54 protein-coding genes and 1 pseudogene (2 of these 55 cut by a window edge) are annotated in these 57671 nt (G+C 48.8%); 11 read left to right on the forward strand and 44 right to left on the reverse strand.

Annotation, left to right across the window (positions count from 1 at the left end):
• The 5 genes from J4G07_03340 to J4G07_03360 form a co-directional block, all read right to left on the reverse strand.
• A protein-coding gene (locus J4G07_03340) for a LamG domain-containing protein (GenBank protein MCE2413017.1) crosses the window boundary here: on the reverse strand, positions 1 to 134 show its 5' end (the start). 637 nt of this gene lie to the left of the window's left edge; 134 of the gene's 771 nt are visible here — the first part of the coding sequence; the start codon lies at positions 132 to 134; its stop codon lies off the left edge, out of view.
• Between the two features lie 776 nt (positions 135 to 910).
• A complete protein-coding gene (locus J4G07_03345; protein MCE2413018.1) occupies positions 911 to 1288 on the reverse strand; it encodes a Rieske (2Fe-2S) protein in 378 nt (125 codons plus the stop codon).
• 398 nt (positions 1289 to 1686) lie between these two features.
• Complete coding sequence (locus J4G07_03350; GenBank protein MCE2413019.1) at positions 1687 to 2928, reverse strand: amidohydrolase family protein; 1242 nt, start codon at positions 2926 to 2928, stop codon at positions 1687 to 1689.
• 125 nt (positions 2929 to 3053) lie between these two features.
• Positions 3054 to 3941, reverse strand: a complete 888-nt coding sequence (locus J4G07_03355) for a phytanoyl-CoA dioxygenase family protein (protein ID MCE2413020.1) — start codon at positions 3939 to 3941, stop codon at positions 3054 to 3056.
• A 149-nt stretch (positions 3942 to 4090) separates the two neighbouring features.
• Positions 4091 to 5296: an aminotransferase class III-fold pyridoxal phosphate-dependent enzyme gene (locus tag J4G07_03360; protein ID MCE2413021.1), complete on the reverse strand. Its 1206-nt coding sequence runs from the start codon at positions 5294 to 5296 to the stop codon at positions 4091 to 4093.
• Between the two features lie 189 nt (positions 5297 to 5485).
• Here J4G07_03360 and J4G07_03365 point away from each other — a divergent pair, with 189 nt between their 5' ends.
• Entirely contained in the window at positions 5486 to 6859 is a 1374-nt protein-coding gene (locus J4G07_03365) for a HEAT repeat domain-containing protein (GenBank protein MCE2413022.1), read from the forward strand.
• A gap of 89 nt (positions 6860 to 6948) precedes the next feature.
• On the opposite strand, the gene J4G07_03370 is transcribed toward J4G07_03365, so the two are convergent.
• From J4G07_03370 to J4G07_03400, 7 genes are all read right to left on the reverse strand, one after another.
• Complete coding sequence (locus J4G07_03370; GenBank protein MCE2413023.1) at positions 6949 to 7665, reverse strand: SDR family NAD(P)-dependent oxidoreductase; 717 nt, start codon at positions 7663 to 7665, stop codon at positions 6949 to 6951.
• Between the two features lie 254 nt (positions 7666 to 7919).
• On the reverse strand, positions 7920 to 9131 hold the full coding sequence (locus tag J4G07_03375; GenBank protein ID MCE2413024.1) for an ABC transporter permease: 1212 nt from the start codon (positions 9129 to 9131) through the stop codon (positions 7920 to 7922).
• A 19-nt stretch (positions 9132 to 9150) separates the two neighbouring features.
• The gene (locus J4G07_03380) at positions 9151 to 11217 is read right to left on the reverse strand and encodes an efflux RND transporter periplasmic adaptor subunit (GenBank protein ID MCE2413025.1); all 2067 of its coding nucleotides are present in this window, start codon (positions 11215 to 11217) and stop codon (positions 9151 to 9153) included.
• Between the two features lie 133 nt (positions 11218 to 11350).
• The gene (locus tag J4G07_03385; GenBank protein ID MCE2413026.1) at positions 11351 to 12364 is read right to left on the reverse strand and encodes an aldo/keto reductase; all 1014 of its coding nucleotides are present in this window, start codon (positions 12362 to 12364) and stop codon (positions 11351 to 11353) included.
• A gap of 17 nt (positions 12365 to 12381) precedes the next feature.
• Positions 12382 to 12858, reverse strand: coding sequence for a GNAT family N-acetyltransferase (locus tag J4G07_03390; GenBank protein ID MCE2413027.1), 477 nt, complete (start codon positions 12856 to 12858; stop codon positions 12382 to 12384).
• A 31-nt stretch (positions 12859 to 12889) separates the two neighbouring features.
• On the reverse strand, positions 12890 to 13933 hold the full coding sequence (locus J4G07_03395) for a Gfo/Idh/MocA family oxidoreductase (protein MCE2413028.1): 1044 nt from the start codon (positions 13931 to 13933) through the stop codon (positions 12890 to 12892).
• Positions 13934 to 14204: 271 nt separating this feature from the next.
• Positions 14205 to 15683 (reverse strand): peptidase S10, encoded by a 1479-nt coding sequence (locus J4G07_03400; GenBank protein MCE2413029.1) that lies wholly within the window; start codon positions 15681 to 15683, stop codon positions 14205 to 14207.
• Positions 15684 to 16030: 347 nt separating this feature from the next.
• Here J4G07_03400 and J4G07_03405 point away from each other — a divergent pair, with 347 nt between their 5' ends.
• Positions 16031 to 17086 (forward strand): Gfo/Idh/MocA family oxidoreductase, encoded by a 1056-nt coding sequence (locus tag J4G07_03405; protein ID MCE2413030.1) that lies wholly within the window; start codon positions 16031 to 16033, stop codon positions 17084 to 17086.
• Positions 17087 to 17117: 31 nt separating this feature from the next.
• Positions 17118 to 17552: a hypothetical protein gene (locus tag J4G07_03410; protein MCE2413031.1), complete on the forward strand. Its 435-nt coding sequence runs from the start codon at positions 17118 to 17120 to the stop codon at positions 17550 to 17552.
• 46 nt (positions 17553 to 17598) lie between these two features.
• Here the strand turns inward: J4G07_03410 and J4G07_03415 are convergent, their stop codons facing one another.
• Positions 17599 to 18720, reverse strand: coding sequence for an aminotransferase class V-fold PLP-dependent enzyme (locus J4G07_03415; GenBank protein MCE2413032.1), 1122 nt, complete (start codon positions 18718 to 18720; stop codon positions 17599 to 17601).
• Between the two features lie 127 nt (positions 18721 to 18847).
• Entirely contained in the window at positions 18848 to 19804 is a 957-nt protein-coding gene (locus J4G07_03420) for an Mrp/NBP35 family ATP-binding protein (protein MCE2413033.1), read from the reverse strand.
• A 334-nt stretch (positions 19805 to 20138) separates the two neighbouring features.
• On the opposite strand from J4G07_03420, the gene J4G07_03425 reads away from it, so the two are divergent.
• The gene (locus J4G07_03425) at positions 20139 to 20804 is read left to right on the forward strand and encodes a ThuA domain-containing protein (protein MCE2413034.1); all 666 of its coding nucleotides are present in this window, start codon (positions 20139 to 20141) and stop codon (positions 20802 to 20804) included.
• Positions 20805 to 21108: 304 nt separating this feature from the next.
• Here the strand turns inward: J4G07_03425 and J4G07_03430 are convergent, their stop codons facing one another.
• Positions 21109 to 22110: a Gfo/Idh/MocA family oxidoreductase gene (locus tag J4G07_03430; GenBank protein ID MCE2413035.1), complete on the reverse strand. Its 1002-nt coding sequence runs from the start codon at positions 22108 to 22110 to the stop codon at positions 21109 to 21111.
• A 553-nt stretch (positions 22111 to 22663) separates the two neighbouring features.
• On the opposite strand from J4G07_03430, the gene J4G07_03435 reads away from it, so the two are divergent.
• Positions 22664 to 23473, forward strand: a complete 810-nt coding sequence (locus J4G07_03435; GenBank protein MCE2413036.1) for a sugar phosphate isomerase/epimerase — start codon at positions 22664 to 22666, stop codon at positions 23471 to 23473.
• Positions 23474 to 23482: 9 nt separating this feature from the next.
• Positions 23483 to 25051 carry a hypothetical protein gene (locus J4G07_03440; GenBank protein ID MCE2413037.1) on the forward strand — a complete coding sequence of 523 codons (1569 nt, stop codon included), beginning with the start codon at positions 23483 to 23485 and terminating at the stop codon, positions 25049 to 25051.
• Between the two features lie 13 nt (positions 25052 to 25064).
• On the opposite strand, the gene J4G07_03445 is transcribed toward J4G07_03440, so the two are convergent.
• From J4G07_03445 to J4G07_03460, 4 genes are all read right to left on the reverse strand, one after another.
• Positions 25065 to 25871: a hypothetical protein gene (locus tag J4G07_03445; protein MCE2413038.1), complete on the reverse strand. Its 807-nt coding sequence runs from the start codon at positions 25869 to 25871 to the stop codon at positions 25065 to 25067.
• Positions 25872 to 25996: 125 nt separating this feature from the next.
• A complete protein-coding gene (locus J4G07_03450) occupies positions 25997 to 27988 on the reverse strand; it encodes a T9SS type A sorting domain-containing protein (GenBank protein ID MCE2413039.1) in 1992 nt (663 codons plus the stop codon).
• 60 nt (positions 27989 to 28048) lie between these two features.
• Complete coding sequence (locus tag J4G07_03455; GenBank protein MCE2413040.1) at positions 28049 to 28252, reverse strand: hypothetical protein; 204 nt, start codon at positions 28250 to 28252, stop codon at positions 28049 to 28051.
• Positions 28253 to 28362: 110 nt separating this feature from the next.
• Positions 28363 to 29316, reverse strand: coding sequence for a hypothetical protein (locus tag J4G07_03460; GenBank protein MCE2413041.1), 954 nt, complete (start codon positions 29314 to 29316; stop codon positions 28363 to 28365).
• A 214-nt stretch (positions 29317 to 29530) separates the two neighbouring features.
• Here J4G07_03460 and J4G07_03465 point away from each other — a divergent pair, with 214 nt between their 5' ends.
• Both J4G07_03465 and J4G07_03470 read left to right on the forward strand, forming a co-directional pair.
• Positions 29531 to 30262 (forward strand): 3-oxoacyl-ACP reductase FabG, encoded by a 732-nt coding sequence (locus tag J4G07_03465; GenBank protein MCE2413042.1) that lies wholly within the window; start codon positions 29531 to 29533, stop codon positions 30260 to 30262.
• A gap of 42 nt (positions 30263 to 30304) precedes the next feature.
• Positions 30305 to 31318 carry an aldo/keto reductase gene (locus J4G07_03470; GenBank protein ID MCE2413043.1) on the forward strand — a complete coding sequence of 338 codons (1014 nt, stop codon included), beginning with the start codon at positions 30305 to 30307 and terminating at the stop codon, positions 31316 to 31318.
• Here J4G07_03470 and J4G07_03475 read toward each other — a convergent pair.
• The 7 genes from J4G07_03475 to J4G07_03505 form a co-directional block, all read right to left on the reverse strand.
• A complete protein-coding gene (locus J4G07_03475) occupies positions 31298 to 32176 on the reverse strand; it encodes an FkbM family methyltransferase (GenBank protein ID MCE2413044.1) in 879 nt (292 codons plus the stop codon). The two genes, J4G07_03470 and J4G07_03475, sit on opposite strands and share 21 nt — an antisense overlap.
• Positions 32173 to 32991, reverse strand: coding sequence for a phytanoyl-CoA dioxygenase family protein (locus J4G07_03480; GenBank protein MCE2413045.1), 819 nt, complete (start codon positions 32989 to 32991; stop codon positions 32173 to 32175). Before J4G07_03480 ends, J4G07_03475 begins: the two co-directional genes overlap by 4 nt.
• A gap of 250 nt (positions 32992 to 33241) precedes the next feature.
• A complete protein-coding gene (locus tag J4G07_03485) occupies positions 33242 to 33682 on the reverse strand; it encodes a hypothetical protein (GenBank protein ID MCE2413046.1) in 441 nt (146 codons plus the stop codon).
• Positions 33683 to 34076: 394 nt separating this feature from the next.
• Entirely contained in the window at positions 34077 to 34316 is a 240-nt protein-coding gene (locus J4G07_03490; GenBank protein ID MCE2413047.1) for a hypothetical protein, read from the reverse strand.
• 12 nt (positions 34317 to 34328) lie between these two features.
• Positions 34329 to 35309 (reverse strand): xanthine dehydrogenase family protein subunit M, encoded by a 981-nt coding sequence (locus J4G07_03495; GenBank protein ID MCE2413048.1) that lies wholly within the window; start codon positions 35307 to 35309, stop codon positions 34329 to 34331.
• A gap of 123 nt (positions 35310 to 35432) precedes the next feature.
• Positions 35433 to 37550: a xanthine dehydrogenase family protein molybdopterin-binding subunit gene (locus J4G07_03500; GenBank protein ID MCE2413049.1), complete on the reverse strand. Its 2118-nt coding sequence runs from the start codon at positions 37548 to 37550 to the stop codon at positions 35433 to 35435.
• Between the two features lie 77 nt (positions 37551 to 37627).
• The gene (locus J4G07_03505; GenBank protein MCE2413050.1) at positions 37628 to 38263 is read right to left on the reverse strand and encodes a twin-arginine translocation signal domain-containing protein; all 636 of its coding nucleotides are present in this window, start codon (positions 38261 to 38263) and stop codon (positions 37628 to 37630) included.
• 538 nt (positions 38264 to 38801) lie between these two features.
• On the opposite strand from J4G07_03505, the gene trxA reads away from it, so the two are divergent.
• On the forward strand, positions 38802 to 39128 hold the full coding sequence (gene trxA, locus J4G07_03510; GenBank protein MCE2413051.1) for a thioredoxin: 327 nt from the start codon (positions 38802 to 38804) through the stop codon (positions 39126 to 39128).
• Between the two features lie 105 nt (positions 39129 to 39233).
• Positions 39234 to 40520 carry a hypothetical protein gene (locus tag J4G07_03515; GenBank protein MCE2413052.1) on the forward strand — a complete coding sequence of 429 codons (1287 nt, stop codon included), beginning with the start codon at positions 39234 to 39236 and terminating at the stop codon, positions 40518 to 40520.
• A gap of 22 nt (positions 40521 to 40542) precedes the next feature.
• Here the strand turns inward: J4G07_03515 and J4G07_03520 are convergent, their stop codons facing one another.
• The 4 genes from J4G07_03520 to J4G07_03535 all read right to left on the reverse strand — a co-directional run bounded on the left by J4G07_03520 (position 40543) and on the right by J4G07_03535 (position 43959).
• Entirely contained in the window at positions 40543 to 41592 is a 1050-nt protein-coding gene (locus J4G07_03520; protein MCE2413053.1) for a hypothetical protein, read from the reverse strand.
• 192 nt (positions 41593 to 41784) lie between these two features.
• Complete coding sequence (locus J4G07_03525; GenBank protein MCE2413054.1) at positions 41785 to 42987, reverse strand: phosphodiester glycosidase family protein; 1203 nt, start codon at positions 42985 to 42987, stop codon at positions 41785 to 41787.
• Positions 42980 to 43336: a dihydroneopterin aldolase gene (folB, locus tag J4G07_03530; protein MCE2413055.1), complete on the reverse strand. Its 357-nt coding sequence runs from the start codon at positions 43334 to 43336 to the stop codon at positions 42980 to 42982. Before folB ends, J4G07_03525 begins: the two co-directional genes overlap by 8 nt.
• A gap of 5 nt (positions 43337 to 43341) precedes the next feature.
• Positions 43342 to 43959, reverse strand: a complete 618-nt coding sequence (locus J4G07_03535) for a hypothetical protein (protein MCE2413056.1) — start codon at positions 43957 to 43959, stop codon at positions 43342 to 43344.
• A 232-nt stretch (positions 43960 to 44191) separates the two neighbouring features.
• On the opposite strand from J4G07_03535, the pseudogene J4G07_03540 reads away from it, so the two are divergent.
• Positions 44192 to 44900, forward strand: a pseudogene (locus J4G07_03540) (MoaD family protein).
• Here J4G07_03540 and J4G07_03545 read toward each other — a convergent pair.
• The 14 genes from J4G07_03545 to pgeF all read right to left on the reverse strand — a co-directional run.
• The gene (locus J4G07_03545; protein MCE2413057.1) at positions 44866 to 45204 is read right to left on the reverse strand and encodes a M20/M25/M40 family metallo-hydrolase; all 339 of its coding nucleotides are present in this window, start codon (positions 45202 to 45204) and stop codon (positions 44866 to 44868) included. The pseudogene J4G07_03540 and the gene J4G07_03545 sit on opposite strands and share 35 nt — an antisense overlap.
• A gap of 61 nt (positions 45205 to 45265) precedes the next feature.
• Positions 45266 to 45961, reverse strand: coding sequence for a M20/M25/M40 family metallo-hydrolase (locus tag J4G07_03550; protein ID MCE2413058.1), 696 nt, complete (start codon positions 45959 to 45961; stop codon positions 45266 to 45268).
• Between the two features lie 99 nt (positions 45962 to 46060).
• Positions 46061 to 46798 (reverse strand): 16S rRNA (uracil(1498)-N(3))-methyltransferase, encoded by a 738-nt coding sequence (locus tag J4G07_03555; GenBank protein MCE2413059.1) that lies wholly within the window; start codon positions 46796 to 46798, stop codon positions 46061 to 46063.
• 85 nt (positions 46799 to 46883) lie between these two features.
• Complete coding sequence (gene rpe, locus J4G07_03560; protein ID MCE2413060.1) at positions 46884 to 47558, reverse strand: ribulose-phosphate 3-epimerase; 675 nt, start codon at positions 47556 to 47558, stop codon at positions 46884 to 46886.
• Between the two features lie 23 nt (positions 47559 to 47581).
• Positions 47582 to 48559, reverse strand: a complete 978-nt coding sequence (locus J4G07_03565) for a PASTA domain-containing protein (GenBank protein MCE2413061.1) — start codon at positions 48557 to 48559, stop codon at positions 47582 to 47584.
• 218 nt (positions 48560 to 48777) lie between these two features.
• Positions 48778 to 49701, reverse strand: coding sequence for a methionyl-tRNA formyltransferase (gene fmt, locus J4G07_03570; GenBank protein MCE2413062.1), 924 nt, complete (start codon positions 49699 to 49701; stop codon positions 48778 to 48780).
• Between the two features lie 232 nt (positions 49702 to 49933).
• Positions 49934 to 50500 carry a hypothetical protein gene (locus J4G07_03575; GenBank protein ID MCE2413063.1) on the reverse strand — a complete coding sequence of 189 codons (567 nt, stop codon included), beginning with the start codon at positions 50498 to 50500 and terminating at the stop codon, positions 49934 to 49936.
• A 603-nt stretch (positions 50501 to 51103) separates the two neighbouring features.
• Positions 51104 to 51616 carry a signal peptidase II gene (gene lspA / locus J4G07_03580; GenBank protein MCE2413064.1) on the reverse strand — a complete coding sequence of 171 codons (513 nt, stop codon included), beginning with the start codon at positions 51614 to 51616 and terminating at the stop codon, positions 51104 to 51106.
• Complete coding sequence (locus J4G07_03585) at positions 51594 to 54248, reverse strand: class I tRNA ligase family protein (protein ID MCE2413065.1); 2655 nt, start codon at positions 54246 to 54248, stop codon at positions 51594 to 51596. The genes lspA and J4G07_03585 overlap by 23 nt, the downstream gene beginning before the upstream one ends.
• Positions 54249 to 54414: 166 nt before the next feature.
• The gene (locus tag J4G07_03590) at positions 54415 to 54678 is read right to left on the reverse strand and encodes a YggT family protein (GenBank protein MCE2413066.1); all 264 of its coding nucleotides are present in this window, start codon (positions 54676 to 54678) and stop codon (positions 54415 to 54417) included.
• A gap of 28 nt (positions 54679 to 54706) precedes the next feature.
• Positions 54707 to 55546: a pyrroline-5-carboxylate reductase gene (proC, locus tag J4G07_03595; protein MCE2413067.1), complete on the reverse strand. Its 840-nt coding sequence runs from the start codon at positions 55544 to 55546 to the stop codon at positions 54707 to 54709.
• 90 nt (positions 55547 to 55636) lie between these two features.
• Positions 55637 to 56365 (reverse strand): YggS family pyridoxal phosphate-dependent enzyme, encoded by a 729-nt coding sequence (locus tag J4G07_03600; protein MCE2413068.1) that lies wholly within the window; start codon positions 56363 to 56365, stop codon positions 55637 to 55639.
• A gap of 52 nt (positions 56366 to 56417) precedes the next feature.
• Positions 56418 to 56696: a hypothetical protein gene (locus J4G07_03605; protein ID MCE2413069.1), complete on the reverse strand. Its 279-nt coding sequence runs from the start codon at positions 56694 to 56696 to the stop codon at positions 56418 to 56420.
• A 226-nt stretch (positions 56697 to 56922) separates the two neighbouring features.
• Positions 56923 to 57671: the 3' portion of a peptidoglycan editing factor PgeF gene (gene pgeF, locus J4G07_03610; GenBank protein ID MCE2413070.1), read on the reverse strand. It continues 4 nt past the right edge of the window; only the last 749 of its 753 coding nucleotides appear in the window; its start codon lies off the right edge, out of view; the stop codon is at positions 56923 to 56925.

Below are 57671 nucleotides of genomic sequence, written 5' to 3' on the forward strand. Positions count from 1 at the left end.
ACCGAATCCTTATTGAACGACCAGTAACTTACCAACCCATCGGTAATCGCTTGACGCGCGTGTGTTATGCTTGCAGCCATTAAAACAGTCGCTGTAATGGCTATAACTAATATTTGTCTCAGAGTCCTGTTCATGATTTGATCCTCCTATTTCGGCATATTGCGTGCATTTCGGCAAGATTAAGTCACCTTTTTATAGACATAGCACTCCGCTGGAGCGCGTGCATTTCAACACTTGGAACTCTATAGATATACTACTCCACTGGAGTAGGAAAATCGACTGACACCTCCCCTTGAACATAGAATACTCGTTAGGTAGCAACTTAGGTTAGGTACTAATGAAGATTAAGAATTTAATTGAGTAATGGGCGGTGTTAATTGTCTGAATCAGGATTTACAGGATTCAAGGATTTGCAGGATTATAGACCTTTCTCGATTAACAACTGTTTCTTATAGCATTACCGAAATATTTTAATGCAAGTAGACATAGCACCCCTACGGGGTGTGTTCGCTTGAATACGCCGTTTTCTATTCTCACTGCGAAGCAATATCACCCGTACCGGGTGGGAGAGGTTTCTATAGACATACCCGCCTGTTCCCCTCTCAGTAAGGGGTGGGACCCCGAGTGAAGAAAGAGACTGAAATACCTCGTTGAACATCCAAAATTTGTTAGTAGCAATTTAGGTAAATCAAGTAATTTCATAGAGGTAACAGGTGCGGTTACATGAAGATTAATAAAATATTTCGGTAATTCCATAACCATATCCGGCGTCCCTTCCCAGTAACGGGTGGGAACCCTGGTTAGGAAACCGCACCTACCAGTCTAGGGAAAATAAATATTACCGAATTAAATTCTGATACCTCATCAAACCGCGCCTACCAGTGAAATGCGTAAGTCTGATTCAATTGACTTAACCATCGTATTCGACGACGACATCATCACCGTCAATCTTGACGGGATATGTCGCTACCCGCAAGGTTTCATCAACGAGGCATTGTCCGGTGGCAATGTCAAACGTCCACTGATGCCACGGACAGCGCAGGACCTCGCCTAAACCATCAACAGAGAGTGTCGCGCCTTCAATTGAAGGTGGTGCATCGGCGGCGAATCTACCGCTGAGTTCGCCTGTGCAGAGCGGTCCTCGCCGGTGCGGACAGATGTTACGAATGGCGTAAAATTTGCCATCAACATTAAAGACCCCAATGCCCGCCTTCCCGCGGAACGGGACGATGATTTTGCGGTTCCCGGGTGGAATCTCTGATACTTTTCCAACAACAACACGTGCCATATTTTAATCTTACCTTGCGGAGAAACAACTGATATTCTGTCTCAGGCGTGCTTTTCTTATCTCTGAAGAAATACTCAAGCAAAAACCCCTCCATTTCATTACGGGCTATCCGTTTTGAGGGTATGCTAAGAGAACACCTGCTTAAACGAAAACCTATCTATCGAATGCCGGCTGTCAATCATCATATTTCTAACTTACCTTGTGGAGAAATGACAGCAACTTGAAACTTCAACTGCTTTCCTCATGAGTCGCCTGCGCCGTTGTTGCAGGTCTTCTAACTTACCTTGCGGAGAAATAACACGCAACTAAACTATCAACTGTTTTTCTCATGAGTCGCCTGCGCCGTTGTTGCAGGTCTTCTAACTTACCTTGCGGAGAAATAACAGGAGTTTGAAACTTCAACTGTTTTCCTCATGAGTCGCCTGCGCCGTTGTTGCAGGCTGCGAGTTCGGGATTGGACTCTGGGATCCATTGGTTTCTTCGACATCCAATCGAAGCATATCAAGGGCGTTTTGGGCGAAGATCCGACGGTGTAAGTCTTCTGAGAGTTTGGGGAAAACCGTTACTGGATCGTTCCAGTCGAAATGCGGGAAGTCTGAGCAGAATATTAGGGTTTCATCTGCGTGGAGCATTTCCAACATCTGGTACATCTGTTCCGGTTTCTCAGGTTCGTGCATCGGCTGTGACCCGACTCGGATGTGTTCGCGGAAATACTCACTCGGTAGCCGCTTCAGCCATGGTGTCTGGTCGCGCAGTGCTTTCCAGTCGGTATCCAAATGCCACATTACCGGCACCGCCCACATCTGTTGTGCTTCAATGAGTGCGAACTTGAGGTTGGGAAACTTCTCAAAGACACCTTCACAGATGAGAGATGTTGCGTGTGAACTGGCGACATAAGGTCTGCTCATCCGGGATTCCATGTAGTAGGTGGGATGCCCGACCGGGGTTGGCGTGTTTCGGGTTGCCCCGCCGCCACCGCCGATATGTGACACAACTGGGAGTCCATGTTCTTCACACGCCTCCCATATAGGATGATAGAAGCGGTTGCCAAAGGGACGACTCGTTCCCATCGGCACCATAACAGCAGCAGTGTCCTTCCGGTCTGCGAGCCTGTTAATTTCTTCCACAGCTTGGGGTGGATCGGAGGGTGAAACGAGGATAGCGTTGACAACGCGTTCGTCGCGATCAAGCCAATGCTCGATTGTCCAATCGTTAAAGGCGCGGCATAGCGCAGCTGCCCAGTCCGGGTCAGGTAGCCCAGAATACCCGTAGAATGGCGGCGGTCCAGTAAGCAGACCGACATCAATATTCCAGACATCGAGATGCTCATCTTGGAGGAATTCCAATGTGAAGTTAAAATCTCTGGGGTCACCGCCGGAATTTTTCGGTGTCGATTCGATGGCTTCTTCGACTCTGCCTTTGAGGTCAACACGGTTGCTCCGAATCGGGATGTTCGGATACCCACCGAGATGTAGCCCTTGGTCGAGGAGATGCTCCTGATAGAATTTTGACAGATAAGGCAGCAGTTGCGTAGGGTGGCGAAAGTTGTGGTGAACATCACAATCGACGATAGCGATCCCGTCTTTGGGTTTCGCAGTCCAACCGGGTGCGGTAACAGGGGTTGATCCAATCTGACGCATGCAAACGCCTCCTCTATTAGCCGTCAGCAATCAGCCGTCGGCGATCAGTAAGAATAGTTGTCGATTATCAGTGAGAGGGATATGATAAGCCTAACATCTCAGGACAGTCACAAGAACTGCCTCTACTAATGACGGTAGGTTTCACCGATTAAGTTATTGGCAGCGCGGACGGGACGGAAAAGAGTTTGCCGTTTGGCAGGCATTCCGGCTAACAATTTCGGGTGCGGATCCCAATCGTGCCATTTGCTATTGACGGTATTGTAACAACTGAAAATAGCGAGTCGGTCATTTTCTTCGTTCGTCCACGTGTGGGTGCTATGGGTCAATGCCTCCGTGAAAAAGAGGAGGGACCCAGCAGGACACTCATACGTATCCCAAATTAGAGAATCCTGGCTTCGGATTGTGTCGGGTGCTGTGTAGACGGCTTTATGGCTCGCAGTAATAAACAGGGTGCCTCCCTGCCGATATTTGACAGGATTCAGTTCCCAGACGATGCGAGTTAACCCGCTATAGCCTCTGCCGGGGATACACCGATAGAGGTGCGAGTCGCCGGGGAAACGGAGCATCCCGTTTCCGTTGTGGGGTCCAAAGTTTCCATCGCCCACTGTCCGATAGAACAAACTACAGGATTCCATACGGAAGCCGTAGCATTCTTGGCTTGACAACGCTGGATGTGCGAGAAACTCGTTGAGAAAACCGACGACATTCGGATGGTCAGCAAGGCGTTGCATGGGACCACCGAGCGGAGAGCGTTCATGCTCTGGAATCGACTCCGGTTCGTGGCGAAGTTTATATCCGAACTCTTGCATCTCCGCGAGTTCATCACCTGACAGCACCCCCGGAACCAAAAGCCATCCGCGCATGTCAAAGAGGTATTTCTGTTCTTGTGTCGGTGCGACAACAGGTGTGCCATCGGAGGTTGTTTCCGTGAGTTGTGCGTTATCAATGTCGAGTGCCGTTCCGAGGTTTTTATCAACAATAAACGGTTTGGTGTGATCCGTAACTTGTGCCATTTTTTAAACTATTGCTCCTGGGCTGCCCTCCACTTCGTTTCGGGCAGGTTTTCGATGAAGTTGCGGTGTTTCCGAGGAATTGCAAGCGGCTTAAAGAAAGCGTAATTTACATCTCTGATCTCTACGATTATTCAGTAATCTTGTACTTCCTATGCGGCTTTGGCGCGTTTGAGAGCATCCTCAGAGACGTTAAGTGTCTTCGCGACATCTTCATCGGTGTGCGACATGGACATGAACCAGATATGTCCTTCGGGCAGATATAAACCACCATCCAAAGTCGCCTCGTAGAAGGTTTCCTTAAACCGTTGTTGGCTTTCGTCATCACTGTCGGTACTCAAGCCGAAGTAGGGCATGGGTCCGATGCCACCGATGCGGGCGTTCTCAATACCGAGACGTGCCGTCATCTCTCTGTAGCCATCCAGCAACTTCTGTCCTTGTTTCCACATAAAGGCGACACCGTCCTTCGCCTCGAGTTCCTCGATTGTGGCGATTGCGGCGGCGACGAGCGATACCTCGCCGTGGAAGGTTGCGGCTACCCAGACATCGCCAACTTCATTCATAATATCTTCTCTCCCGACGACGACAGCCGTGGCGAACCCATTCGCGAGTGCTTTTCCGAAAACGGACATATCGGGGGTGACCCCGAAGTACTCCTGAGCACCGCCCAAAGAATAGCGGAACCCAGTTTTGACCTCGTCAAAAATCATCAAAGCACCGTTTGCATTGACGAGTGCCTTTGCCTCTTCGAGATAACCGTCTTTCGGAAGGTCCTGTCCAGAAGGTTCCATAATCAGACACGCGATCTCGTCAGGGTGTGCTTTAAAGAGGTCAGCAAGACCTTCGAGATCGTTGAAATCGACGCTGAGTGTAGCGGCAGCAGCACTTGATAGATGTCCGCGGGCGTGGCTACACCAATCGTGCCAGCCGTGATAACCGGATCGAATGACCTTTTCTCTGCCGGTATATGCGCGAGCGAACTTAATCGCGCCGGTTGTTGCGTCCGATCCGCCAACAAAGTAAGCAACCCTATCCGCCGAAGGGATAATCTGAACCAACTTTTCAGCGAGTTCTACTTCAAGGGTATGTCCGAAATTATAAACATTCCCTCTTTCAACGAGATACTTTGTGACCGTATCAATCACAGTCGGATAGGCGTGCCCAAGGATCATAGGTCCAAATCCCATGAGGTAATCGATATAGTCGTTGCCATCGGCATCCCAGAAATGCGCGCCTTTCGCGCCTGCAATCATAACAGGGCTCGGTGGCTGGCTCTGTTTATGGGGTTGTCCACCGCCGACCAGCGCGGCTTTCGCTCGCTTTTGCCACGCGAGTGATTTTTCAAAACTTCGTCCCATCCTGAAACCTCCAACGTTGGTATATTGTGCGTTAAAATCCGCTCTAATATAATGTATTTTAACATAAAAATGAATTTTGAGAGGAGAATTTCTTGAAAATTGTGAAAATCTATGGAATAATAGTGCTCAACTTACAATTCTTGTAGATAGGGTCTCCACGGAGTCTCATAATAGAAAAAGGGGCGAAAAATGGCAGCACACCTCTTGACAGACGCGCAGATGCGACATTTCATCGTGAACGGTTATGTGACCGTCACCACCACATTATCTGCGCAATTCCACGATGCAATCTATGAAAAGACGGTAACGGTTTTTGACAAGGAAGGCAATCCGGGTAATAATATGATACCGCGGATACCAGAGATCCAGCAAATCCTTGACGATCCGAACGTGAGTGGTGCTCTGACAAGCCTACTTGGCGCTGACTACTACAAGCAGCCACACCGCCATCCGCACTACAATCCGCCGGGTAGCAGTGGGCAGGGGATGCACCAAGATGGCGGGAAACGCTGGTCTCACCATACCCGCAGGCTGTTGGTTTTCTATTACCCACAAGATACACCTATCGAACTCGGTCCAACGGGTGTGGTCCCGACGAGCCACTATTATAGCACACGTGAAGGCGCGGAAATCTCGCCGGAACAACCGATCGTTGGGAAAGCGGGAACGGTTGCTTTCGCAAACTACGACCTGTGGCACCGTGCCATGCCTAACAGCAGCGAGAAGAAACGTTATATGATGAAGTTCCTCTATGCCCGGATGTCAGAACCACAGGAACCGACTTGGGCAAACAAGGAAACAGAGTGGGCAAACGGCATACCTATGGGACGTGCCGAACATCAGGAGATGTTCCGACACCTTTGGGACTGGCATCGAGGAATAGAAGATAGCGACCTGCGCGGGACATCAAACGGTGAATCACTGTCGGGTTTAATCAGTTCTCTCAACAGCACATCGGAATCGACAGGATTGCAGGCGGCTTATGAAATGCCCCGATTCGGCGAGAAGGCAGTGCCTGCATTGGTTCGGTGCTTGCAAGATGAATCGGAGATGACGCGCCGAAATGCTTGTTATTCGCTCAATGCGGTCGGAACCCTTGCCGTTGATGCCTTGCAGGAGGCGTTGAAAGATTCTCGTGAACACGTGCGGGATAAAGCGGCGGAAGCACTCGGTGACTTGGGAAATAAGGCTAAATCCGCGGTGCCTGCGTTGGTGGAAACGTTAGCAGATGCTTCAGGTTCTGTGCGGTCGCATACGATAGAGGCGTTAGGAACAACGGGTCAATCGAGTTCACTTGCTGTTCCCAGTCTTGTGAAAGCGTTAGAGGATTCGCACGAAGGTGCCCGGCGAAACGCGGTATTTTCTTTGGCGAGGATTGGTCAGAACGCGACTGAGGCAGTTGAAGGCTTACAAAATATGCTGTTCGATGAAAACCGTTATGTCCGCGGTGATGCGGTCCACGCGCTGCATCGCATCGGCACACCAGAGGCGAAGGCAGTGCTCCTTCGTTACCTTGAGACGACCCGCTGGTGTCCGCTGACCTCAAAAGAGAGCACGTTTTAGGTGAAGAAGGTTGCTACATAGAACAGGCGAGGTTGGGAAACCTCGCCAGCGATAGGTGTAACATGGGATTCGAGAACGCGAGGCAACGCCTACGTAAAGAATTCCTCGTTATGCGGGCGGACATCGACTTCAAACGTCCACGCACTCCGCTCCTGCTGGACTAAAGCCCAATAGGTATCGGCAATGGCATCGGGTTCAAGGAGCGGTTCATTCTCTGATAGTTTATAGCGTTGTCGCACGCCGGGTGTATCAATAACACCGTCAACGATAACATGGGCGACATGGATGCCGTGAGGACCGACTTCGCGAGCGAGGGCAGATGCTAATCCTCGCGTGGCATACTTCGCACTGCTAAACGCCAACGCACCTGCCCTACCACGGATAGCAGAAGTCGCCCCTGTAAACAGAATGCTCCCGCCCCCCTTCTGAAGCATCCCCGGAACGACCTGTTTTGAACAGAGGAACCCACCGAGCGTGCAGACGCGCCACGCCCCTTCAAACGCTTCGGGTGTGAGGTCTGCGAAACTTCCCCACGCTGCGCTTGCGGCATGGTTCACTAAGATATCGGGATCACCGAGTTCCTCTCGAATGCGAGCGAAACTCTCTGATACCTGCTCAGCGTCAGCAATATCCGTGGGGATAGGAATGGCTGTGCGTCCGGATTTTCCCAATCTCGTGGATAGATTTTTAATGTAGGCGGATGAGCGAGAAAGGAGTGCTACATTACATCCTTCGTTTACAAATTTACGGGCGAGTGCAGCCCCTAAACCGGGCCCCACACCTGCGATGACTGCTATTTTTTCCATATTTTAATTTTTCCTTGCGGTTCGGTCAAGTGGATTCGTGCGTTAGGTGTTTCTTTGCGTATATCCGCCTGCGCCGATGTTGCAGGCTATCGGCTTGGATATAACGAAAACCTTACTTCAATTTTTCCTTGCGGTTCGGTCAAGTGGATTCGTGCGTTAGGTATTTCTTTGCGTATATCCGCCTGCGCCGATGTTGCAGGCTATGGACTTGGATATAACGAAGACCTTTTATCCAAGTTTCCTCCTACAGAAGATTATTCGTGTCTGAGAGCATCAATTGGATGAAGTTTCGCGGCTTTCCATGCGGGATAGGCACCAAAAAAGATCCCTACCAACGCGCTGACAACAAAAGACAATATTCCGTACACCGGCGAGACAACGGTCCGCCATCCCCAAAGCGAAGGCACTATTTCCGCACCGGCTATGCCGACCCCAATCCCAATAATCCCGCCAACGAGTGCCAACGACGTGGATTCAACAAGGAACTGAGCGAGGATATCAGAACGCTGTGCACCAACGGCTTTACGAAGCCCAATCTCTTTCGTCCGCTCGGTCACAGAGACGAGCATAATGTTCATAATACCGATGCCACCAACAAGCAATGATACCACGGCAATCCCTAAAATCATATTAGTGAAGGTTTGGCTCGACTCTTCCAAGGTCTCCATGAATTCTGCTTGGTTCCGAACGTGAAAGTCAAGTTCCTTATTTGGTGCGATTTTGTGTTGCCTCCGAAGCAGTTCCGTCACCTCAGTTTCTGCGGACTCAAGGAGTTTGTCATCATTCGCCTGTATACTGATGCTCGAGAGATAATCCTCCCCGAAAACGCGTTTCATAGCGGTCGAATATGGGATGAAAACTTGATCGTCCGGGTTTCGCCAACCACTCGCGCCCTTCTCCTTCATAACACCTAAGACGCGAAAACCCACATTCTTAATCTTAACGGTTTCGCCGACCGCTTCTGCCGTCTCAAAAAGATTGTCAACAACGGTTTTGCCGAGGACACATACACGTTCGCGGTATCGGATTTCACTGTCTGTAAAAAAGCGCCCCTTTTCAACGGTAAAATTCGCGGTAACAAGGTACTCCGGAGATGTCCCGACGATGGTTGTGTTTACATTTTTATTTCGATATTTCACCTGTGCGCGGCTGCTCACCTCAGGAGTGACATAGCCAAAATTCTGTCCGCGCTCTTGTAACGCCTCCATGTCTGCAACCGTGAGGCTTTTCCGGGCATCGGCAGAGCCGCGCCCTCGAGATCTACTTTGCCCTGGACGAACGGCGAGAATGTTCGCACCGAGTGTCTGAATTCGTTCGGTGATGTCGGCTTTTGCACCTTCTCCAATTGAGGTCGTGGTTATAATCGCGCCGACGCCGATGATAACTCCCAACATCGTCAACATAGATCGGAGTTTATTTGCCATTAGGGCACTTAATGCGTTTGTAAGACTTTCCAAGATACTCATAGCATTTCCTCCTTCGTACCTAACGTCCTCTACCGCCACCGCCAGTCATTCGGCGCATCGTTGAAGCGGGGTTCTGCATCATACGTCGCCGCCAATCTTCACCGCCGCCACCGCGCTCAAAGCCTCCGATTGCGACGACATCACCTTCAGCAAGCCCCGAGACGATTTCGATCTTGTCAAAACTGCTAACCCCTGCTACAATCGGCTGAGGACGACCGGGTTGACCGTCTTCCCCGACCATCCTGACCATTTTCCTGCCGCGCATATCAAGGACGGCTTCGGCTGGTAGGGTGAGAATATCAATTTTATTGACAGCTGAGATTTGGACGCTGGCGTTCATGCCGGGTTTGAGGAACGGTATTTTTGCATCTTCAGTCTCCACTGATTCGGGTTGCGTGGGTGCCTCTTCAGCAGGTGCTTCCGCAAAAAATCCGCCAAAAAGTCCGCCCCAATCGTCATCGCCAGCCTCTTCCGCGCTTGCAACAGGCTGCTCCTGTGTGGGCTGCGTGGGGGCTTCTGTTTCTTGGGAGGTTGGTCTTGACGTTCCACCGTCACCCCCACCTTCTGCCTGACGCTGTTGACGCATAGCCTGGAAACGTTCGCGCTGCTCTTGAGTCATATTCGCCATATCAGGACGTGCCCCACCACCCCATCTTCCGGCACCAGCCCTCATCCCTTGCCGTGTTGCTGAAGCTTCCACATTTTTCAATTCAGAGGTTACCTCAAAGGTTGTCACGTTCTGAATGGACACTCCTTGCGGCGCGATTTTCAAAACTTCCCCCTGGAACGGCGTATCGGGATAGGCTTCGACTGTGATGGTCACAGGTTGTCCTATCTCCACCTTACCGATGTCGGTTTCATCAACCTCTGTTACGACATAAACGGTGTCAAGATCTGCCATGGTGACGAGCGTCTGTCCTTCTTCTGAGGCGAGTGAAGAGAGGCGCGAAGTAATCACCTGTCCTTCTTCGACGAGTTTTTCGAGGATCGTTCCAGAGATGGGTGCCTTGATGATCGTATCATCGTATTCAATTTGACGGAGTTCCAGCTGCGTTTCACTGCGCGTGACCGATGAGCGTGCAGTCTCCAGATCACGTTGTTTACGCTCAATCTGTTTCTGGTTTGCCTGTGCGAGTTTCAAAGCCTCTTCAGCCTGTACAATCCGTTGCTGCTGAAGTTCAATATCCATGTCTCGTGTGGCTTCAGATTCTATTCTTTCTTCAGCGATTTCAAGGTTGAATTCCGCCTTTCTAATATCGGCTTGTCCCAATTCGAGTTCAGCTTCAGTCGCGGGTCTCTCAACCAGTTTCAGGTTTTCTTCAGCAGACCGATGCCGTGCCTGTGCCGATTTAAGTTGCGCCTGTGAAGATTCCAATGCCGCTTGTGAGATGAGTTCTTTTTCGTAAAGCGTGTTATTCCTTTTATGCTCCGCTGCTATTAACTCTAAATTTGCCTTTTCCTGCTCCAGGGAGGATTTCGCGCGCTGCCTATTTTCATCTCGAACCTCATCAGAGGTTAGTAACTTATACCGAATTTTGGAGATATTGAGACTATTTTCGGCATCCAACACACCGCGTCTATTCGCTATCTTCTCAATGCGAATCGCTTCCTCGATCTGGACGAGCCGTTGCCTCGCTTCAGCGAGAGACTCCTCCGACTGACGAATCTGGATTGCCGACTGCTCCTTCTGGAGTTCAAAGTCAATTTCTGCCTGTTGTAAACGCGCTTGCGCGGTTCTCAGATCTGCCTGCGCTTGCTCTAAACTAATTTGGACGTAAGTCGTTTCAATCACGGCGATGATCTCATCCTTCTCGACGTAATCACCGGCGTCAATCCTGAGTTCCAGAATCTTTCCGCTGGCTTTGGAACTGACCTTAACAATATTTAACGGCTTGATAGTGCCTGTCGCGTCAATTGTTACGGCAATGTCCCCGCGTTCAACCGCTGCAGTTTTTACTTCAGGCGTTTCAGCATTATTATTTCCATCTGAGTTTGTAAAGACGATGCGTCCGACGGCAACAGCGGCTACCACCAATACCACCGCCCCGACAATCGCAATAATTTTCCATTTTCCTAATCCTAACATGGAGACTTCCTCCTGACCTTAATCAGCGTGAAAAGGTATAATATGTCCTTCCGTGCCACTCTCGTTCGCTAAGAAGTGTTTAAGTTAGTCAAATCCACACGAGAAAGGTTCGGCTTTTTGGTGTATTTGACTTCTACAGTCGTGGCATATCAATGGCACTATCCCTGCGTTCATGCATATTTTTCTCCATCGCTTCAGGATAGCGATCCGGCAGATGCGAGACCTCATTGAGTTTTTGGAGTGCTTCGCCTTCAAGCCGCCATCCAGCTGCACCGAGGTTATCGCGCAAATGTCCTGTGTGCCTTGCCCCTACAATCACCGAAGTCATTGCCCGCTGTTCAAGCACCCACCGCAGTGCGACCTGTGCGGGACTACGTCCAAGCGTATCAGAAACGTCAAAGAGTGCCTGCAACGTTTCATCAGCGTTTTCTGCGAAATAGCGTTCTGGGTATGCCCACCCTTCAGCGGATCGCGTCCCGCCTTGCGTGCGTTCGCCCGGCTTGTATTTACCAGAGAGGAATCCACCCGCTAATGGGCTCCATACGACAACACCGAGTCCCTTGAGGTCACAAAGCGGCACGATCTCCTGCTCTATATCTCGGACAACGAGACTGTATTGCGGTTGATAGCATGCAAAGCGTGTCCAATTGTTTGTATCACTGAGCCATAACGCTTCCGACAATCGCCATGCTTGATAGTTACTACACGCCGTATATCGGACTTTCCCCTGCTGAACGAGATCGTCTAAGGCACGGAGCATCTCCTCTAACGGCGTTTGCGAATCAACGTGGTGTATATAGTAGATGTCTACGTAGTCCATCTGGAGACGTTTGAGACTATCGTCAATTGCCTGCATGATATGCACGCGAGACATCCCGGAATCGTTGGGACCGGTGCCCATCGGATTGAAAAACTTCGTCGCGATGACGGCATCGCGACGTCTGCCCTTGAGTGCTTTGCCGAGGAGGACTTCGGATTCGCCTTCGGCATAAGAGTTTGCGGTGTCAAAAAAATTGACACCGGCATCCAGGGCGAGATCCACCATGCGATTTGTTTCCGCCTCGTCAGCTCCATGACCAAAGGTCATCGTCCCTAAACAGATTTCGGACACCTTAATTCCGCTTTTTCCCAATCGTCTATATTCCACGTTTTTCCTCCGTCCAGTTAGATACTATCTTCTTGAAGAATCAGATACCTTTCACCGGAATCGTCCGTCCTTGATTCATGTTTCCAATCAACAAATCCTAAACTTTCATAGAGTCGCGCGGCGGCTTCATTTTTTCTCTCATGGCTCGTTGCGATCCGCTCGACTTCCGGATGTAATTTCAATCTTCGTATCACCTCAATCATAGCGGCTCTGCCATACCCTCGCCTCTGAAACTTTTCGTCTATCATCAGACGTAAGATGAAGCCGACCGTGTCAATAAGCTCATACATTACGAATCCTACCATAGATGGATTCGCTTGATAATGGGCATCTGCGTCGTAGATGCCGAAAGGATGATATGTTGTACTGACAGCCGCCTGGGCAAGGGATTGCACATTGGAAGCAATGAATCCTGTTTGATGATCAGCTACCTTTAGGGAAATACATTCGTCAAGATTCTCCGGCGTGATGGGTCTGAGGGATACCTTCGCCATTTAGCCCCCTTTTTTACGACTTTAGCTTTTACTAAACAGCAACGGTCTCGCCTTCTGAACGGAGTCCCGCTTCGTAGACTTTCATCACTTCCAGTGCGAACTCAAGCGATCCCTGTTTTGCTGGCTTGCCCTCCAGAATGCAGTCACAAAAATATCGCATCTCTTGATAGAAGCCTTGTATGAAAAGTCCTTTGTTTTCAAGGGTGCCGAGACTGTTTTGCGGCTCCCAGACGATAGCACCGCTGTCAAAGCCTTCAGGAACATAACTGGTGCTACCGCTGTAATTGAAGGACATGCCGCGTTGCAATAAAACCCGTGTGCTGTTCCGAATTTCGGCGTGGCATCCGTCACCAAAAAATTGATAAAGTTCAGAAGGTTGTCCATGTCTCGCACCATCAGCAAGATGAAAATTTCCGAGTGCCCCGCTTTCGTATTCCATGATACACACGCCACCGCCCCGTTGTCCTCGGCGGACAGTCACAGCTGAAACCTTTCCACCCACTGCCACGAACAGAGACAGCGGATGGCAACCGTTCTGGAGCCAATTCGTATGCTCTCTCTCACGCAACACACGCTTCCCATCTTCCGCAATCGTCATCGGATAGACTCCCAAAATGCTTCGCAAGGGACCGTACTCATCCGTCGCGAAGATCTCGATAATCTTCTGCGTGGCAGGCATGAACGCCTTTTTGAACCCGACAACGACGACACGATCCTTTCGATGCCGAATCATCTCTGAGACTTCGGCGGCAAACATTCCGGGCGGTTTTTCCATCCAGACATGCATACCGGCGTCTAACGCTTCACAGGCCAATTCAGGGTGCAAACGTGGCGGTGCACAGAGAAAGATTGCGTCCAATTCTTCGTTGCGGAACATTTCTGCCATGCTCGGATAGCATGCTTGAACGCCGTATTGTTCGGCTGTGATGCGGGCGCGGTCGATATCAAGGTCACACAATGCTTTAAGCCGAATCGGGAGAAACGTTAACGTCGGCAGAACATTGCGGTAGCCGTGTGAACCGACCCCGACGACAGCGACGTTCAGTCTTTTCTCAAATTCTCTCTGATAACTCATACTTTTAATTTACCTTGCGTTTTTTTAATTTTACCTTGCGGAGGAACAACGTGCGTTTCGGCTTTGAAGGACGTTCCTTATATCCGCCTGCGCCGTTGTTGCAGGCTACGGGTCTGGTAGAAAGTTGAAAGAGAATTCTCCTCACTTCCCAACTTGGAAACTCTCATCGCCGTTTGATGAATCCCTTGAATTCACTGAAAACCTGTGCGTCATGAAATGGAGCGCAGCAGAGAGACTCAGAAATTAAAAACTTTCGGTTAAGGCACAGGGGTTACGGAAGCACGTCGTCAAGGAAGGCATCCAAATCGTCTTTCATCTTACGCAGCTCTGCTTGGTCAATATACATCATGTGTCCTGCTTGATAGTAAGCCACCGTGATGTTACCTTGTAGAGCTTCATCAAGCCCCAAGTGGCTGAAGGTATACTCTGATGCGAGAAACGGTGTTGCTAAGTCGTAATAACCGTTCGCAACAAAGACTTTCAAGGCAGGATTCATGGTCATCGCGGCGCGGAGTGTATCGGCAACGTTGACGTATTCGTTCTGATGGCCGCTGTAGTCCCACGGATGGACACGTCGGCTCAAGATTTCATAGGGTAGGTCGGACGCAAATTCCAATTCATCTCGGACATAGGCGTTGAGAGCGGCAGTATACGCGCCTTGCACGACTGCGGAACTCGGATCGTATTCGTAAGTTTCGCCTGCGGAATCCCTATCAATGCCTTTATATCGGCTATCAAAACGTCCAATCGTGCGCCCTTCGTCCCGGAGCAATTCCTTGCAAAACCGCATAATGTTAATCCGTATGTCCGTCCGCTCAAGGTATTCCGGTGTAAGTCCAGTATACTTTGTGAGTTGTTGAACGATGTTCGCACGCTGATCTGCAGTTATGCTACTTCCCTGCATCAAAGCGACAGTGTAATCCTCCATCGCGAAGGCTCTCACCTCATCAATGAACGCATCAAATTCGCTATCAATATCATTTAATTTATCATGATAACGTGCAGTCGCCGCATAGGTGGGTAGATAGAGGATATACGGGAGATCGTTGCCGGGTGCGAATCGGATCGTCTGGAAGTTAAGCACGACCGAAACAAGCATGATAGCGTTGAGATAGGTGCCGTGCCGTCCTTGAAGATATCCCGCCAGTCCGCCAGCCCGCGTTGTTCCATAACTTTCGCCGATGAGGAGTTTGGGGGACCCCCAGCGTTTGTAGCGTCCCAAATAGAGGAGAATAAAATCGCCAACCGATTCAATATCGCGCTTGAAGCCGTGGAACTGTTTCGCCTCTTCACCCGGGACGGCTCTACTGAACCCAGTGCTAACGGGATCGATGAAAACGAGATCCGTTTTGTCTAAAATAGAACATTCATTATCGGCCAATTGATACGGTGGATGCGGCAATTCACCATCTTCATCGGGTTTGACACATCGCGGTCCCAGTACTCCTAAATGTAACCAGACGGATGAAGATCCGGGACCGCCGTTGAAGGAGAACGTTATGGGACGTTTAGATGTATCCTCTACATCGTCCCGTGTATAGGCAATAAAGAAAACGGAGGCTTTCGGCTTTTCGCCTTCCTTATCGATCTCCTCTTTCAGGACGAGCGTCCCCGCTGTGGCAGTGTAACGGATCTCTTCACCATTGATCGTAACACTGTGATGTGTAACCGAGAGTTTATCTTCAGGGATATCGGGGTTTTTCTGGTCATCCTTCGTTTCTTCAGATTCTTTTCTTTCTTCTTGGCTCATATTGCTGCCTCTCTGCTTTTTTGATTGGTAAGGATTGAGTATATTGCCTTATTGAACGCATTATAGCATATTTTGAAAAACAGGTATGATAAAAATCGTGGAGATGTAAATGAGCGAGGTTACATGAAGGTTAAGAATTTAATCGGGTAATTTTACCGATGCTCGGTGCGGTTAGGAATGCAGATCGCATGAATCAACGCCGAGTGCGCGTGTGGCACTCGGCGGGGCGAGAAAACAGCGTCGAGATTCGGAGATCCCTCCTACAAGATATAAACGCGACACCAAGTTGGGCAAAGAATTTGACATTAAGAAAAAATATGCTAAACTTTAGACAAAGGAGTAATACAATGAAGAAACCGATCCGCTTAGGACTGATTGGCTGTGGCGGCATCGTGCAAAACACGCATGCTCGTGCCTATCGTTCCGTTCCAGATACTGTCAAGGTTACTGCCCTCGCCGATATTGTTCCTGAAAATTTGCAAAAGATTGGTGACATGTTCAGCGTGCCTACAGGAAACCGATACACAGATTATCGAGAAATGCTGGAGCACGCAACAATTGACGTGGTGACGGTTGCCACACCGCACTCATTTCACGCCGAGCAGGTAATAGAAGCGGCAAATGCAGGTGTTGCGATCATCTCTGAAAAACCGATGGCGACGACGTTAGAAGAGGCGGATAGAATTCTGGAGGCGGTCCGTGGGAATCGCGTCCCTTACACAGTGGTGCATAACTATCTCTTTACTGCTGGGATGCGAGCGGCAATGACAGAACTGGTTGCTCTGGGAGAATCGCATTTCGGACGAAGCGTCGGCATGGGATTGAAGCCGACAGATTTCTCGGCTGATCATCCGACCGCTGCGTTCGCTTGGCGTGCGAGCAGAGCGAAAGGGGGTGGATGCATCATCGACACGAGTTATCACGAGATCTATGCGGTCTGTACGCTGATGCGATCGCCAGTGCGTTATGTTGAAGCACGGGTGAAAACGATGCAGCTTGACATTGATGTTGACGATATGGCGATGTTGTTGTGCGAACATGAAAATGGTGCTGTTACGACGGTTTCAGGAGCATGGTGCGTGCCCGGCACGGATTCCGGCTGGTGCGAGATGCATGCAGAAAACGGCTCACTGCGAGTCCAGCACCGCCAAAATGTGAAGGACGCACTTCGACGTTTCACAAGAGCAGAAGGCTGGAAGGAAATAAACCTCCCCACATTCAACGAGGCTGAGCAGAACGATGCCAGTGGTCATGTTCGATACTTCACAGAGACCTTCAACGCTCTTGCTGCGGACACAGCACTACCAGTGCCTGCGGAGAAAGCGTATCACAATCTCGCGATTATCGAAGCCGCACGGAAAGCGACAACGGAACGCCGCGCCATTGAAATACTGGTGCCGTAGAGGTATTTGGTCTTTTCAAAAAGGAGTAGAAATGAAAAGAGGTCTGCTACTTCACATTCTGATCGTCCTGATGTTCGGACTCAGTTTAAACGTCTCGATGCCCTGCTTCGCACAGCAGAACACAATAATTTTTGCCGCCAAAGCGGATGCAGAATTTGATGCCGAAGAGGATATAAATACAACATTTTGGCTTGCTGCTGGGGGGATTTTAGGAGTGGTGGGTAATCTTCCGCTTGGTGTTGTTGCTATGGGTGGGGCTTATGTCTACCAGCCTATTCCGTCTGCTGAGCGACTTCTCGGCAAACCCGCGGACTATGTGAGTATCTATACCGATGCCTATAAAGCGCGAGCGCGAAGGCTACAACTGGAGGCTGCTGGGAAAGGGGCACTCGGCGGGTCGGCGGCGTTCTGTTTATTAGGGATGGTGCTTAATATAAAGCCGTGGGCAGACTGGGTTTTCTGGTAGCACAGTGGGGCAGGCACAAGACCTGCCCCTACAGGTGTTGCAGGTATTATCCACGTAAGAGGTGTCGCAAGGCGTTTGCGATAATATCCTCTTCACCTGCATTGAGGGTGTAGGCATTAATCACAATGGTTTCTTTACCATGCGTGTTCACCTTGATACGGGGGGTACCAGCATCCAATTCGTGTGCAACCTGCGTAGCATCCTTTCCACTAATAGCAGTATCAAAGGTAACATGCAGATTTGACAGCGTATGACTTTTTTCTTGGTAGTGGACTTCACACGATACACCATCGAGATTCTCAAGCCCTTCTGCGAGGACAGCATATCTCCCATCCTGTTCCTTTGACCGCGACTCATGGTTCGTTGACAACCAGATGTCGATAGCAGTCACCAACCCGATAATCTCTTGCCGGTCCACTTTCATACCACGTCCAACGGGTCTCGGTCCAATGAAACCGTGTGTTCGTACTGTTTCAATGAGATCCTTTTTGCCACAAACGAACCCAGTAGAGTGAGGGGCATTGAAATACTTGCCACCGAAACAGACCAGGTCGGCGCATTGGGCATTCCGTCGAAAATAATCGAGCGGATAGATTTGGGCGGCTGCATCGGCGATCACCGGAAGATTGTGTGAGTGGGCGATCTCAATCGCATCTGCTAAGGACACCCCTTTTTTATGTTCGGCTTGAATCAGATATGCAACCGCTGCTGTGTTTTCCCCGATAGCGGCTTCTAACGCCCCAGTTGTGCAACGGTCATCATCGCCTACGTAAATAAGTTTACTCCCCGGAATCGTAAACGCTCGGTCATAGGTGTAGTGTTGCATTCTCTGAAAAACGATTTCGTCCTTGAGTCCAGTGGTATCTGGAAGTTGCGCGCATTTGTCAGGGTCGTTTCCGGTCATAACTGCTGCTGATGCCAAAACGAGAGCGGCATAGCATCCAGCAGTGACATACGCGTCTTCAACTCCCAACTGTTCAGCGATGAATTGTCCCGATTTTTCGAGCAATTCCTCCATTTCGACGTAACTTTCATCCGCTTGGCGCATTGCGTCTCGGACGGTTGCCGAAGGTGTGGATCCGCCTCGGACGGTCTGGTTGCCTGTCGCATTAATGACGGGTCGTGCGCCGAGTTTTTTGTAGATGTTTCCCCAACCTGTATTCGCCATGAGATAGCCTCCTTGCGTAGGGTCTCCATAACTCGAATGAGAAGCGTTAACGGTTTCGGATATAAATCTAAACTTACTCTAATAGGAAACGCAAGATTTGTCAATGAAGTTTCTTTCGTGTCGAGACTTAGAGGATCGTCAATTCGTCTTCTTCGCCACTCTCTTCGAGAACCGTCGCTAATTCCGCAGCGACGGACCCGAAAGCTTCGGATTGCGGGGATTCCGGATGCCCAGCGACAATCGGGACACCGATGTCACCCGCAGTGCAGACTTCAGCATCAAGTGGGATTTGCCCCAAGAACGCAACACTGAAGCGTTCACTGGTGTTTTTACCGCCATCCGCCCTAAAGATTTCTGTTTTCTCGTTGCAGTGCGGACAGAGGAAGTAACTCATGTTTTCAATGATACCGAGGATAGGGACACCGAGACGTTCAAACATGGCAACGCCGCGCCGGACATCGGCAAGGGCAACATCCTGTGGTGTCGTGACAATGAGCGCGCCCGTAAGCGGAAGTGCCTGCGTTAGAGAGAGCGCGACATCACCTGTGCCGGGTGGAAGGTCAATGATGAGATAATCGAGTTCACCCCAGTCTACATCGCTGAGAAGTTGGCGGATGGCACCGTGTAACATCGGTCCCCGCCAGATCATCGCCTGCTCTTCTGGCACCATAAACCCAATCGACATAAGTTTAATGTCGTGACGAACGAGCGGAATAATCTTACGTTCTGGACTGGTTTTCGGTTGTTCTTGGATACCCATCATTGTTGGGATACTGGGACCGTAGGCATCTGCATCCAGCAAGCCGACTGTGCTACCCGTAGTCGCCAAGGAAATCGCGAGATTGGTAGCGACAGTAGACTTTCCGACACCCCCTTTTCCGCTGGCGACCGCTATTTTATACTTGATATTCGGTAATGTGATGTTTTGTTGCTGGGGTTGTTGTTGCTGGGGAGATGCGGGTTGTCTGGGTTGCCGTCCAGAAATCTGTGAACCTGTAATTACCTGCAGATCGGGATGTGCTTTCGTTGCAGAACTTGAGGGTGAGTCTGGCTTTTTTTTCTCGCCTTTTTTTAGAAATCTCATTCGATTCTCCTATAGACTTGTTTATTGGATATTCAGAAGGTGTTGGGGCGATGTGAAGAATAGCGTAACATCAACACTGCTTTATATGACGCTATAACTCAAAATAGTTTAACATTTTTTCCGATAATTTTGTATAATACGTATACAAAAAAGTGCTTGATCCGACCAAGTTTCCATATTTATAGTAAAGTTAAGAATCACTTAGATACTCCAAAGCGGCATTGAAAACTGCCTACACATTTTTAGGTTTTACTATAATTCGGAAAATAGAGAATTATCACTCTCATGAATCGTTATGAATCTCGCGCACCGCTCTATTGTAAAGGAGTTTTTTATGAACATTCTGATGTTACGCCATTCCGCCGGCTTTGAGCACACTTATTTACCCGATGCGGAAGTCGCATTGAAGGAGATTGGTGCAGCAAACGGTTGGAACGTCACCACAACACACCGATGCGACCGAATCACCGCTGAAAACCTCGAAAACCAAGATATTCTCGCATTCGCAACGACAGGGAACCTCCCGTTTGATGATGCTCAAAAAGATGCACTGTTGAGCTTCGTGCGGAACGGCAAAGCATTCTTTGGCATCCACAACGCAACAGATACCTGCTACGACTGGCCCGAATACGGAGAGATGCTCGGCGGCTATTTCGCGGGACACCCGTGGCATCAAGAAGTAAACGTGATCGTGGAAGACGGGAACCATCCAGCAACGCGTATGCTCGGCAGTAGTTTCAAAGTCGTTGACGAAATCTACACGTTCAAAGATTGGGATCGTTCTAAAACACGGGTCCTGATGCGTTTGGACAATAATTCTATTGATGTCTCCCGCGGTAACCGTGAGGATCACGATTACGCACTCGGTTGGTGCCATACTTACGGCAAAGGGCGCGTGATGTATACGGCACTCGGACACCCCGATGCGCTTTGGCGTGAAGAATGGTTCCACGAACACATCATAGGATGTCTTAAATGGGCGGGCGGGTTAGAAGATTAGTCAGCCGTCAGCGGTCAGCAATCAGCGATCAGAGTATTAGACATCAACCATTAACGCGTAGGTTGAGTTGAACGAAATTGATACCCAAATACACCTCAACCATAATATAAGTATGCCATCAAGGACACAGTGAAATCCAACTTTATACTGTGAGATTCCCGCTGCTTTGACACGAAATATGTTGGGTTTCACTGCGTATCTCTGTCCTAAGGTTTTATAGGTCCGGCACTGGTGGTTTTGATAGGTTATTCTTCAATACTACCGGTTCAACCCAACCTACGATGAAATTTTTATCTTAAGTGGGTCAACTCGATATAACACCAGTGGCTCGTAGAAGCGTTTCCTGCACCAACAACTCATGTGATACGGGACGGTCAGGGGGCTGTGTTCCTGCGATGGTCGCTAAAAACGCGTCAAGCTCGAGTTCATAGGTGCGCTGACGGCTTTCGCCATCTATCTCAACAACCTGTTCGCCCTGCGAATACCCTCCCTTTGCTTCCTCTAAGCAGAGTCGAACCTTCAATCCGGGTTCAAACGGTTCAACGATGATAGCACTCCCCTTGGTACCGTATACCTCAAATCGACGTGCAACGGGTCTCGGTTCCAACGCGGAAATCGAGATAAATGCTACCGCTTTCTCAAATTCATAGACAGTTAGGGTATTATCTTTGAAAGGTTCGACTGAATCGGCATCGTTTCGGAGGAAAGAGGTTACCTTTTCCGGTCGTCCGAGGAGCCAAAGCACTTGATCGAGTACATGTCCACCCAAATCAAAAAAGATACCACCGATGTGTTGGCTAATGCGCGTGCGCGCTTCGTGAGAAATATTGGTTGACATGTGGGCGCGAACCGAAAAGACATCCCCTAAGAATCCAGATTTCGCCCACTCCGCAACCTGTTTAAAGGCGGAGTGATACCGCAGCATATATCCCATCTGTACGTGTAGGGACTCTTCCTGGGCGGTATCAATGACGCGTTGCCACTGCTCCCAGTTCTCACCAGCGGGTTTGTCGTACCAAACGTGTTTGCCAGCATTCACAATCTGCTCCGTTTGATCCAAACTTTCGGCGTTGTTCCCTTCAGAAGCGACCGCTACGATCGTATCGTCGTCCAACATCTCTGCAGCATCCGCAAACCAGTGAACATCCGCAAACGTCCCCCCGTTCGCTTGAAGTTTTCCGCGTTGTTGCGCGTCGGGTTCAAATACACCTGCGACTTCAACGTCAGGATTGATGAGCATTGCCTGCAATTTTCCGCGTGCGTGCCCGTGTTTGGTTCCGTATTGTGCCATCCGTATTTTCGCCATAGTTCCTCTCCAAAATCCGAAATTTGCAACGTAGTGCTATCTGGCTATTATACGAACACGAAATCGAATGTCAAGGAATATTTATGGAATGGCAATCAGCGGTCAGCAGTCGGCAGTCAGCGGTCAGCAATCAGCGGTCAGCAATCGGCAGGATAACCTATAGGTCAGGGGCATTTATTTATTTTTACACGATTTATTCTGGCTTACAAAGCTCTATCACACTCTATTTGACCAAAGCGTTAATTCATGTCAACGAAAATTAAAACAGGAATGGAAAACTGAATGACTCTGCATTTGTGTTAGGCATTGGTTGATTTTTCTTACTCAGTATGTTTCAATATTGTTTGTTAGACGTAGAGTTTTCTATTACCACGCCATTATTTTATGCGAAACGTCTCCGACCGGTGGTATTGATTTCAATAATCTGACGGGTTACGTCAATGAACCCCGATTCTGGAGCATGGAATTAGTGCAGCGTTTTTGAATGATAGCAAAATTTGACAAAAAAGCACACCCCTCTTAGAATAGAGAAAAAATGAAAGTAGGACAGAGAATGAAAATTGCAATATGCAACGAAATGTTTGAAGATTGGAAAATCGAAGATGTTTTTACCTATACCGCTGAACTCGGCTACGAGGCGGTTGAGATTGCTCCGTTTACTTTAGCAGATTCGGTTTTAGATATCAGTGAGACCGAACGGACACGTATCCGTAAGGCAGCAGAAAACGCGAAGATAGAGATTGCTGGGCTTCATTGGCTACTCGTCTCACCTCCGGGACTGTATATTAACCACCCAGACGCAAATATTCGGGAAGAAACACGGGACTATTTCCTGGCGTTGATTAATTTATGTGCCGACTTAGATGGCAAAGTCATGGTAATCGGTTCACCGCAACAACGAAATGTGATGGACCCGCTCTCGTTTGAAGAGGCTTGGGAATACGCACGGTCAACGTTTTCAGAGGGTGCCGAACTGGCAGGCGAAAGAGACGTGATGCTCTGTATGGAACCCTTGTCGAGTGACCAGACGAACTTCATCACGAATCCCGACACAGCGGTCGAGATGGTGAAGGATGTCAATCACCCAAATTTCCAGATGATTTTGGATGTGTGCAGCACGGCGAAAGAAGGGCTGGATATGCCAACACAGATCCGTAACCACGCGCCATACGTCGCACATTTCCATTCTAACGACGACAACGGCTATCTACCCGGTTCTGGCAACGTAGATTACCCACCGATCATTGAAGCTTTAAAAGAAGTTAATTACGATGGCTACGTTTCAACAGAGGTTTTCGACTTCAACCCGGATCCGCAGACAATCGCGAAACGGAGCATCGAGTTTGTGAAGTCGCTGCTGTAGGAGAGAACGATGAACAAGACTATCCATGACTGCTATGAGGCGTATACCACCCTCAGAAACGAAATGGGACGATGGCTGAAACAGAGCATGCTGCTCGATCCACCAGGTCCGAACGATGGCGGTGAGGACGAGGCGAACTATGCACTCGCATGGTTTCCGCACTATTTAATCACAGGTGATGCGACCGTTCTACAACACTTTGATACACTGAAGGCGGCTCTGCACGGTTGGGTGAAACGTGATTGCCTGCACGGATACGAACCGAAGGCGGAGGCACATCATGGACCGGAACCGTTTCTCCTTTTCCTGCCGCGTTACATTGGTCTGGTGCCGGAGGATACGGAAGCGACCTCTCTCTTGACGGATGCGGCAGAACACATCGGGAATTGGGTACCAGAGATCCCGCCTTGGTATGACTATGAGCGCGACACGTTCATCGGGTACAACATCGGCAGCCGAGATGTGACGAACGATGAAAAGGACGCGTATGAAATGGCGGAACATTTTCGATTCATTCATATCGCGATTGCGGCGTATCGTGTGACGGGTGAAGAACGCTACCTGACGTGGGCACTACGATATGGAAGGAAACGCGCCGAGCGGCTTGCTGCGGCACCAGATCCGATGCCGATGCTTTGGACGCTTGACGGAGAGGGGCTGGATGAAGCTGCGGTCAATGAGAAGAATCTACAGCGTCTCGTCGCAAGCACGCACCACATCCTTGGTGACCCGCTTGCCGGTATTGAGGTATTGTTGGCTTCTGGTGCCATCTACGCATTGGGTGACCTCTATCTGCTCTCAGGAGAAGAAATTTTCAAAACAGCGGCAAAACGGATTGTAGAACCGTTAGTGACATCGTTGAGCGATCCGTTTAACGACCCAGCGGCGGCGGCACTCAGCTACTACCGTTGGACCTTTGGGGATACTGGATTCGACGAGGAGATCCGTACCGAATTAGCGGAACTTCCTGATGAATCACCAGAACTACTGGCGTTGATTTTCCCGCAAGAGACACGTCGTCGGGAACCGGGTGTTGGCAAACGGGCGGATATGGCGTATTGGGGAGAATGGTCGGACGATGGATCCGTGCAACCGATTCAGGAACCGTCAACCGCCACGCTAACGCTTGCCTATCAAGTAACAGGCGAGATTGCTTACGCCATGCGGGCATTGCGAAGTGCTGCGACGCGTTTAAATATTGCGAGACGTGTGCTACGCGGCGGAAGGGAACACGCTGATATGGGAGGCGCGGTGTGCTCAGTTGCGGCTGGACATGGACGGAATTGGGGACAAGGCGCGGTCACAGCGTGCTATGGTCCTCTGCTTCTCGGCACGCGTGAAGTTCAGAGTGAAGTCACACAACTCCTGGAGGTTCGACAGGGGAACAGACAAAACCATCCGCCGATGCTTCTCTCTTTGGTGCGACCTATTCTCGGAACAGAAAAGAACACAGAGATAGTGTTCTACAATGGCGGGGATACACCGCTGACATTTTCATGGCGATTGCAAAGCGACGAAGCGACTGCGTGGGAAACAACGACACTTGCTGCTGGCGAAATGAAACGGGATTCGGTCTAATCTCGTGAAGTTCTTAATTCCGAAAATTCTGAGCAATAAGCGTCAAATCGAGAATATTAACAAGGTCATCGCCATTTACATCGGCATTCGGATCCGCCTGCCCAAAACGAGAAGCGACAAAGACGAGGTCCAAGATATTCACAATGCTATCGTCATTCACGTCGTAAGGCATCTCGGTCGCGAGCAGATTTGAACGGACCAATTCAAAGACAATATCCTGATCTGTTTCAAATTTAACAGGTCCGAAATTTGGTGCGAGCCACTGATAGGAGGTTGAACGACTCGTACCTAAGGCAACAGTAGTTCTCGTGCGCACTCGAATCTTTAAACAGTTTTCAAATGTTCCCGCCGGTGTGACAACATCCTCAACAGCGACAACCTCATTCACACTGGAGACCGAAGCAGCACCGACTATATTGACCTCCGTTTTCCCTTGTGTTTCCCATATTTCACCGAGTTGAAGCATCGGGGGGAAAAATATGGTCGGTGGTGAAAATTCCACACGCGCCACTCCGAAGGTGTCCCCAAGTTCGGCGACAATTCTGTGGAGTTTCATACCTGCTTCGTCCACCTGAAAGAGGAAAGTGCTCGTTCTGACGGTGCTCGTGCCTAATACCTCTGTTGTGATCTCAAGGATACGGACCTGTTCACCGTTGACAGGTTCATCAACCGCTTGAATTGTGTAAGTGGTACGTTCCGCACCGTCTTCGCTCTCCAATACCCACGTATTCCCAATATCAGCAGGGTAATAATTCTGAGCATCGGTTATGCTGGTGAAAGCACAGAGTAGGATAATAAGTAGGACGACATTTCTGACCATTTGATTCCCCTTTGTCAAAGTTGATGCGGTTACAATGATTATACCACTTAAAATAGCGAAGTGTCAAAAAAAACGCCCTGATGAAAACACCAAGGCGTTTGAGTGAATAATGTTCGCTGTGTCCTCTACTTGAGGATAACCATCCGTCGGGTCGCAGTGAAATCTGATGTCTGCAGCGTATAGAAGTAGATACCACTCGCGACACGTTCACCTACAGCGTTCTTACCATCCCAATACGCAGCACCCGACGGCGACATATATGAACCTGTCGGCTGCCAACCCAAATCCAACGAACGAACCAAATGACCCGATATATTATAAATATCGATCTTCACTTCTGTCGCTTTGTTCAACTGATATGGAATCCATGTTTCTGGATTGAACGGGTTCGGGAAGTTCTGCGCCAACAACGTGTCTTGCGGTTGCACATCGCCAACATTGAGTTGAAGACTCAGGAACGCATTGCGAATATCACTTGTCGTCACTGTCCGTTGGAACGGACCTGAGACGATTCTACCACGGTCATCATAAAGCGCGACTTCGAGTTTATCTCCGGCTTCAACGACGCTCTTACGGTTCAGGTCTGCCCAGACAGCAGAGGAACGTCTCGCTGCGTTTGTGACGTTCTCCGTGGCGACGAGGGTATATGCCGTGCCAGTTTCCATGCCGTGAATGTCGGAGGTAACGATGAACGCCCATGCGCTTTTATAGGTTGCGAGTGAAGGTGCAGCGGGGGCAGCCTCTTCAGCGGCGGGTTCCTCAGCAACTTCTTCTTCAGCTTCTTCTTCAGCTTCTTCTTCAGCGGCGGGTTCCTCAGCAACTTCTTCTTCGGCAACTTCTTCTTCAGCGGCAACCTCTTCTTCAGCGGCAACCTCTTCTTCGGCAACTGCGTCATCAGCAGGAACTTCCTCAACGGGGGCATCTTCAACAACAGGTTCCTCAGCAACAGGTTCCTCTGGCATCGGTTCCGGTTTAGCCTGCTCAGGTTGGTTGTCCCATGCCTCACCTGTGAACTTCACCATACCCCCAGTAGGTGTATTGACGATATAACCTTTGTCCCCTGTAACGTCAAAGCCATCACCTTCATCCGCAACCGTGTAGCCGATAAAACGCTGCATCGTCGCGTCGAGTTGAATAACAGCTGTTGCGTCCAGCATTTCTGCCAACGATTTTGCCGAGTAGGGTTCTGCTGGCATCAACGGGATCGAAATCATGTTCAAACCCGGTTCAAGGGTCATATCAAAACCAGGACCTTCTACGACTGGTTCTGGCATCGGTTCTTCTGGGGCTGGTTCTTCAGGAGTTTCAGCAGGTACATCCTCAGTAGAGAGTGTCTCTTCAACGACTGGAACTTCCTCAGCAGGTGGCACTTCCTCAGTAGCTGGAGTTTCTTCAACGGCTGGAGTTTCTTCAGTGATTGTAGGCTCTTCAGCAGGTGCGTCCTCAACAACGGGTGCCTCAACAAGATTGTAGCTTTCCAAGTCAAAAACAATTTCGTTTGTATCCTGGAATTTGACGGGACCAACATCGGGTGCAAGCCATAGGAACTCATTCTCACGGACAACTGTAAGTGCCGTGACGGCTCTTCGATTCGTCTCTACCTTAACACAATCTTTGAATACGCCGAGCGGGGTTTCAACATCCTCGATTGCAACAACCTCTAAAGAGCTGGTAGTGGTCGCTGCTCCGACCAGTTGCAGGACGGTTTCCGTCACAATCTCCCACGTATGTCCTAATGGTAGCGCGGCGGGGAAATTAGTAACCGGTGGATCAAAAGTCGCCTCGGCGATGCCAAATGCGCCTCGGTCAAAGGCAACTTGATGTAGTATAATCTCTCCATCTCCAGCAACAGTTACCCAGGACTTGTCAAACGCAACTACGTCTGTTCCGACTGTCTCCTTGGTGATATTAAAGAAGATAAATTCTTCACTGTCAACAGTTTCGGGTCCCTCAAAGGTATAGGTGCGTCGCTCTGCCCCGTCGGCACTCACAAAAACCCACGTATTGCCGACCATCGACGGAAAATAATTTTGTGCCATCGCTACAGGTGCGAAACTACAGACAAGGCTTAACACCAAGAGCGGTGCCAGCCAAAACATAAATTTGGGAGTTTTCATAATTTAAATCTCCTTTTTTTAAAAAACACAAATTAAGTAATGCTCACAAAAAAGGTTAAATCATTCCTGTGAAGTGCTTGTAAGGAAGGGAGTAAGCACACATAATTTATCAAGATGCGAGCCAGTCGGATTAGAGTGCTCATGCCATCCGTCTGGTGCGAGGTCATCGTGTTCTGAGACGTATCGATACCCAAACCACATTCCAATCGCCATCACCAGAGCAACAATGATAACAACAACTAATGCCACTTTCCAACTTACCATGCAGATTTTTTCCAAATTTTGTGAATAATAATGCTCAAATATTACCAGATTCCTTAAAGGTTTTCAACAAAAAACATCGTATTAGGACACGCATTGTAGAATTCTTAAGGTCAATTGCTGAAATTTTGTGCGATAAGCACCAAATCCAGAATGTTAACAATGCCATCGCCCGTGACATCTGCGTTAGCATCATTCCGACCGAAACGAGAAGCCACGAAAGTGAGATCCAAGATATTCACAACTCCGTCCCCTGTCACGTCATAAGGCACCGGTTCTGGCGTAGTATCCTCCTGAGAAGGCTGTTCAGGCATAGTCTCTTCCTCAGGAGAGGGTTCCGGTGTAACATCTTCCTCTGTCGTCTCAGGTTCTGTAGGCACAGTTAGCAGGTTGGAGCTTATCAAACCAAATATTAAGCCATCGTTGTTCTCGAATTGGACGGGACCTATATCAGGAGCGAACCATTGGTGGGTACTTGAGTCAAGATTTAAGGATCCACCAGCCGTGAAATTCACATTTAAATTCACATTTAACTGGACCTTGGCACAGTTCTCGAACGTTCCAGCGGGTGTGACGATCTCCTCAAATCCGACGACTTCAAAATCAGTGACACTTTTCCCAGATATGGCGAGTCCGATCTCCAGTTCCACATCCGCATCCGCTGCTATCTGCCATTTATCACCCAGTTTCAAGTGTAAAGGGAAAAAAGTAACAGGTGTTGGAAAATCCGCAGTCACCATAGCACGCGGTTCGACCAATTCAAAGATAGTTTTATGGAGTTCTATGGCATCGGCCCCGACAGTCAAAAAATACATGTCAGTGTCACTGTCTCCAGTGCTGAGTTCCTCGGTCCTAATTTTCAGGAGGATACGCTCTTTACCGTCAATAATTTCGGGTCCCTCAAGCGTATAGGTGCTCTGCTCCTCACCATCGACACTGTCAAAAACCCACGTATTCCCGATGTCTGCGGGATAATAATTCTGTGCTGCCGCCGTAAACACAAAAGAACAAGCGAGACTCAAGACCAGGACTGGTTTGAGCCACTGTAGAAATTCGGTCTTTTTCATACTTTAATACTCCTTATGCCGATTGCCGCAAGTAAATAGGAATAACAATCACAATGAATGCTAATCTTCAACACAATCTGCCCTGTTGACTTTTTGCAAGCTTCGTGTGATAATAAGAGTATATTACTACATTTATTGCGATTTTGCAAGAAGGAAAAGAGCGCAGGACTGCCTTGACTGCGTGCCACTCATAAGAGTAAAAGGAGAAATATTGATGCGTTTAGAAGGACAGGTTGCAATTGTTACAGGAGGTGGCGGAGGTATCGGGAAAGCAACGTGTCTCGCTTTCGCCAAAGAAGGTGCGGATATTGTAATCCCTGAAGTGAATTTAGCGAATGCGGAAGCGGCTTCAGCAGAAATAACTGCGCTCGGTAGGCAGTGTCGTGTGATTGAAACGGATGTAGCGGATGGCGATTCTGTGCGCAAGATGGTTCAGGAAACACTCGACGAGTTCGGACGGATCGATATTTTAGTCAATAATGCTGGTATTTTTAGTTACACGCGTATTGATGCCTGCACGGAAGCGGAATGGGATCGGATGATGGCTGTGAACCTGAAGGGTCCATTTCTGTGTTCACAAGCAGTCATGGAAACGATGAAAACACAACGCTCCGGACGGATCATCAACCTCGGTTCGCTGGCGGGACAGGTCGGCGGCTTGGTCGCTTCTGCCCCGTATTCCGCCTCGAAAGCGGGTGTCATGTGTCTAACGAAATCGTTAGCACGTGTGCTTGGAGAATACGGAATCACGGTGAATTCTATCGCCCCGGGAGTAGCGGCAACAGAGATGGCGAAAAATCATCCAGACATGACAGACCAGATTCCGTTAGGACGGGTTGCCGATGCTTCGGAGATTGCGAGTGTTATCCTTTTCCTCGCCTCAGAAGACGGGCAATATGTGACTGGGGCGACCCTTGATGTCAACGGTGGGATACGAATGGCTTAAGTAGTTTTCATTTATCAGTTGTCAGTTAAGAAGGAGAAAAACATGGAATATAGGACGCTTGGACGTGCAGGTGTAAAGGTCTCGCCGCTCTGCCTCGGGACAATGATGTTCGGTGGACCAACGAACGAAAAGGATTCAATTCGGATTATCCATAAGGCACTGGACGCTGGGATTAACTTTATGGACACGGCGAATGTCTATAACGACGGTGAATCGGAACGAATAATTGGGAAAGCCGTTCGCGATAACCGAGAGAATTGGGTCATCGCCACGAAAGTTCACGGCAATATGGGAGATGACGTGAATTCAAGCGGTTCACACCGTTTTCATATTATGTCGGCAGTCGAAGCGAGTCTCGAACGTCTTGACACAGATCACATCGATGTCTATTACTTGCACCGCTGGGATGCCACCACGCGAATTGAGGAATCCCTACGGGCTTTGGACGATTGTGTGAGACAGGGGAAGGTGCGTTATATCGCCTGTTCCAACTTTCAGGCGTGGCGTATTTGCGAAGCACTCTGGACAAGCGATAAGCAAGGACTGGAAGAGTTCGTGTGTGTCCAACCGCTTTATAACATCGTTAACCGAGACCCTGAAGTAGAATTGTTGCCGTTCTGTGAGAAATATGGCGTGGGGGTTGTGCCGTATAGCCCGTTGGCACGAGGCGTGTTGGCTGGTAAGTATTTGCCCGGCAAAAAGCCACCTACGGGTTCACGAGCAGCACGTAAGGATAGACGCATTTTGCAGACGGAACTCCGCGAGGAGAGCTACGAAGTCGCGCAGAAACTCAAACCCCTCGCAGATGCACACGATAAAACACTGACGCAATTTTCATTGGCGTGGGTGTTGGCAAATCCAATAATTACTTCTGCTATCATCGGACCGCGCACCATGAAACAATTAGAGGATAACTTGGGGTGTTTAGATTGCACGCTAACGGAAGCCGACGAAGCAACTATCAACGAATTGGTCCCGCCGGGTGAACATACTGGTAAAGGGTATAACGATCCGGCGTATCCGGTGTTGGGACGGTTAACACCTGAGCCACGGTAAGATTCTGGAAAAGGCACGGGACTGCTCTTTGACGAGGAAGAAGTTTCTTTTCGGTGCGTCAGAAAGTTTCTTACATCGCCGGAGAGAATATTTCCTAATCTCATAAAGTTGATACCCCAAATCTGTGACGTACTCCTCAATTTCGGCGAAAGTATCACGGTTTGTTTCGCCAACATCTTTCAGCTCCGCCATTAAGAGGGGGGCATGCGTTTTTAAGCAGTGTTCACCGCCGCGTAACACCTCCAATTGATAGCCCTCTACATCGATCTTGATGAAATCCGGAACTGGGAGTTCTCGGATGAGATTGTCAATCGTGTCAAGTGTTACGCGTTCCGATACTGATCGACTATTGACATACTTTAAGGAAGCTGTGCCTTCAGCAAGTCCTGCCTCAGCGTAGTAGAGAGGCCGTTGTTCTATCCTGTCGCTAAGCCCTTTATTGACAACAGTAACATTCGCGAACCGATTTAGAGAGACATTCTCACTGAGATAGCCACAAGTACGCACGGCAGGTTCAAAAGCAACGACAACACCTGACTCTTCAACCCGTGAAGCGAGGAAGCATGTATAAAATCCGATGTTTGCCCCGATGTCCCAACAGATGTCTCCGGGCTGAACCATCTTCAGAAGTTTGGTAACGACATGCCTCTCATCATGCGTGCCGTAAAAATAGAGATATTGGTGCTCAGGATTCGCAAGATTGGCTTTTAATCGGAACCCGTACTTTGTGTCAAAAACAGTGATCGGGTCCTCAGGTGTAATCAAATTCCTTGTTAAGTTTAATAGCAAACGCTTACCGTCAGTAATTGGACACCAACGGAGATAACTGCGGACAAGATAGTTGAGAGGCAGGTTCATCCCCACATCTCAAGTCCTAACAATTTTTTGCCGAGTTCGGTGAGATATGCGGTTTCGCCGGATTCATGCTCTTTTTCTTCTCGTTCGCCGCTGAAGCCCGCCATACGTTCTTTCCATGCGTTGATGCGGCGCTGGCGTGCTTCTGGATTTGCTTCTCCTGTCGGGGACATCGTAATGTATTGCGCGACACGTGGTGCATCGCCGGTGTTGATGCCCGCACTATGTGGCAACGCACTATGCCAAATAACGAGATCACCGGCTTTTCCGGGCACAGGCACTGCGCCGAGTGCGACTAAATCTTGCTGCCTCGGATCAGCATCTTCTGGAAGACTCTTTATCCACGCCTCGATCTTATTGTGGAACCCCGGAACACATGTAAACGCGCCTTGGTTGGCGGCAGTATCGGTCAGATAAAGGACACCTTGGACGTGGAACCGGAAAGGGATGTCTACAGACATATCCCAATGGAGTCCTAGGTTTGTTCGTTCAAATTTTTCGGGAATATTGGGCGGACTCATGCTGGCACGGTCAAAACTCACCCAAAGTTTCTCATTATCCCAAATCTCAGTGAAAGCTTGATGCACACGCGGATACTGACGAGTTGCCCATAGAGCCGGGTGCTGATAGATTTCTACCATGATGCCTTTACGAGGCGGATCGGGATACCAAGTGTCTGGATCGTTGGCATCCATCTCAAGGAAATCCCAGACGGCTTGTGCCACATTCTGTATTAATTCTGGGGGTGCGGCATTGCGGATGACGACATAACCGTTCTCTTCCCAGAACGCGCGATCTTCGGAATTCAAAACAGTCATTTTTAATTTTCCTTGTTTTCTAATTTTCCTTGCGGTGAAATGAAGTGCGTTCCATCTATTACGTACGTTCCTCAAATCTGCCTGCGCCGTTGTTGCAGGCTACCGTTTCAGAATCATAGTAAAGCCCGCAATTACTTATACATCGACAGAGAGGCGAGGTTAGAACCTCGCCAGCGGGGGTGGAGGTTTTCGCTTCTATTGAGATTGCCTCGCAGTGAGAGTTATTTGTAGGTTTTACCATATTAGTATTTTACCCCAACCGGCGTAAAAAAGCCGAGAGAAAAATAACTATCAATCCTAAAATTACAGTGAGATTGAGCCATGATGCTGGCTTTTTCTGAAATACATCAAAGACAGGATAGGGGAACGTCAGAACGATTGCTAATGTGAATATCAAAAAGACAATAAATAGTTTGACCCCCAAAACGAGGATGTAGAGTGAGTAATCTGATATAAACGCCCCAGTAGCGGAGATAGAACGTGCAGTGCGAAAGAAGGTAATGAAATTATACAATCCCGATATGAGGACGGTTAGCAATGCCGTCCAGACGATACCACTGAAACGTCTTAATGCGGATGAGATCAAGATTTCCGGTTTAGGAAGCCGATTGGCAATCGGGAGTAAAACAACACGAAAAAAAAAGAACCCTCCTATCATCAGAACGACAGATCCGACATGTATCCATTGCATTAACGATTTCAGAAACATCTTTTTAATTATTGAGTTTTCGCACCGATTTCTCCGTTGTCGAAATCGGGTTTTCGACGCGTTTTAACGACACAAAAATTAAAACAGTCACCTGTAAGAACGTGCGATGAATGCACGTCGCATGAATCAGAATCAACGGTATGAAGTGCTTATGCACTTCCCCGGGTATGAATGCCTTATGGCATTCCCTACGAACGGTTCTGCTTGTCATCGTGCTATTTATAACCCGACCCCTACTATAGGCATACTGATCCTACGGAGCAGCGGATCAAACTCACATAAAAACATACATAGATATTATGGCAGAAGGGCAGCCGGTTTTGTGCACCGCCTGCCCTTCTTGATTTTCTCGTTCCTATGTTCCAGCCGTTGCAATTTACACCACTGGCTTACCACCAACGGGGTTAAAACAGTTGCGCGACTGCTTACAAGCGTCTGGCGACACAAACTGGTCATCGGGTCCGACATCTTGCATAGTGCAATTGCACCAATAGTGTGAACCCGGATTGTTTTCAACGAGGTTCTGCAAGTTGCCGCCCGGAATGTAAATCGCCTTCGTCCGAAGATACTGGCATATCGGGCGATTAAAGATTGGAAGTGCTTTTCCTTGTAACATATCACTGCTCCTTTAGCTTGCAGCCATCATCGCGGCGCGACTGACGAGATTCTGTGTTAAGGCCACCTTATACGCGTTGTCGTTCAAGGGTTGTGCGTCCTTAACGGCATCGGCACCCGCCTGCTGACTCACCGATTCGTCGATCATCTTGCCGGTGACTGCTGCTTCTGCCTCTTTAGAACGCCAAGGTGCAGGTGCGACCCCGCCGAGAACGATACTGGCGGTTTTACAGGTCTTCCCGTCCATCTCAAAAACGCCAGCAACGCTTGATAACGCGAAGTCGGGTGCACCTTTTTCACGCGCCTTTAAATAGAAACTCCTCGTATTCGGCTTCGGTGCCGGGACACTGACCTCAACAACAATTTCATTGGGTTCAAGCACGTTTTCCCGGAACGGATTCGCAGCCGGTAATGTAAAGAATTCCTCAAGCGACATATTTTTCTCGCCTTCAGGTCCGACGATTTTGACCGAGGCCCCCAAAGCGATCAATGCTGGTGCGAGGTCCGAAGGATGCACAATGTAGACCGGATCGCCACCGAGGATCGCATGATATTTGCTCAAACCATCAACTGCATAACAGATGTCCCCACCCTTTTTCAGACAATCGGTGGCTTCATCCCGGTAGTACCAACATCGCGGACGCTGGCAGAGATTTCCGCCGAGTGTCCCGACGTTTCGGATCTGTGGTGTTGCAACAGAACCGGCAGCTTGCGATAGAACGGTATAGTGATGCTGGAGAGTCGGATGCATAGCGATGTCAGCGACAGTAGCTAATGCCCCGATTTTCAAGCCTGAGGCATCCGCCTCAATGCTATCCATTCCGGGTAACGTCTTGAGATTAACAAGCGTCTTGGGGGTTTCGATGTACTCTTTGAGTTCTGCGAGCAGATCCGTTCCACCGGCGATAAGCATGACTTCGCCCCAACCGCTTTCACTCAAGAGTGACGTGACCTGCTCCAGACTGGTAGCGTTAACGTAACTAAATTTTTCCATCTTTCTAATTTTCCTTGCGGTTCGGTCAGGTGAGTTGAATGAATGAAGTACCTTTCCGTAGATTCGCCTTCCATTTCATTACAGGCTTAGGTTTTTTGATGTTGCGAAGAACATCTTTCTTCCTTATGCCTTGTCAGCGAGTGCGTCAAGAATCTTATCGGGTGTTATCGGCAAAGACCGAATCCGAACGCCGATTGCATTGTAAACGGCATTCGCGATAGCCCCGGGTGTCGGAATACACGGTGGTTCACCAACCCCTGTAACTTTGCGGTGTGTATCGAAAACAATGGATTTAATCTCAGGGATTTCGAGAGTTCCAGGAACCTTGTAATCCTCAAGATTGGCGTTGAGCATTCGACCGGTCTCTGGGTCCATGAACCGCTCTTCAAGCAGTGCCTGCCCCAATCCCATGATAACACCGCCATTAATCTGGCTCTCCGTTGTCAACCTGTTAATCGCCAATCCACAATCCTGAACGGCGACAATTTTGATGACCCTGATAGCACCAGTTTGCGTATCAATTTCAACCTCAGCGAACTGGGTACCTGCGGCACCGTTTTGGCGGAGGTCTTCCTCCCAAGTTCCACCTTCGCTAATGCTCTCCATTCCGAGTTGACCGGTTGCCTGTTTCCACGTAATTGTCTTAGTTCTGTCAGAAACAACGTAGATAGTGCCGGTACCGACACGAAGGTCTCCCACAGGTGCCTCAAGCAAAGGCGCGATGCGTTCAAACAATTTCTGTTTTGCTGCTGCTGCTGCGGTTTTGATAACGGGTGCTACTGACGGGGTTGTTTGACTACCACCACTGCCGCCAGAGGGTAATCCGGGTTGGCTATCACCGACCTTTACACGGACATCGGTAGTATTAAGACCGAATTCTTCGGCAACAATCATTGCAATAACTGTTCGGACACCGGTTCCGATGTCTTGAGTGCCTGTGACAGCTTCAACAGTGCCGTCTGCATTGATAGTGACCCGCGCTTCTGTGCCGCGTCCGCCACCGCCACCCCATTGACCGCTGCCAAGTCCCATGCCCCGTTTTTTCACGCCTGTGCCGGAGCCGGGTACGCTGTTGCGGCGGTGCCATCCTATCTCTTGTGCACCGAGGGTGTATTGTGCCTGACGCACTTCATTTGGATCATTGATACGACGAAACTCTAAGGGGTTCATACCGAGTTTTTCGGCAAGTTCATCCATCAGAGAATCCATCCCGAACGCACCTTGCGGGTGTCCAGGGGCGCGCATGGCGCGTTGGTTACCAGCATTGACAGCCACGTTAACCCGTTCTGCCCGACTGTTTGGGACGTGGTAGACGTAGGGTCCCGTGAAACCGGCCCCACTGGAGATGCCCCCTGTGCCATAGCCCTTCATATCGTAAGCGATAAGTCGCCCGTCGCGTGTTGCGCCGGCGCGAACGTGCTGTGTCATTGAAGGTCTATTGCCAGCAACAAGATGCTCTGCTTTCCGGGTCAGCATTAACTTGACTGCTTTGCCAGTCATACGTGCCAACTCAACCGCGGTGCGTCCCTCTATACCGGGTCCGAATTTGCTCCCAAATCCGCCTCCCATGTGTTCTGTAATGACCCGAACTTGGTTTGCTGGCAATTCAAAGTGCTGCGCGAAATCGTTACGAACCCCAAAAACGCCTTGTGTAGATGCCCAGACGGTAAGATTCTGTTCATCTTCCCATTTTGCGACATGTCCATGTGTTTCCAAGCAGACGTGTGTCTGAACAGGCGTGTGATAGGTAGCTTCGACTTCAACAGCGGCTTCAGCAAATCCGGCATTGATGTCGCCGTCTTCCCTGACATTCGGTTCGCTCTGATTGCCCGCCCAATCCTCTCGGATCTGCGGCGCGCCATCTGCCATCGCCTCCGCTTCTGTGACGACGTGCGGCAATTCCTCCAAGTCAACATGAATGAGGCGGATCGCGTCCTTAGCGATGTCATCTGTTTCAGCGGCAACAGCAGCAATTTCTTGCCCTTGGTACCGGAGTTTATTCCCCACTTCAATGAGCGGGATAACAGCCTTGACCCCGGGTAACGCCTCTGCTTCGCTCAGATCAATACCCATAACGGTAGCGTGTGCGGTTTCAGAACGCAAGATGCGTCCGTAAAGCATACCCGGTTCATTGATGTCAAAAGTATACTTCGCTTTTCCAGTGACTTTATCCTTACCGGACAAACGGGTTACCCGTTTTCCGATGAGGCGAGATTCACTTGCTTCTCCCCATGATGCCATGCGTTTTCCTCCTATAGCCAACTGCCCCATTAGAGCGGCGGGCTCTTGCGTCTCGCAAGTCAATCCTTGCTTTCAAATCACATCTTCCGTGATGCGGTTTTGACAGCATCAAAGATGAATGGATAGGTTCCACAGCGACACGTGTTGCCAGACAAGCCGACTTTAATTTCTTCAAGCGTCGGACTCGAGTTGTCGTTCAACAGTGCTGCGGATGAGACGATGAAACCGGGTGTGCAGAATCCACACATCAGCGCGTCGTGTTGGATGAATGCTTCCTGAACGGGGTGCAAGTCGTCGCCGTTTGCTAATCCCTCGACGGTTGTTATCTGCTTGCCCTGTGCATCAATTGCGAGCATCATACAAGCATAGACCGACTTCCCATCTACCATGACGGTACAGCCACCACATTCACCACGATCGCAAATTAGTTTGGCCCCAGTTAAGTCGACGTTGTTCCCGCTTGTATCAATTCCATCACGCAAAACTGTTAGAAGCGTTGTTCGCGCTTCCACCTCGACTTGATACGATTTACCGTTGATATTGAGTTCGATTGTCGCATTCGCGATAGCGTCGCCGGCTTGGGCCTCGGCGGCTTTCTCACTGCCGATCAAGACGCTTGGTGCAACAGTTGCGGCAACGGTGCCTGTACCTACGCCTTTCAAAAAGTTCCGGCGCGAGATGTTCGTTCCCTGCTTTTTATCTTTATCAGGCATGCGGTACCTCCTTCAATTGTGAGTTCGGATTAACATTATGTTCATCGCGTTGGTTAAAAAATTCGTTATCTATCAATTTCTGTCAATATAGCATACTTGACGTTTTTTATCAAGAAAAAAAACGAATCGGACGTAATTAGGTTTCAGTTGTTGGTTTCAGAATCAGGATTTACAGGATTCTATGATTTGCAGGAGAATGAAGAGATACGGTTACCACTTCCGACAGCAAAGGATAGAACAAAGGAAAAATGGAAAACGGAATGGATGGCGCGATTCAAAACATCCGATGTATTTTTTTAACCGCTGTGTTTCAAGAATTAGTGTTCTTTGCGGCAGTAGTCTATCAGACCAAACGCGATGGGATTGCAGGTTGTTCCTACCATTTATTCTCTAAATTCTCCTATGGTAGACACGAAAAATTGATTGGCAATTTTTGCCAGAATAGGGTATCATATTAATGCACTCATAAGACTCATCGCAAGCACAATATTACAAGGTGGCGTTTCGCCTACCCTATTTTAAAGAAAAAGGAGCTATCATGGCTGGAAACACATTTGAAATTAGTGACGATACGTTTGAAGGAATGGTACTCACATCAGACACACCCGTTGTTGTCGACTTTTGGGCAGAGTGGTGCGGTCCGTGCAAAATGATTGCCCCCATTTTGGATGAACTCGCCGGTGAGAACACTGAGACATTTAAAGTTGGAAAAGTAAATGTTGATGACAATCGTCAGACCGCGATGCAGTACGGTGTTCGGAGCATCCCGACGCTGCTCGTTTTCAAAGACGGCAAAGTTGCGGGGCAGATTGTCGGCGCGATGCCCAAAGATGCACTCAAGAAGAAAATCTTAGACGTCCTATAAGCACGTCCCGTTCGTAATCACACCTCTGGAGAATGGAAGTTTTGTCAATCAGATTCGCCCTTCCATTCTCCCACCTTCCCATCCTGCTACCCTTCAAGGTTCACTATGTTTTGGCAAATCGTCTATAACCTATTTGCTGTCCCTGCCATGTTTGTCGGTTTTTACAGTGCGGGGTGCTGCAATCCTAAGATTCAGGAAGGTATCAAAGGACGAAAACGAGTGTTTGCGGAACTATCAGATCAACTCCAGACCGCTCGACCCCTGGAGAAAACAGTATGGTTTCACTTTACCTCTGTCGGCGAATTTGAACAGGCAAAACCCCTTATCGAAGCGATTTACACAGAGACCCGAATTGTTTTAACCTTCTTTTCACCCTCCGTCGCACCAAACGCGAAGTCTTATCCCTACGCAGATGCCGCTGTTTACCTTCCGTTGGATACACCTCGCAACGCGGAACGTTTGATACGTCTCATCGAACCTACGTTGATCGTCTTTTCCAAATTCGATATTTGGCCTAACCTCGTCTGGAAAACTTCTAAATACGGTATTCCCATTATCGTTGTCGCGGGAACGCTACACGCTGAATCAAAACGGTTGTCTCGTTTCGCGAAGCCGTTTTTTCGGAGTGTCCACCGGCACATCCGAGTACATTGTGCGATTTCGGAAGGGGATGCGGCGCGCTTTCAAGAACTCTGTTCGCCAACACATGAGATCATTGTCACCGGCGATACCCGCTATGAGCAAGTCTACCGACGGGCAACAACCGTTGAACCCGACACCGATTTTTTCCCCGGGCAAGCAACTTTAAAACGTCCCATTCTTATCGCTGGTAGCACCTATACAGAAGACGAGAAGGTATTGTTATCGGCATATCAGTTGCTGCGCCAAAACACACCTACTGATTTTCCACACCTCATTTTGGTCCCGCACGAACCGACACCTGAACGGATAAATGAGATCCGCGGACATTTGGATCGAGAGGGATTGATATATCTCCACTTTTCTGAACTTAAGTCTGAAACAGATTTATCGGTGGTAGATATCCTCATCGTTGATAGGGTAGGACTTCTTGCGAAGTTATATGGGTTGGCAGACATAGCATTTGTCGGTGGGAGTTTCCGCGGAAGTGTTCACAACGTGATGGAACCCGCTGCGATGGCGAAGCCTGTCCTGTTCGGTCCGACCATACAGAACGCGTATGAAGCGTCTTTGCTCGTGGAGCGAGGTGGCGGAAAATTGGTTCACACTGCACGACAATTAGCAGATGCTATTACCGTATGGCTGAATGATATAACTGCGAGGGAGATAGCGGGCAGTATTGGGAAGCAATTGATTGAGGAAAATCTGGGAGCGGTGGATCGGACTTTGGAGTATTTGCGGGAGTATGTGTAAAAATAGAGAAGGGACTAACCACCTAACGCGGCGAGGGCATTTCTCCCTCCACCTGTGTCTGGTATCGGATTTTAAGGACTGGACGTAGGTTTTCATCATCTGATTCTTTTGATGAAAAAACGATAGGGGCACTGCCATCACGCAAGGCAAAGAGGTACCCGTAGTTGTAATCGGGATTCGCTACCCAAAAACGGACAGCGTCGGTGAGCAGATCACTTTTGAATACATAATGTTTCCCTGCTCCCTGAATTTCACACGTGCCATCAATCCGATGGGCGACATCTTCAGAACCGTTGTAATCGCTTTCATTATCGCCGTCTATGCCTGACAACACCGCTTGCGCGGGAGGTCTATTCCACGGGAGATTGCGATGCAACGCACTGTTATAGGTGAGTTCGTTATCTTCTGCGCGTTCGGAGATACCTCTGCCCTCTCGCCACGGGAGCAACACGCGGCGGAAGATGACGGTCTGCGCAGTATCACACTGCTGGACATGTAGACTTATCGTTGCATCTAAGACTTGTGTCGGTTCCCGGATACCCATATCTTCAAATGCATCATACATGTCAAAAGCGACGAAGAAAACATTACCCGTCGGATTACACACGAGCGTCGGTTCGGCACCTGAATTGTTGTTTCGCGTCTTGCGATCTTTATTGACAATCAGGCTCGTGTCTTGCAAGCCTCCAGAGAATGTAACGGCGTCGCCTGCACCGAAAGTTATCTCGTTTGTAGATGGAAGAGTTAGCACTATTCCTGTTTGTGAATTGGGGAGTGTGAGGTGATAGGTTTCCTCGACCTCTAACGGCGAAATGAGGAGCAGGACGCGATCGAGTCGTTGATCAAGCAGAGCGTATTCGAGTTGGACATCTGGTGTAATTTGATAATTACCAAGGTCTTCTGCGGTCTCTGCCTGTAATTGCCCATCAAATTGCAACTGAATTGCGGTTTGTGATAGCAGTGTCGCCTTCAGCAGTTTTGGGGAATCCGCTGAATTGGCGACTAAAATGGGGTAAAATAGCAGAAAGAGAAATATTGAGAATTTGTCTGTTACGCCACGATAGATTTTCAAGATGGATCTCCGACATTGTTTATCGCGACCGGAGGTCGCTTCTACAAGAATAGCAGTCAGCAGTCAGCGGTCAGAAATATAAGTGTCGGGAATCGGAGTTCCCTCCTACAAATTAGCCATCAGCAGTCAGCAATCAGCGGTCAGAAATATAAGTGTCGGGAATCGGAGTTCCCTTCTACAGAAGCATTGTTTCTACGGGACATCCGCTGTGATCAAGACGGCATTCAGGACTTCCCGTTCTCGCTGTCCTGATGGCTTATTGAGGACCGCATCGTTAACGACAAAGGTGCTGGAGGAACCACCATCGAGATTAATCGCATCGGTTGCCCCGAGGTCAATGAAAATGCTGGCGAGTTCGTAGAGGGTTAATCCAGTGCTATACTTCGGTTGCCGTCCGTCTGCGACAATTAAAAAGAGCGTGTCCGCGTTGTATCCAAGCGCAGTGCGGGGTTCATGGCTCAGATTCAACACTGATGCGCGTTTGCCGGGGGTATGCCGCTTTTCAGCGCGATGCATCTCCACAAGCGTCTCATTGATTTTACCATTCTTAAGGAGTCGGAGTCGCCCGCCAATAGCGTGCTGAACTCGATTCCATTCCGGTGGTGAGAGCGTAACGGTAAACGTGCCACTCGCGCCAGTATTAAACTCGGAAACGCCCGAATCTTTCAACCGCGTGCTAATCCAAAGAATTGCCCCGTCCCTCGGGATTGTGCTATCTCCATCGCGTGAGACTCCCTCCACACGGTAGGAATGTGTATAATTCGGGGTTAGAGGGAGCGGAAACCCGCCGATTACAATTTCTGTGCCTCGGCGACGGTTGGTATGGGTTGATTTACCGAGTCGTGGCGTGTAGAGCGTCACCTGACATCCATCAAGCCGTCGTTGATTAACACATCCGAGGGGTAGCGTGTGCGCGCCTATTTGCACGCTTGCTTTCATTTCCACGGGAGTGCTCAGAAATTCACCAGACTCGGTGACACCGAAGCATGCCTCGGTATCTGTAGGCTGGGTGATGAGTTCACCGTCTTGAACATGCAAACTCTCTAATACGCCCCCGTAACCGCGCATATCACCGAGTACACCGAATCCACCATTAACTGCGACAAGGACACGGCGATCCCCGCGTTGGTTCCGACGGTTTGCCATAGACCGAACGGTTTCTTTTCCGAGTACTTGGGCATTCGCAAGTGCTACCTCAAAGTGGAGTGTCGGTTCATGGCGGGACATTTCAGCGACATAAAGGACACACGTTTCGATGTCCCAATCGTAACGGTAAAGATGGAGCCCTCGTGCGAAATCCGGAAATAACGTTTTTTTCTCGCCACCGGACTGTGCGGTAGCGGGAACTGTCATCAACAGGAACAGTAAAGAGATGATCGCCCGGAATCTACGCATTACGAAAAATCTCAACGGCAAAATAATCAATGGGTTGCTCTATAGGGGGACGCAGCTTCTTGACGATGAGATGGATCTCATTTACTGCGAATTGTTCTAAAATCACTGTAGCGATTTTCTCAGCGAGTGCCTCAATGAGTTGGAACGACTGCTGCGTGCCGATGTCAATGATGCAAGTGACGACTTCAGCGTAATCGACGGTATCAGCGAGTGCGTCTGTCCTGCCGGGGTTCGCAAGTGGACACCCCAAGGTCGCATCAACCTCATAATGGCCACCGACGTGGCGTTCCGCTTCCGGAACGCCGTGGTGACCATGAAATCGAATCCCTTTGAGGATAATTTTATCCATGACTACTATTCTTCGGGAATTTCTCCAAAGGTATGAGCAGGCTCGATTAAGTCTTTAACCTGTTTTCCGTGCTTTCCTCCGGTGTAATCAATAGATCGAATTTTCCAGTCCTCACCATCCTTATTCAGTTCGGAAATTAGATCGCCCTTCTGATTTCCCCAAGTATATTCACCTCGCAAAATGGCTTTCTTGCCTCTGCCATCAATAGCGATGTAAATGATGTCAACCGCCATCTTCCCACCGCGGAGCCGGAATATTCCGTCCCATGCTTTGCTGACTGCCTTTCCGCCTTCGTTTTTTTCAAAGGTCCCCGCCCAGAACGTCCAAGCGGTAAAAATGTCTTTGCTCTCGCCGGGTAGCCACACGTCCGTTAGCGCGTCAACATCTTGGTCGCCGTGGGCAAGAGCATATTCCGCGTAAAGGTCGCGGATCGCTTGCTCTTCGGCGGCAAAGTCAATATCTCTTCCAACAACTACATCGGGTTGCGTTGATTCGGTGGATGTCGTTGTCGGCTGGGTTTGCTTATCGGGTGCTTCTGTTTCATCATCAGTGTCGCCGCCGCAAGCCATGAGCCCAACGACAAGCAAAACGAGGATGAAATAATAAATAGCTTTCGGTTTCATACTGTCTTCTCTCCTCTGTTGAAGGTGATAGGTAAATCACGTTCACACACTTCGTTTTATTGTATCACATCGTCCTATATAAATCAACATAAATTATAATAACAATCAGCAATCAGCAATCAGTCATCAGCAATCAGTATAAAGATTGCTATGTGCCCGATTTTGTGGTATACTTTATTGATATAGTTCATGTGCTGTTAACCTCTAAAACCTTGTTAAATAAGGAATTTTTATGAACGTCACAGTTAAATACTTCGCCGTATGCCATGAAATGTTGGATAGATCTGAGGAAGAGATGGAACTCCCGGACGGTGCTACGATACAAACGATATTAGATCGTCTTGAGGAAGAATGGCCCGAAATCGCCGAATTCTACGAAGTGATGCAGATGTCTGTCAATTGGGAATATGCTACGGAACATACTGAACTCGCAGAAGGAGACGAGGTCGCCCTAATTCCACCAGTAACGGGAGGCAACAATGTTTAAGATAACGACAGAAGTTATCACGGGTGGGGAAGTGCGTGAAGCCGTGGAAGGTCCAGATGCGGGGGCAGTGGTGTTGTTCTTCGGCACGGTTCGGAACAATACCGACGGCAGACCGGTAAAATGTCTTGAATATGAAGCGTACCCACCGATGGCGGAGAAGAAAATGGCAGAAATCGCGCAAGAGATTTCAGAGAAGTGGGATCTCGATCGCGTCGCAATGGTTCACCGTGTCGGCAAATTGGAGATCGGTGAGGTAAGCGTAGCAGTTGCGGTGGCGTCGCCGCATCGCAAAGACGGGTTTGAAGCTTGCCGATACGCGATGGATCGCCTCAAACAGATTGTGCCTATCTGGAAGCGTGAGGTGTGGGCAGATGGTGAAGCGGAATGGGTGAAACCGGATGCTGTTTTCTTTGATGCGCCTAAGCCGCACAAAACCGCTTCACAAATTGACTAAAAATTGAGATCCCTTGTGGGAACTGGTCCAACGCCATCCACTCATCCACTGTATGCGCCTGTAAAATACTACCGGGTCCGATAACGACAATCTCCATGTGTTGTGCGAACACAGCAGCATCGGTGCCATAGGCAACCGTTCGGGGTTCGGTCTCACCTGTTATTTCAAGTGCCGCTTGAATAATCTTCGCATCGGGCGGTGTGCGTACCGGAGGGGCATTAATATACAGATCAAATATTAACCCATGCTTTTCTGCTGAATCGCGTGCGCGGTCTATCCAGATCTGAGCATTATCTCCAGGCATTGGACGGTAGTTGATACAACACACGCTTAACGGCGAAGTAATATTCCCTGGACACTCGCCATCACTGATAGTGATATTCCAATCCGTAATGGGTATCGGTTGTCAATTCGTGATAAATATCCCGCATCTCTGCGAGAAAAGGAATTAACTTTAGATTTGCGTTGTCCCCTTCGCCTGTACTGCTGTGCGCTGCACGACCGTGGGCTGTGGCGGTAAAACGGACAGTCCCTTTGTGGGCATATACCGCATGGAGTTCTGTTGGTTCACCGACGACTCCATACTTCGGAAAGCCATGCTTTTTGAACATCTGCGACTTTTCGGCAACTGCAATTGCTCCGAGGTAGCCCACCTCTTCATCGGCGGTGATCACGACATAGAGCGGTGCCTTTAAATCCGATGCCGCATAGTGTGACGCGACCTCAATCATACACGCAACACTGCCCTTCATATCGCAACTACCCCTGCCGTACATCTTCTCATCGGCAATCCGTGCCTCAAACGGATCCATCGACCAACCGATAGCAGGCACAGTATCTATATGTCCGAGTAGCGCAAGTCCGCGCGCACCGTTCACAGGCCCTTTTCGCCCGATGAGATTCACCTTCAGCACACCCGCTGGATCTTTGTATTCAACCCGTTCGACTTCACAACCAACAGATTCCAGCGTCTCGGTGAGATAATCCATGACCTCAACATTGCTGAGAGGGCTTACTGTGTTATACCCAATGAGGGTTCTGGTCAATTTTTTTGCATCCATAGTCAGCAATTTTACAAAAAATGGTGAAGTTTGTCAATGAATTTTTTAGAGTAAGCGTCGGGAATCGGAGTTCCCTCCTACAAGTTAGAGCAGCACAATTTAGAGTTGGTATTCATAAGCCGTGACGGCGATGGCTACAATTGCGGCAGTTTCTGTGCGGAGAATGTTCCTACCAAGTGTCACAGGTGTACATCCGCTTTCAATAGCACTGGCGACCTCTTGATCGGAAAATCCGCCTTCTGGGCCGACAAAGAGAGCGATAGAATCCGGATGCGGTGTCTCTCGCAAAACTGTCTGGATATGCTGAATCTGCGACTCCTGATCACGATATGGACTAAGGAGCAAACAGAGCGAAAACCTATCAAGTTGCGCCAGGACTGCGTCAAACATCTGTGCGTTGCATAATTCAGGCAACCACGCGCGTTCGGACTGCTTCGTAGCAGAGATAAGGACACGGTGCCAACGCTCATATCGGTTTTGACTCGGTCTCTGAAGTCCGTATTCTGAATGCAGTGGTACAATTTGTGTGACACCGAGTTCTGTCGTTTTTTGGAGAATTAACTCCATTTTATCGTTTTTGGGGAGTCCTTGAAAGAGTGTGAGTTTTGGTGAAATAACTGCGTGAAATTCGTGACTGAGGATTCGGGCTTCGCTTGAAAGTCCATCGTCGTGTGCCTCAAGAATTTGCGCGGTATACGCATTCCCTTTTCCATCGATAATTCGGACAGTCTCACCGGGTCTTGTCCGAAGGACATTGCGGAGATGGTGATGCTCTGACCCCGTAATCGTGGCGACATGATTGGATATCTGAGAAGGGGAAACATAGAAAGTGTGCATTCTTTAAATGTTCCTTGCGGTTCGGTGAGGTGAGTTGGCATCGTCAAGTCCGTTCCAGTGAGCCGTCTCGGCGCGTTGCTTGGGACTACAAACTTTCGTCATAGGTGGCAGGGGTGCGCAATTTTTGAATAATTGTCTCTGGTTGCTGACTGCGGAAGATAGCCGTCCCTGCGACGAGAACTGTTGCGCCTCGATGAACTGCGAGGGGCGCGATTTCTGTCGTTACGCCACCATCAACGGAAATGTCAAGAAGCAGCGCCATTTCCTGAACGCTTTGATGTAATGTTGCTATTTTTTCGAGTGTATTCCGCTGAAAAGGCTGACCTCCGAATCCAGGTTCAACACTCATTGGCAGGACTAAGTCAATGTCTGAAAGGTAAGGTGTAACCGACGAGACGGGTGTCTTCGGACAAAGTGCCAAACCCGGCTTAAGACCGTGTGCTTTGATCGCCGAAATTACTTCATTCGGTTCATCAGCACTTTCGATGTGAAAGGTAATCAGATCTGCACCTGCCGCCGCAAGTGCGTCGATATAACGAAGCGGGTGGGTCACCATAATGTGGACATCAAAAGGCACATCGGTGATTTCGCGAACAGCCGCGATAAAGGGTGGACTGATAGCAAAATTTGGCACAAACTCGCCGTCCATCACGTCAAAGTGGAGCATATCTGCGCCAGCTGTGACGACCCGTTTAACCTCTTCGCCAAGGCAACTGAAATCTGCAGCGAGTAATGAAGGCGCAATTTTAGGCGTAGGAATTTGTATTCTCCTTTAGTTGAGTTCTATCTATAAAGCACTTCAGGTAATTTTTCACCGTTTTCGTAGACGATCACCCGTGCTTTACCAAAGACGCGGACCCCCTTCTGCTCCAAATCAATCACTGTCCCGGGTGCGTAGCGTTGATCGACCTCAATGCGCTCACTGTATTCATCAATTATAACAATCCTGATGTGGCGCGAAAGTTTTCCGTCCTCGCTCACCGTATGCGTGAAAGGTAAGGGTCTGCTAATGTTTTCAGTAGTCCCCTGCACACCACTGATTTCGAGTAGGATGCGGTCTCCAGTTCTCACCATGATGCCGCCTACAGGTTCATGTGTGATAATTGCGCCTTGAGGGATTTTAGGATGCGAACTATATTCAGTTTCAATCTTTAGTCCGACTGTTTCCAAGGCAGCAATTACATCAGCAGCAAGCTGACCTTGGAAATTCGGAAGTTGCACCACTTGTGGTCTCGGTCCGCGGCTCACCAAAAGATTTACAGGATTGCCACGGCGTTGCCCTCCGCCTTCTGGCGGTGTTTGTGAAATGACCGTATCCTGCAGATAATCTGCGGAATGGACGAAGGCAACTCGATTTGGACGAAAACCAGCACTCGTAAGGCTATCAAAAGCAGCATCTCGCGATTTTCCAATGACGGAGGGAACGGGGACTAACTCCGCGCCTATGCTAACTGTGATTTCAACGGGTTGATATGATTTTATTCTAAAGTTCGCCTCTGGATTTTGTGAGACGATTTCACCCTTCGGCGCATTGCTACTCGCCTCTTGAATAGTTTTTGCGGGCTGCAATCCTGCTTCCCCAAGAATCCGCACGGCTTCATAGTAACTTTCGCCGGTAATGTTGGGAACAAGTACCTCTTCGGTTCTGACCCAATTCGGAATAACAACGAAAATGGCTAACGCTCCGATTATACCGAGGACACTCAAGAAATAGAGGAGCGTCTTGAATGATGCAAATAGGGCATTATTCAGACGATTCATTTTTTAATTTTTCCTTGCGGAGAAATAACGTGGGTTCTGTGTTTGGCATGCCTTCCTCATATCCGCTCTCCAAATGTAAAGCAAAGACAAATTATGCCATTTAAGGAGACCTAATTTCATTACGAGCTACCGGTTTTGAGACTATCTTAAGATGTACCCTTTGTGAGAGGAAAACCTCTTAACCGATAACCGACTGCTAATTAGGGCAGTGCGAAAACCTAATAATTAAAACATTCGCCTGTTTGCAATTGATACCCATTAATAAAATCGTGTGCTTCCATAGGTTTTTTGGTTGCGGGTTGAATTTCCAACAATTGGAGCGTTCCTTCTGCCGTGGCAACGAGGAGTTTTTGTCTTTCGACTATTTCAAGGGTTCCGGACTGTCCATCAGTTTTCTGTGGCAGTGGTTGACAACGCACAATTTTTAACCGCAGTTTCTCTCGGAAGAAAGTATACGCACCGGGCCAGATCGCTGTACCTCTGACTAAATTGTGAATCGTGATCGCTGGTTGATTCCAATCAATTTGCCCGATCTCCTTCGTCAGCCGCGGGGCATGCGTTGCTTCTGCGTCGTTCTGTGGGATTGCAGATGGCGGTTCGCCATCCGGCATATTGGACAAACATCGGACCAGTTGATTTGCCCCGAGTTGTGCCAACTGTTTCGTCAATGTGAAAGCAGTGTCTTCGTGTCGGATCGGGACTCGGTCTGCCGAGATAATATCACCTGTATCCTCACCTGCATCCAGTAACATCAGTGTCACCCCTGTCTCCGTTTCACCCTTAATGAGTGCCCACTGAATTGGAGCAGCACCACGGTACTTTGGAAGAAGCGAGGGATGTAAATTGATAGTGCCACAGGGCGGGATATCTAAAACGGTTTGGGGAAGAATTTGGCCAAAGGCAGCAACAACAATTACATCCGGTGCGAGACGTTTAAGAGTCCGCACAAAATCTGGTTTTCTCGCCTTCTCAGGCTGATAGACCGGTATCGTATGCTCTGTAGCAACTAATTTGACAGGTGACGGGGTGAGTCGTTTTCCGCGTCCGCTCGGTCGGTCGGGCTGTGTGACGACACCGATGAGTTCAAATTTGTGGGCGATGAGTTCTTTGAGCGCTGGAACGGCAAACTCACTGGTCCCCATAAACAAAATACGCACTTCTTAATTTTTCCTTGCGGAGAAACAACCTAAGTTTGGACTTTGACGTGCTCTTCTCAGGAGTCGCCTGCGTGTTTTTGCAAACGCTTACGGACGGGCGAGGGTGTTGCTCATTCCTTCGTCTGTGAGCAACACCGTTACCAGTCCGAAAAAATCCAATGCGAAGAAAGTGTTTCTGCGTATTGTTGCAGGCTCCTGCTTCCGTTAAACATACACGTTAGAAACGAATTTGAATGAGTGGCAGCGCGAAACCGACAGACGGCTCATTTGACCACCTGTTCAGTCCTTTATTCATCGAGTCCTGTAGCGACTTATTTCTATATCTCGCTACATACGTGTCGGTTTCGGACAACCGTGTAAGCGGACCATCCACGGGATCCTCATCTTCGGGCGGTGGAGGCGTCCGCGGTTCAGGCACAAGTGGTGCTGATCGGTCAACATTACGCGTATGCAACCAATCCCATACCCCAATAAACACAGAAAATGAAACAGCCCCGATGCCAATGATACGATAGTCCTGCGAGGACAATTCAGGCGCGAATTGATTTTCACGTAACATTTTTACCCCGCGCATTACCACGTAACTGTGAATCGCAGTAAAGGGGAGGGAACTCAGGGTAACGATCTCAAACCGACGCAAAGCACTTTCGCTATACCCCTCTGGTTCCGTTTGTTCTGTCTCCGACTCGGGGGATTCTGACTGAACTTGCGCTGTTGCGTTCGGGATCACTAAGGAAAGAGAAATTAGGCTAAGCAAGAATAATCGAACACTCAATTTATACATGGATTACTTTCCCAGACAAAGAATTGTGTTGCATCTCTTACAGTGAAATCCAGAATTACAGATACGTCATTGACTGGCGTATTCACAAAACACACCATAATGTCAATTTAAGGAAAAGCTGCATCGTAGAGAATCAACGCTGAATGCGCGTATTGCCTCGCAGTGAGAGTCAGCGGGGTAGAACGGATTCCATCAAAACTGTAAAACGCCGTAAAAAAATAAGGTTTTCTCTATACATGCCACACCGAACATATACCGAGTGAAACCCAACGCTTTGGTTGTGAAACCTCCCAGACGCTGCCCCTATGAAGTTGGGTTTCACTTTGTTCTTGAGCGCATAGCGAACCTATCAGATTCCAGGTGTGTTTGTCCCGCGATGTTCGCCTTCTCGAGACCGTTCTACCCAACCTACGGTCGCACTATCTTTAGGTTAGACCCGGTTCGGTTAGGGGATTTCGTCTACGAATAGACTCAGTCCGTAGCGCAAGTCGCGTGTGGACTTGCGGGACAATGTATTACATTCCGAACCTACCGGGCTTGGGGACCGCTAAATTGATGGCTATGGTGTACCTATGAAAAATACCTACAAAAAACCGGTAATAGTTAAGTATCCTGGTTTTGATCGCGGTTTTGAAAAAGGTAAACAATTAACATCCCCGCTCCAATACAGACAGAAATATCCGCAATGTTAAAGGTCGGCCAAAAGAGCCCTTTGTCAGCGATACCGAATTGCAGGAAATCAACGACCTCACCCAAATAGAGGCGATCTATGAAGTTTCCAACAGCACCGCCGAGTAGAAACCCGAGAGCGACTTGCATCCAACGGCTCTCCCTGAATCGAAGATAATACGCAAAAATGAAGGCTAAAGCGATAATAGTAATGAGAATCAGTAAGACCCTGTGTCCAGCGAGTACGCCAAAAGCGGCTCCTGTATTCCTATCGTGCCGAAGGTTGAAAAAGCCGGGAATAATCGGAATCACCTCTATAACCTGAGTGATATGGTTTTGCACCAACCATTTACTCACCCAATCTACTATCAACACTGGAATCGCCACACCGATTAAGGGTATCAGCGTCTGCGGCGTATTTTTTTTAGGATCCTGCTTCGTGGGCATTCTTAAGCACCTCCCATTCCGCTTTGGCATCCTTCGCCTCTATATCGGAAACATGCAGAGTTTTCTCGACAATCGGTGAGAGTTGGTGCCAATTCTTCTGAAAAATGCTATGGTTACCCGTTATACCCTCTTCGGAAATGAGATGATAGAAATGTTCCGCCAAAAAAGGAGTCAAGGGTGCTAACCGTTGCACGAGCACAGTGGCGATTTGTGCTAAAGTGGCTTGTGCCACATGTAAGATTTTAGCAGGACGCGATTCTATGGCGCGAACATAAAAACGAAGATCGTTTTCGCAGAAATCGGTTAAGAGTGTCCACATTTCATGAAAATCCCCGTCTTGGTACGCCTGCTGGACCTCCTGTAAACGTAGAAAGGTAACGATTATCGCCAACGAATCAATCAAAGCGCTTTCAGCGGTCAGCAATCGGCTCTCAGAGGAGTCCCGGTCGGAAACCGTTGGAAACCGTTGAAAATCGTCAGCAAGAGAATTTTTTTGCTGATGGCTATTTCCGATCCCCTTACTGATATTCTCTAATAGTTCCTGCAATTGCTGATATTTAACAAGGTAGTCCCGTGCGAGTTTATCAAGATGCTTGGGATTGACTTGCTCTGTTCCGACATTAGGCGTTATTGCAACCAAGCGTGCTACATCAGCTGGATATTTGTTGAGAAATGCGTCTTCTACCTGTATTTCCCCGCCAACTTTCGGCATTGTCTTAAGTTTTAGTTGCTTAAGAGGTTGGCTTTCTTTAATTGGACGGCTTCTGCTGAGTGCTGCGGAAATAACACTGATCTCAGCTAACCATTTTGTCCATTTTAAATCGGAAACTGTGTCAGTTTTCGGTACAAACATGACACTGGTGTGCCCACCGAGCGGTTTCTTGAAATCAGAATTGTCAATAATCTGAAGTAGATTGGCGAAATGGCTATCAAGAAGCGTCGCTTCTTTGCGAAAGTCACTTGAATTACAGTTTTGACACCGAGTATCAACAGGTAAAAGCTCCTCAACGCTCAATCGGAACCAGAATTCGAACCCTCGTTGTATAGAATTCCTGATTGCATTAAGGGTATTTTTATCAGTAAGAGGTTCATCACACTGGTCGCACAGAAGGATTGGAAGTGGCATTCCCCATTGGCGCTGTGCTGAAACCGGCAAATCTTCAAAATTGAGGACATCCTTTTGGACATCGCGAATACCTTTATGATCCGTGTCGCCGTAATTATCCCAATATTCTTGGGCGTTGAGAAGTTGGGTAGTGGCATGGTTTTTGGAGATAGAGAATACCCATTTGGAACAGGGTCGGAACACAGCCAATTCTTTACAACGCGGACAGTGAGGCTCAGGCATCTCGCCTTTTTGTGTCTTGAGGAGATAACCACATTTCTCCAATTGTGGAACAATAAATTTCTCAGCATCAAACAGATACAAACCGCACAATTGCCCAGCTTCCTCGGTGAACCTTCCGGTTTCATCAAAAACAGGCATAGTATTCATTTCTAACGTTTGGGCGATCTTGTAACTCGGCAGATGATGCGCTGGATTTAGGGGCATAACACCGGATTTTAAGGAAGATATTGATTTATCACGGACAGCGTTTGCGGCTACAGTCTCAGGAATGAGTGTAATCTCTAAATCTTTCGCCGGAAACAGTGGATGCGCCACGGCGCATTTTGCGAGTTCAGAGGCTTTGATTTCTTTAACAGCTTTCGGTCTGGATTGTCCTTTTGGAAGGTGTTTGGTAAAGTGTTTAAGCTGCGGTTCCGCAAAAAGCAGATATTCGTCCTGCCATTGCGTGAGCCAATAGGGAGTATCGTCGGTAATTCCGAGTTTAACGATTCCTGCTATTTCCCAAAGGTGGGGCATTTGGAGACAGAAGAAAACATTAATGCCAAATTCTTCTAACCCGACATTGAAAGGAAACTTTACGTAGCCATTCAAGGTGTGCGTCGGTATTTGTACGAGATTCGCTTCATTGATCGGGACAGTGCAATTGGGGCACCATGGACTGAGCTGCGGCAAGTCATGGAGATAGCCAGAATCGCGGAGTCGACTAATGAGTGCGATAAGCCTTGCTTCCTGTCGCGATTCGAGGGTTTTCTGTGAAGTATCCCAATCGGCGAAGATACCGAGTTGATGGAATTTCTGTTTTTGGACTTCTAATTCCTGTTTATGTCGTGCGCGACATCGCTTCCGAAGGACAGATAACTTGATTGGCGTTTTAGACTTTGCAGCCTCAATAACGTGTTCCTCAATCCAAAGGGGATAGGTCTCCCACGCGGGCACATACGTGACCTGATGTCCTTGCATTAATTCTGCTTTAAGGAAGATATCCTGACAAACTTTTCTACAAAGGGTGTTAAGAGTGAGTGCATCGACGGAGGTGGGCATCTCGCGAAGGACATAGGTTTCTGCCTGGGAGGCGTGGCGGTGCTGCGCAGCACTTGATTTGACTGCGTTGCGGTCTACAGTCGCTGATTTTTTGCTCGCGAGTGGGTATACATCAGCGTTCTGCCAAATTTCCAGAACGGCGTTTTCTCGTTCGCGGTCTGTCAACTGAGGTATCTCTTTCGGTTTCGTGGATTTACCGCGTTTACGTGTTGTGTTTTTTGTGGTAGAATTTCGTTTTCTCATATTTTTTCTACACAGTTGTCAGTTGTCAGTTAAGAGGCTTTCGTTATAACAGCGGAAATCCGCAGAAATACCCAAGCAAAAACACCCTATCAAATACCCCAAGCAAATACGCCAAGCAAAAACACCCTCTTCTAACGATTAACTGCTTGGCATATCCTTCTATCTATCACCAGATCACACGTGCCAAAAACTGTAACAGAAGAATCAACACAAAAGGTGAAATGTCAATACCAAAATTCCGAGTTACCGGTCCGAGCACATTCCGAATCGGATTTAAAACTGGATCTACGAGGCGACTTGTCCACCAATAGAGTTGCCTAACGATTGCGTTCTGAGTGCCAGCAACAAACCAAGAAAGTATGGCATTCGCGAAAACCACTATTGTGTAAATTTCAAGCAGTTCACTGATGAACCAAGCGAGCATATCCATTATTACCTAAAAGATCCTCACAAACTGATTATGTACTACCGAGTTCCTTTGCTCGCTCTGTTGCAGCGAGAATAGCTTCTGTAAGCGTTGCTCGTAAGCCGCCTTGTTCTAAAGCGTGCAGTCCGGCGGCGGTTGTCCCCCCTGGTGTGGTAACACGGTTCTTGAGCACAGCCGGGTGTTCCTGCGTTTCAGCTAACATCGTCGCTGCGCCTAAGACTGTATGGGTGGCAAGTTTCTGTGCCTCTGCACGCGGTAACCCGACATGAACCCCTGCATCTGCTAACGCTTCGATGAAGAGGGCAACATAGGCAGGCCCACTCCCACTTACCCCCGTGACAGCATCAAGATGGCGTTCATCCATCACTAAAGAGATGCCACATGCATCGAAAATTTGTTGTGCTATTTCAAGATGCTCCTGATTCGCTGTACTGCCAGTGGTTAGTACCGAGATTGCAGCCCCCACTGATGCTGAAATATTTGGCATCACCCGAACGACGGGTGGAGTGTTGTCAAAATAGGATTCAAGCGTTGCGGTCGTAACACCCGCTGCGATGCTAATGAGCCATTGTGGTGATGACAAGGCACGTGCCACCTGTGGCAAGACGTGTGGGACTGCTGGCGGCGTAACAGCACAAAGAATCACATGCGTATTTTCTATCAAGGACGCGATATCGCTTGCGCTGTTAGTCCCTTTTTCATCGCAAAGCTGCTGAACGAGGGTAGTATCAAGGTCGGTAACCCAGATCTGTTTTGCAGGAAATACCGTGTCAGCGATACTCCGGACGATAATGCCCCCCATCTTTCCAATGCCGATTACACCTAAATTTTTAATTTTTCCTTGCGGTTCGGTCAGGTAAGTTTCACTCATAACGCGATTTTCCGTAGAACTGCAGAAACACCCAAGCAAAAACCCCTCCATTACATTACGGGCTACAAGTTTTGGTAATAACCTATCTAATTATTCCTCTGAAACTTCAAAGATGGCCCTGCCGATTCTAACGAGGTTCGCGCCTTCTTGAACGGCTACTTCAAAGTCGTTAGTCATCCCCATCGAAAGATACTCCATGGTAACTCCGGGAAATTTCTGTGCCTCTATCTTTTCAGCAAGCGATCTCAGCAAAGCGAACGCGGGACGGTTTTCGTCCGGCGAAGGTGTTAATTGCCCCATTGTCATCAACCCAACGATGCGCGATGCCGGATATGCCTGTGCGTCCTCAATGAACTGAAGGACATCTTCCGCCGCCACCCCGTATTTACTTGCCTCGCGAGTTGTATTTATCTGAATTAAAACATCTGTTCGTTGTGAGCGTTGTTCAGATCGGTGTGCTATCTCTGCTAAAAGCCGCAAACTGTCAACTGAATGAATCAGCGAAAACATTTCCAATGCGGTTTTAACCTTATTCCTTTGCAAATGTCCAATAAGGTGCCACCGGCATGCGTTATCACTGGCATCTGTCCCTACAGCATCGACAAAGGCATTAACTGGCGCGTACTTCTGTTGCGCTTCCTGCACTCGGTTTTCACCTATATCCGTTGCGCCTGCAGCGAGAACTGTCTGAATTTCCGCCGCTGAACGCCCTTTCGTAACAGCAACGAGCGTTATTGAATCGAGTGTGCGCTGACTCCGCGCTGCAGCACTGGCAATGCGTTCATTGATCCTGGAAAGATTATCGACAATCGAGTTCAATTTTCTATTCCAAAATTTTCCAATTAAAAATTGGTTAGATTAAAAGCGTATGTCAAGCTTCAAGATTGTCTGTTGAGGGCGGATCTGAATTTAAAGGCTTGCTTGCGTGAAAGAGTATACCAATGACAGCGACTAAGACGGCTATACTCACAATGCCAATACCAACGGTTATCTTATGTGTTGCCTCCGTATAAACCTGCGTGACTTGCACCGCACTCACGTTTTCGGACAAAACTTCCTGATATTTGGAAGGGTGGTTACCGCCTTGTATAATAAAAACAAGCCCGATCAAACCTGTAACGATTGATAACGTCGCAAAGAGTCCGCGCATTTTCAATTCTTTCCGGCATACGCCAAATTGTTGCTTAAGCGCGAGTTTTAAAAATCAGCGTCCTAAACAGGTTGGAACATCTAAGGAAAATAACGTTACAAATTGTAGTGAGGTTTCGACTGGGAACGATGCTGATACTGTTATTTATTCGTGGCATCTATAATATATATTAATGATACTATATTTTTACGAGAAAAGCAAATTTTCCGTCCGAGGAGTCTCTTCTCTATTCAGTATCAAGTTGGATATATGAGAGCATTCTACCTGTTTGTCCGTTTTCAGCCCGATGTGAATAAAAAAGGTCTGTACGACAAGCGGTGCAAAGTGGTGATATTGAAATAGAAGCGGCGGGTAAATCTGCTTCAACCAATTGATTAAGATTGGCAGTCTGTAGACTTAAGTTTGTGCCATCGTGGACGGTGTTACCGAAGCGTTCAGCAAATTGCGTTAGCAACTCTGCACTGACGGTATAGCAACATTTCTGGATAGAGGGACCCATATAAATCCGGCAGTTTTCAACAAGGGTTCCGAAACTATCTTTCATTTGTGCAAGTGTGTTCACGGCAATTCGTGCGAAGGTGCCGCGCCACCCTGCATGCGCGATCCCGATTGCTGGCGTTTCAATATCAAGAATGAAAATAGGGATACAATCCGCTGTAAAAATTCCTAATGCCACGCCGCGACATGCGGAGACAAGCGCGTCTGCCTCTGGCGGGTTTTCAAGAGATACTCCGGTTGTGGCATCCACATCAACAACACAGTTCCCATGAACTTGACGACAATACCGCAACTTCTGTAGACCTGTTTGCTGAAAAAGAATTTTCCTGTTAGTTGCGACTGCACTCGGATCGTCACCGACATGTTCAGCGAGATTCAAGGACGCGTAAGGTGCGTGGCTAACGCCCCCAGTACGCAGACTAATTCCTGCAGTGACAATACCGGTTGTTTGAAGTTCCTGAATCGCACGATACGTCT

Source organism: Candidatus Poribacteria bacterium (assembly GCA_021295715.1).
Taxonomy (GTDB): Bacteria; Poribacteria; WGA-4E; order WGA-4E; family WGA-3G; genus WGA-3G.

Bases quoted from the DNA above. Each gene is read 5' to 3' on its own strand.
- J4G07_03345 (MCE2413018.1), bottom strand. From the start codon at position 1,288: ATGGCACGTGTTGTTGTTGGAAAAGTATCAGAGATTCCACCCGGGAAC.
- J4G07_03350 (MCE2413019.1), bottom strand. From the start codon at position 2,928: ATGCGTCAGATTGGATCAACCCCTGTTACCGCACCCGGTTGGACTGCG.
- J4G07_03355 (MCE2413020.1), bottom strand. From the start codon at position 3,941: ATGGCACAAGTTACGGATCACACCAAACCGTTTATTGTTGATAAAAAC.
- J4G07_03360 (MCE2413021.1), bottom strand. From the start codon at position 5,296: ATGGGACGAAGTTTTGAAAAATCACTCGCGTGGCAAAAGCGAGCGAAA.
- J4G07_03365 (MCE2413022.1), top strand. From the start codon at position 5,486: ATGGCAGCACACCTCTTGACAGACGCGCAGATGCGACATTTCATCGTG.
- J4G07_03370 (MCE2413023.1), bottom strand. From the start codon at position 7,665: ATGGAAAAAATAGCAGTCATCGCAGGTGTGGGGCCCGGTTTAGGGGCT.
- J4G07_03375 (MCE2413024.1), bottom strand. From the start codon at position 9,131: ATGAGTATCTTGGAAAGTCTTACAAACGCATTAAGTGCCCTAATGGCA.
- J4G07_03380 (MCE2413025.1), bottom strand. From the start codon at position 11,217: ATGTTAGGATTAGGAAAATGGAAAATTATTGCGATTGTCGGGGCGGTG.
- J4G07_03390 (MCE2413027.1), bottom strand. From the start codon at position 12,858: ATGGCGAAGGTATCCCTCAGACCCATCACGCCGGAGAATCTTGACGAA.
- J4G07_03395 (MCE2413028.1), bottom strand. From the start codon at position 13,933: ATGAGTTATCAGAGAGAATTTGAGAAAAGACTGAACGTCGCTGTCGTC.
- J4G07_03400 (MCE2413029.1), bottom strand. From the start codon at position 15,683: ATGAGCCAAGAAGAAAGAAAAGAATCTGAAGAAACGAAGGATGACCAG.
- J4G07_03405 (MCE2413030.1), top strand. From the start codon at position 16,031: ATGAAGAAACCGATCCGCTTAGGACTGATTGGCTGTGGCGGCATCGTG.
- J4G07_03410 (MCE2413031.1), top strand. From the start codon at position 17,118: ATGAAAAGAGGTCTGCTACTTCACATTCTGATCGTCCTGATGTTCGGA.
- J4G07_03415 (MCE2413032.1), bottom strand. From the start codon at position 18,720: ATGGCGAATACAGGTTGGGGAAACATCTACAAAAAACTCGGCGCACGA.
- J4G07_03420 (MCE2413033.1), bottom strand. From the start codon at position 19,804: ATGAGATTTCTAAAAAAAGGCGAGAAAAAAAAGCCAGACTCACCCTCA.
- J4G07_03425 (MCE2413034.1), top strand. From the start codon at position 20,139: ATGAACATTCTGATGTTACGCCATTCCGCCGGCTTTGAGCACACTTAT.
- J4G07_03430 (MCE2413035.1), bottom strand. From the start codon at position 22,110: ATGGCGAAAATACGGATGGCACAATACGGAACCAAACACGGGCACGCA.
- J4G07_03435 (MCE2413036.1), top strand. From the start codon at position 22,664: ATGAAAATTGCAATATGCAACGAAATGTTTGAAGATTGGAAAATCGAA.
- J4G07_03440 (MCE2413037.1), top strand. From the start codon at position 23,483: ATGAACAAGACTATCCATGACTGCTATGAGGCGTATACCACCCTCAGA.
- J4G07_03445 (MCE2413038.1), bottom strand. From the start codon at position 25,871: ATGGTCAGAAATGTCGTCCTACTTATTATCCTACTCTGTGCTTTCACC.
- J4G07_03450 (MCE2413039.1), bottom strand. From the start codon at position 27,988: ATGAAAACTCCCAAATTTATGTTTTGGCTGGCACCGCTCTTGGTGTTA.
- J4G07_03455 (MCE2413040.1), bottom strand. From the start codon at position 28,252: ATGGTAAGTTGGAAAGTGGCATTAGTTGTTGTTATCATTGTTGCTCTG.
- J4G07_03460 (MCE2413041.1), bottom strand. From the start codon at position 29,316: ATGAAAAAGACCGAATTTCTACAGTGGCTCAAACCAGTCCTGGTCTTG.
- J4G07_03465 (MCE2413042.1), top strand. From the start codon at position 29,531: ATGCGTTTAGAAGGACAGGTTGCAATTGTTACAGGAGGTGGCGGAGGT.
- J4G07_03470 (MCE2413043.1), top strand. From the start codon at position 30,305: ATGGAATATAGGACGCTTGGACGTGCAGGTGTAAAGGTCTCGCCGCTC.
- J4G07_03475 (MCE2413044.1), bottom strand. From the start codon at position 32,176: ATGAACCTGCCTCTCAACTATCTTGTCCGCAGTTATCTCCGTTGGTGT.
- J4G07_03480 (MCE2413045.1), bottom strand. From the start codon at position 32,991: ATGACTGTTTTGAATTCCGAAGATCGCGCGTTCTGGGAAGAGAACGGT.
- J4G07_03485 (MCE2413046.1), bottom strand. From the start codon at position 33,682: ATGCAATGGATACATGTCGGATCTGTCGTTCTGATGATAGGAGGGTTC.
- J4G07_03490 (MCE2413047.1), bottom strand. From the start codon at position 34,316: ATGTTACAAGGAAAAGCACTTCCAATCTTTAATCGCCCGATATGCCAG.
- J4G07_03495 (MCE2413048.1), bottom strand. From the start codon at position 35,309: ATGGAAAAATTTAGTTACGTTAACGCTACCAGTCTGGAGCAGGTCACG.
- J4G07_03500 (MCE2413049.1), bottom strand. From the start codon at position 37,550: ATGGCATCATGGGGAGAAGCAAGTGAATCTCGCCTCATCGGAAAACGG.
- J4G07_03505 (MCE2413050.1), bottom strand. From the start codon at position 38,263: ATGCCTGATAAAGATAAAAAGCAGGGAACGAACATCTCGCGCCGGAAC.
- trxA (MCE2413051.1), top strand. From the start codon at position 38,802: ATGGCTGGAAACACATTTGAAATTAGTGACGATACGTTTGAAGGAATG.
- J4G07_03515 (MCE2413052.1), top strand. From the start codon at position 39,234: ATGTTTTGGCAAATCGTCTATAACCTATTTGCTGTCCCTGCCATGTTT.
- J4G07_03525 (MCE2413054.1), bottom strand. From the start codon at position 42,987: ATGCGTAGATTCCGGGCGATCATCTCTTTACTGTTCCTGTTGATGACA.
- folB (MCE2413055.1), bottom strand. From the start codon at position 43,336: ATGGATAAAATTATCCTCAAAGGGATTCGATTTCATGGTCACCACGGC.
- J4G07_03535 (MCE2413056.1), bottom strand. From the start codon at position 43,959: ATGAAACCGAAAGCTATTTATTATTTCATCCTCGTTTTGCTTGTCGTT.
- J4G07_03545 (MCE2413057.1), bottom strand. From the start codon at position 45,204: ATGCCTGGAGATAATGCTCAGATCTGGATAGACCGCGCACGCGATTCA.
- J4G07_03550 (MCE2413058.1), bottom strand. From the start codon at position 45,961: ATGGATGCAAAAAAATTGACCAGAACCCTCATTGGGTATAACACAGTA.
- J4G07_03555 (MCE2413059.1), bottom strand. From the start codon at position 46,798: ATGCACACTTTCTATGTTTCCCCTTCTCAGATATCCAATCATGTCGCC.
- J4G07_03565 (MCE2413061.1), bottom strand. From the start codon at position 48,559: ATGAATCGTCTGAATAATGCCCTATTTGCATCATTCAAGACGCTCCTC.
- fmt (MCE2413062.1), bottom strand. From the start codon at position 49,701: ATGGGGACCAGTGAGTTTGCCGTTCCAGCGCTCAAAGAACTCATCGCC.
- J4G07_03575 (MCE2413063.1), bottom strand. From the start codon at position 50,500: ATGTATAAATTGAGTGTTCGATTATTCTTGCTTAGCCTAATTTCTCTT.
- lspA (MCE2413064.1), bottom strand. From the start codon at position 51,616: ATGCCCACGAAGCAGGATCCTAAAAAAAATACGCCGCAGACGCTGATA.
- J4G07_03585 (MCE2413065.1), bottom strand. From the start codon at position 54,248: ATGAGAAAACGAAATTCTACCACAAAAAACACAACACGTAAACGCGGT.
- J4G07_03590 (MCE2413066.1), bottom strand. From the start codon at position 54,678: ATGGATATGCTCGCTTGGTTCATCAGTGAACTGCTTGAAATTTACACA.
- proC (MCE2413067.1), bottom strand. From the start codon at position 55,546: ATGAGTGAAACTTACCTGACCGAACCGCAAGGAAAAATTAAAAATTTA.
- J4G07_03605 (MCE2413069.1), bottom strand. From the start codon at position 56,696: ATGCGCGGACTCTTTGCGACGTTATCAATCGTTACAGGTTTGATCGGG.